This window comes from Caldimonas sp., from assembly GCF_046291045.1.
Taxonomy (GTDB): domain Bacteria; phylum Pseudomonadota; class Gammaproteobacteria; order Burkholderiales; family Burkholderiaceae_C; genus Caldimonas.
In genome coordinates this window covers 1-55,251 of the sequence record NZ_JBKBSL010000016.1, presented here as the reverse complement: position 1 = coordinate 55,251, position 55,251 = coordinate 1, and the positions used below count along the sequence as shown (strand labels likewise).

The following is a 55,251-nucleotide window of genomic DNA, read 5'->3' as shown; positions in this document are numbered from 1 at the left end:
GGGCCCGACAAGTGCCGCTATGTGGTGGATGAACTGGGCTTCGATGCCTGCATCGACTACCGTCAGCACCCCACGCTGGAGTCGCTGCATGCCGCCTTGCGCGAGGCCACACCGAACGGCATCGACGGGCACTTCGAGAACGTGGGCGGCATGGTGCTCGACGCTGTGCTGCTGCAAATGAACGCTTTCGGCCGCATCGCTGTGTGCGGCATGATCGCCGGCTACAACGGCGAACCCATCCCGCTGCGGCATCCGCAGATGATCCTCACCTCGCGCCTGCGCGTGGAAGGCTTCATCGTCAGCGAGCACATGGAGGTCTGGCCCGAGGCGCTCAAGGAGCTCGGAACGCTGGTGGCCACCGGCCGGCTGAAGTACCGCGAGAGCATCGCCCAGGGCCTGGAGAGCGCCCCCGAGGCCTTCATCGGCCTGCTCAAAGGGCGCAACTTCGGCAAGCAGTTGGTTCGGCTCATTTGAGGCCGGTCGGCTTCACCCACGAGGGGCACGCCATGGACGACATGACCGTCACCCATGAGGTCGTCAACCAGAGCGCCCCGCTGGTAGACGTCAACCTCTTCGAAGGCAACCGGCCGCTGCGTGAGGGCCTGGCCGTACATCTGCCGGCCGAGGCCCTGGCCGGTGCCGAAGACCGGCTCAGGGCACTGGGTGCCCTGGTCGGCTCGGCCGAGATGCAGTCGCATGCCCGCTGGGCCAATGTGCATGGGCCCGTCCTGCGCACGCACGACCGTCAGGGCCGTCGCATCGACGAGGTCGAGTTCCACCCCAGCTACCACACACTGATGGGCGCGGCCGTCGCGCATGGCCTGCACGCCAGGCCGTGGGCGCGGGGCCCCGGGGCCCATGTCGAGCGTGCCGCCGGCTTCATGCTCTTCACCGAGCTCGAGCCCTCGGTGCTGTGTCCGATCTCGATGACCTATGCCGCCACCCCCGCACTGCGGGGCAATCGGGCCGTGCTGGCCGACTGGTTTCCCCGTCTGACCAGCACCGAGTACGACCCGCGCCTGGTGGTCTTCCGGGACAAGGCCGGTGTGACCATGGGCATGGGCATGACCGAAAAGCAAGGCGGCTCGGACGTGCGGGCCAACACCACCCGCGCCAGCTTCGAGTCCGATACCCCCTGGGGACGCAGCTACCGTCTCGTGGGCCACAAGTGGTTCTTCTCGGCGCCCATGTGTGACGCCTTCCTCGTGCTGGCCCAGGCCGAGGCGGGCCTGAGCTGCTTCTTCCTGCCCCGCGTGCTGCCCGACGGCCGGCGCAACGCCCTGCGCATCCAGCGCTTGAAGGACAAGCTGGGCAACAAGGCCAACGCCAGCTCCGAAGTGGAGTTCACCGGGGCGCAGGCCTGGCTGGTGGGGGAAGAGGGTAGGGGCGTGCCGCAGATCCTCGAAATGGGCACGCTCACCCGGCTGGACTGCGCCCTGGGCACCACCGGCCTGATGCGACAGGCCCTCTCGCTGGCCCTGCACCATGCGCGCCAGCGCCAGGCTTTCGGCCGGCCGCTGGTGCAGCATGCCCTGATGCGCAATGTGCTGGCCGACCTGGCCCTCGAAAGCGAAGCCGCCACGGCGCTCAGCCTGCGTCTGGCCCGCGCCTTCGACCGCCAGGACGACCCCTTCGAGGCCCTGATGCGCCGTGTGCTCACACCCGTGGCCAAGTTCTGGATCTGCAAACGAGGCAGCGGCTTCGCGCAGGAAGCCATGGAGTGCCTGGGCGGCAACGGCTACGTGGAAGAGGGTGGCGAGGGCTTGATGGCGCGCATCTACCGCGAAATGCCGCTCAATTCCATCTGGGAAGGCGCGGGCAACATCATGGCGCTGGATCTGCTGCGCGTGTTGCAGCGCGCTGGCCCCGATGTGGCCGCTGCGGTCGCCGCCGAACTCGAGCCGCTGGCCGGCGTGGGCCCGGTCTGCGACGCGGCCCGCGCGCGCGTGCTCGATCGGCTGCAGGGCGCGGTGGATGAGCATGACGCCCGGCGGCTCGCTCAGGATCTGGCGCTGGCCGTGCAGGCCGCCTTGCTGCGCCGACACGCCCCCGACTTCGTCTTCGAGGCCTTCGTCGCGGCCCGGTTGGACGGTCCTCCCGGACTGACCTACGGCAGCGTGCCGGCCGCTGCCGATTTCGATCGCCTGCTGCAACGTGCAGCACCCCTGTGACCCATTCACCGACACCCCCAGGAGACAGCATGAAGGAACTCAAAGGCAAGACTGCGGTGCTCACCGGCGCGGCCTCCGGCTTCGGCCTCGAACTGGCCCGTCTGACGGCACGCGAGGGCATGAACGTTGTGATGGCCGATGTACAGCCCGACGCCCTGGAACTGGCCGCCGCCGAGGTACAGGCCTTGGGGGCCCAGGTGCTCGCCCACCGGGTGGATGTCTCCCGGGCCGATCAAGTCGAGGCCCTCGCGGCCGCCACCTTCGAGCGCTTCGGCACTCCGCATCTCGTGTTCAACAACGCGGGGGTGGGCGCCGGGGGCCTGATCTGGGAGCATTCCGTGCAGGACTGGGAATGGGTGCTCGGGGTGAACCTGATGGGTGTGGCCCACGGCGTGCGGGTGTTCACGCCGATGATGCTGGAGGCCGCCCGCACCGATGCCGCCTATGAGGGCCACATCGTCAACACCGCCTCGATGGCGGGCCTGCTCAACGCGCCCAACATGGGGGTGTACAACGTCAGCAAGCACGCGGTGGTCAGCCTGTCCGAAACGCTGTACCAGGATCTTCGCCTGGTCACCGATCAGGTCACGGCCTCGGTGCTGTGTCCGTACTTCGTGCCCACCGGCATCCACCAGTCGGACCGCAACCGGCCCCCACAGGCCCGCGCGACCCCTCCCACCCCCAGCCAGATGATCGCCCGCGCGATGAGCGAAAAGGCCGTCACCTCCGGCAAGGTCACCGCGGCCGAGGTGGCGGCCAAGGTCCTGGACGCCGTGCGCGCGCGGCAGTTCTACATCTACAGCCACCCACAAGCCTTGGGCATGGTGCAAAAGCGCCTGGAAGACATCGTCCTCGGGCGCAACCCCAGCGACCCCTTCGAGGGCCGACCGGACATCGGCGAGAAGCTGCGCAGCGCACTGCGAGCGGCGATGGCCTGAACGCCGGGGCGGCTCGTGCCCCCCCGGGGCAAGGAATGCCTGTGGCAAACTGCCGGGTTTCCCTTTTGCCAGCCTGTACCGACTTGGACAAAATCCTTCAACAGATTGCCACCGAGCTGAAGGTGCGGCCGTCCCAAGTGCGCGCGGCCGTCGAGCTGCTCGACGGGGGCGCCACCGTCCCCTTCATCGCCCGCTACCGCAAGGAGGCCACCGAAGGCCTCGACGATGCCCAGTTGCGCGAACTCGAGGTGCGACTGGCCTACTTGCGCGAGCTCGAGGAGCGTCGCGCCGCGGTGCTCAAAAGCATCGCCGAGCAAGGCAAGCTCACGCCGGAACTGCAGGCCGCCATCGAGACCGCCCCCACGAAGCAGGATCTCGAGGATCTGTACCTGCCTTACAAGCCCAAGCGGCGCACCAAGGGCATGATCGCCCGTGAGGCCGGCCTGGAGCCGCTGGCCGACCGGCTGTTCGCCGAGCCCACCCTCGATCCGCTGGCGCAGGCCACGGCCTTCATCAACGCCGATGCCGGCTTTGCCGACGCCCATGCAGTGCTCGACGGCGTTCGCGACCTGCTGTCCGAACGCTGGGCCGAGGACGCCACCTTGGTGGGCAAGCTGCGCGAATGGTTGTGGGAGGAGGGGCTCTTTCAGTCCCGCCTGATGGCCGGCAAGGACGAGAATCACCCGGACGTGGCGAAGTTCCGCGACTATTTCGACTACGAGGAACCGATCCGCACCGTGCCGTCGCACCGCGCGCTGGCCGTCTTCCGCGGGCGCACGCTGGAGATCCTCGATGCCAAGCTGGTCCTCGACGAGGAAGTCGTCCCCGGCCAACCCACCCTGGCCGAGGGCCGCATCGCGCGGCACCTGGGCTGGAGCCATGCCAAGCGGCCGAGCGACGACCTCATCCGCAGGACCGTCGCCTGGACCTGGAAGGTCAAACTCAGCCTCAGCCTGGAGCGCGACTTGTTCTCGCGCCTGCGCGAGGAAGCCGAGAAGGTGGCCATCAAGGTCTTTGCCGAGAACCTGCGTGACCTGCTGCTGGCCGCACCGGCCGGCAAGCGCGTGGTGATGGGGCTGGATCCGGGCATCCGCACCGGCGTGAAGGTGGCCGTGGTCAACGACACCGGCAAAGTGGTGGACACCGCCACCGTCTATCCGCACGAGCCACGCAACGACTGGGACGGCGCCATCCACACGCTGGGCCGACTGTGCGCCACCCACGGGGTGAACCTGATCGCCATCGGCAACGGCACGGCCAGCCGCGAGACCGACAAGCTCGCGGCGGACCTGATCAAGCGCATCCAGCAAATGGCCCCCGGCACCAAGATCGACAAGGTGGTGGTCAGCGAGGCAGGGGCCTCCGTCTATTCGGCCTCGGAATATGCCAGCAAGGAGCTGCCCGATTTGGACGTGAGCCTGCGCGGTGCGGTGTCCATCGCGCGCCGGGTGCAGGATCCGCTGGCCGAGTTGGTGAAGATCGAACCCAAGAGCATCGGCGTGGGCCAGTACCAGCACGATGTGAACCAAGCCGAACTGGCGCGCAGCCTGAACGCGGTGGTGGAGGACTGCGTGAACTCGGTGGGCGTGGACCTCAACACCGCCTCTGCGCCGCTGCTGTCGCGTGTGTCGGGCCTGAGCGCCAGTGTGGCGGCCAGCATCGTGCGCTGGCGTGATGCGCATGGTGCCTTTCGCAACCGCCAGCAACTGCTGGAAGTCGCCGGCCTGGGTGCCAAGACCTTCGAACAGGCGGCGGGTTTCCTGCGCATCCGTGACGGAGACAACCCGCTGGACATGTCCGGAGTGCACCCCGAAACCTACCCCGTCGTGGAGCGAATGCTTCAGCACATCGGCAAACCCATCACCGAGGTGATGGGCCGCGCCGACGTGATCCGCAGCCTCAAGCCCGAAGCCTTCGCCGACGAGAAGTTCGGGGCCATCACGGTCCGGGACATCCTGGCCGAACTGGAGAAGCCCGGCCGCGACCCGCGCCCCGACTTCAAGGTGGCTCGCTTCAACGAGGGCGTCGAAGACATCAAAGATCTGCAGCCCGGCATGGTGCTCGAAGGCACGGTCAGCAACGTCGCGCAGTTCGGCGCCTTCGTCGACCTGGGTGTGCACCAGGACGGCCTGGTGCATGTGAGCCAACTGTCCAGCAAGTTCGTCCACGACGCCCGCGAGGTGGTCAAGACGGGCGACATCGTCAAGGTCAAAGTGCTGGAGGTGGACCTCGCTCGCAAGCGCATTTCGCTGACGATGAAGCTCGATGCGCCTGCGGGCGGGCGCATCGAGCGCGCTAGCAACGACTACCGAGCCCCATCGCGCCAAGAGCGCCAGGGCGTCGGCCGCGGCGCACACCCGGCTGCGGCCGTGTCGGCCATGGCCGCCGCATTTGCGAAACTGCAGTCCAAGCGCTGATCTAGGCGGGCATTCCTGCCCCAGCAGCGCAGCAACGCCCATGGTCGAGCCCAGGTGCGCTTCCCGCAACGCGGCGTGATCGCCGCCCAGGCGCGATAATCTGCCGGCTGTCTCGCGCAGCCCCGCAAGGCGCGGTCTCCCGCGCCTTGTTTTTTGCATCCTCTGCTCTTGCCCATGAAGTCTTTGCGTCTGTACGCCGGACCGGCCGCGCGCCGCCACATCGAGCGCCACGGGCTGCCGCCGCAGGCCGTACGGGTCGTGGCCGGCGCCGCCGGTGGGCCCAAGGGCCTGATCCTGAACCACCTGGACCGCCACATCTTCGGCCGGTGGCTCGCCTCGTCGCGCCAGCCGGTGCATCTCGTGGGAGCCTCGATCGGCGCCTGGCGGATGGCCACCGGCATGCTCGACGAGGCCCCGGCCCGTTTCGCGACCCTGGCCCATGACTACATCCATCAGCGCTACGAACTGCCGCCCGGCAAGACTTATCCCTCCCCGGAGGAAGTCAGTCGGGTGTTCGCTCAGGAACTGCATGGATTCTTCGACGGCCAGATCGAGACCCTCGTCGCCCACCCCCGCTATCGGTTGCACATCGTGGTCTCGCGCGGCCGCCATGTGCTGAGGCGAGAAGGGCGGCTGCGCACGCCCATCGGCTACCTCGGCGCTGCGCTGAGCAACGCCGTGGCCCGCCCGGGCCTGGGGTTGTGGCTGGAACGGGTGCTGTTCTCCACTCCGGGCGAGCCGCTGCCGGTGGATCTGTCCGACCTGCGTCACCGCCGCGTCGTGCTCGACGCCACCAACTTCGAGGCCGCCTTGCTGGCCTCGTGCTCCATCCCCTTCGTGCTCAAGGCCGTGCACGACATCGCGGGCGCACCGCCGGGGGCCTATTGGGACGGCGGCATCACCGACTACCACCTGCACTGGAACTATCCGAGCATGGGCGAGGGGATCGTGCTCTATCCCCATTTCCAGCAGGCCATCGTCCCGGGCTGGCTGGACAAGCCGCTGCGCCACCGCCACCGAGCGACGGCGGCGCTCGACAACGTCCTGGTGCTCGCGCCCGACCCGTCCTGGGTGGCCACCTTGCCCGGCGGCAAACTGCCCGACCGCACCGACTTCAGGCGCTACGGCACCGACACCGAGGCCCGGGCCCGGGCTTGGCAGCGCTGTGTGGACGAGAGCGAGCGCCTGGCCGCGGAATGGGCACAATGGCTGGAGCACGGCGCCCCCGCCGATGCCCTGGATCCTTTGTGAAACCGCACTGCACGACTGAACCCAAGGAAAACCGATGGGCCTGACCGCCAGCCTGATCGTCATCGTCCTGCTGATCGGTGTCAGCGCATTCTTTTCCATGGCCGAGATCTCCTTGGCCGCCTCGCGCCGCCTGCGCCTGAGCCAGATGGCCGACGAAGGCAATCAACGTGCCGCCGAGGTGCTGGCCGTGCAGGACCAGCCCGGCAGCTACTTCACGGTGGTGCAGATCGGTCTGAACGCCGTGGCCATTCTGGGCGGCATCGTGGGGGAGGGGGCGTTGACGCCGTACATCGCCATGGCCCTGGCTTGGTTCCTCGATCCCGTCACCTCGGGACGGGTCGGCTTTGCCCTGTCCTTCTTGCTGGTGACGGGCCTGTTCGTGGTCTTCGCCGACCTGTTCCCCAAACGGGTGGGCATGATCGAGCCGGAGCGCATCGCCACACGGCTGATCGGGCCGATGCGTTGGTGCATGCGTTTGCTCAAACCGCTGGTATGGGTCTTCGACACCTTGGCCACCGCGCTGTTCCGACTGTTCGGGCTGCCGGTGTCGCGCGACGAGCGCATCACCCCTGATGACATCCTGGCCATGGCCGAGGCTGGCACGCAAGCCGGGCTGCTGGCCGAGCAAGAGCAGCAGGTAATCGAGAACGTCTTCGAGCTCGACACCCGCACAGTGGAAAGCGCAATGACCACCCGGGAGCGCATCGTCTACTTCCTGCTCGACGATGACGATGCCCTGATCCGCACCCGCGTGGTCGAGCAGCCGCATTCCACCTATCTCGTGTGCGACGGCCACATCGACAAGGTCGTGGGCTACGTCGATGCGACCGATCTCTTCCAGCGCGTGCTGCGCAACGAACCAATCTCGCTGCAGGGCGAAAGCGGCCAGTCGCTGATCAAGAAAGTCCTGGTCGTGCCCGATCGCCTCACGCTGTCGGAGATGCTCGGCCAGTTCCGCCAGGCCCATGAGGACTTTGCCGTGATCGTCAACGAATACAGCCTGGTCGTGGGTGTGATCACGCTCAACGACGTGATGAGCACGGTGATGGGCAGTCTCGTGGGCCACGACGACGAGGAACAGATCGTGCGGCGCGAGGACGGCTCCTGGCTGGCCGACGGGATGACGCCCATCCCCGACCTGCTGCGGGCCCTGGACCTCGACGAACTGCCCCACCAGGGACAGTACGACACCCTGGCCGGCTTCCTGATGGTGATGCTGCGCCGCATCCCCAGGCGCACGGATGCGCTCACCTGGGGCGGCTGGCGCTTCGAGGTGATGGACGTCGACAGCTACCGCATCGACCAGGTGATGATCACCCGCGTGGTCTGAAGCCCCGCCGGACAGGACTCACATCGACGCCTCGAGCATCGCGCGGTAGTCCTCGGCGCTGGCCTCGCGCGGATTGGTCTTGTGGCAGTGGTCGGCCAGGGCTCCCTGGATCACGCGGTCGAACAGGTCGGACGTGACACCCATCGCGGCCAGCCCCTTGGGCAGCCCCAGCCGCGCGTTCATGTCGCGGATGGCTTCGGGGATGTCTCCAGGCGAGCGCAGGCCCATCGCATGGGCCATGCGCTCCAGCCGGGCCTCGGTACGCACCGAGTCCGCGCCGGCATTGAAGCGCACCACCGCAGGCAGGAACATCGCGTTGAGCGTGCCGTGATGCAGGCGAGGGTCGACGCCGCCCAGGCTGTGGCTGAGCGAATGCACGCAACCCAGCCCCTTCTGGAAGGCCAGGGCGCCCTGCATCGAGGCGCTCATCATCTGCCGGCGGGCCTCGCGGTCGCGGCCGTCGCGCGTGGCGCGCTCGATGTGGGCCCAGCCGCGCGCCAGGCCGTCGAGCGCGATGCCGTCGGCCGGCGGGTTGAAGGCCGGTGCCATGAAGGTCTCAATGCAATGGGCGATCGCGTCCATGCCGGTGGCTGCCGTGAGCAGGGGCGGCAGGCCCAGCGTCAGCTCGGGGTCGCAGATCGCCACCCGGGGCACCAGGTGCCACGAATGGAAACCCAGCTTGCGGCCGTCGTCGACGATCACGATCGCGCCGCGGGCCACTTCGCTGCCGGTGCCGGCGGTGGTGGGCACCGCGATCACCGGGGCGGCCTGCGCGGAGATGCGCGGGCTGCCGCCCTCGATGGTGGCGTAGGCCTTCAACGGCCCGTCGTGCGTGGCCGCAATCGCCACGCCCTTGGCCAGGTCGATGCTGGAGCCGCCCCCCACGGCGATGAGCCCGTCGCAGCCCTGGGCCTGGTAGAGCGCCCGGGCCGAGCGCACGGCCGCCTCAGTGGGATTGGACGGAGTCTGGTCGAACACCGCCACCGGCAGGTCCTTCAAGGCGTCCAGCGCGCGTTGGAGCACCCCGGCCGCCTTCACGCCCACATCGGTGACCACCAGCGGCCGGCGCACGCCGATGCGCTCACATTCACCGGGCAGCAGGCGCACCGCGCCGAAATCAAACTGGATCTGGGTGATGTAGTGGATCAGGGCCATGGTTCGGGCGCCCCCCCGGGCGGCAGCGGACTGTGAAAAGAATCAGTATCCTTGCGGCATTGTCCCGGAACCATCCGGATGCACCATGACACCTGTGCGTCACCTGCCTCAGGGCCGCACGGCTCAGCCCGCTTCACTCCCGTCCGTGACCCCTCCCGCAGACGCACAGTTGCTGACCCCCCGCATGCGCGACGTGATCGACCGCATCCGCCGCGCCAACTTCACGCCGTTCCACCAGCTCGAGGTGTCTGCGGCCCGCCAGGCCTATCTGGCCGCCGCCGAGATCCTCGACCTGCCGCGTGCCTCCCTGGCGCGCGTGGAGGACCGCCGCCTTGCCGGCCATGGCGCAGCCGTGCTGCCCGCGCGGCTGTACGCCGCCTCGGACCACCGGCTGCCGGCCATGCTCTACCTGCACGGCGGCGGGTTCACCATCGGCGGCATCGAGACCCACGACAGCCTGTGCCGGCAGATCGCCCGGCTGAGCGGCGCGGCGGTGGTGTCGGTGGAGTATCGGCTCGCCCCGGAGCACCGCTTCCCGACGGCCGTGGACGATGCCTGGGCCGCCTTGCAGGACCTGCGACGGCAGGCAGCGGCCTGGGGTCTGGACGGCACGCGCCTGGCGGTGGGCGGCGACAGTGCCGGCGGCACCCTGGCGGCGGTATGCGCACTGCTGGCCCGCGACGCCGGCTTCGAGCTGGCCCTGCAGGTGCTCATCACGCCGGGCACCACGGCCCACCAGGACACCGAGTCGCACCGACGCTTCGCACAGGGCTACATCCTCGAGCGAGCGGCCATCGACTGGTTCTTCAACCACTACATCGAGCCCCACCAGCGCACCGACTGGCGCTTCGCCCCCCTGCTGGCCGACGACCTCGACGGCGTCGCCCCGGCCTGGGTCGGCTTGGCCGAGGCGGACCCGCTGGTGGACGAGGGCATCGCCTACGCCGACCGGCTGCGCATGGCCGGTGTGCCGGTGGACCTGGAGGTCTACCGGGGGGTGACCCACGACTTCATCAAGATGGGACGGGCCCTGCCGGAAGCCCTCCATGCCCATGCCGCCATCGCCGCGCGCTTGCGCGACACCTTCGGGACCTCCCCATGAAACGCAGTGACTTCCGCTTCCTCCATCGCCTGCGGGTACGCTGGGCCGAGGTCGATGCCCAGCACATCGTGTTCAACGGGCATTACCTCATGTATTTCGACACGGCCATGACCGACTACTGGCGGGCCCTGGCGCTGCCGTATCCGGACGCGCTGAAACCCTTTGGCGGCGACTTGTACGTGAAGAAAGCAAGCGTCGAGTACCACGCGTCAGCGCGTTATGACGACCTGATCGAGGTGGGCATCCGTTGCACGCGCATCGGCAACTCGTCGATGCAGTTCACGCTGGGCCTCTTCCGCCAGGACGAACATCTCATCAGCGGCGAGCTGATCTATGTGTTCGCCGACCCAGACAACCAGACGGCCAAGCCCGTGCCCCCGGCCCTGCGTGAGGTCCTGCAGGCCTTCGAGGCCGGGCAGTCCATGATCGAAGTCCGGCTGGGACGCTGGGCCGACCTGGGCGAGCACGCCCAGAGGATCCGCCGCGAGGTGTTCATCGAAGAGCAGCGCATCCCACCCGAGATGGAGTGGGACGAGGCCGACGCCACCAGCCTGCATGCGGTGGCCTACAACCGCTTCGGCATGCCGCTGGCCACCGGCCGCCTGCTCGAGCATGTGCCCGGTGTGGCCAAGATCGGCCGCATGGCGGCCTTGCGCACCATGCGCGGCGGCGGCGTCGGGCGCGCCGTGCTGGAGGCCTTGATGCAAGCGGCCCGCGAGCAGGGCTACCGCGAGGCCGTGCTGCACGCGCAGACCTCGGCCGCCTCCTTCTATGCCCGCTCGGGCTTCGTGCCGCGAGGTCCGCAGTTCGACGAGGTGGGCATTCCCCACGTGGAGATGGTCAAGGCGCTATAAAGGCGCGCGCGCCTCATGGCGCGGTGGACAAGCTTGACGCCTGCGGCCGGCCGGCGCGTCCCGAGACCTGCGTGGTCTCGACCGCCCCGCGGGCACGGGCCGACCGTGGAGGCCAGGCCTTGAGCAGCGAGCGGCGCAGCAGCGCCACCCCAGGGCCGCGGGCGCTGCTGAAGGTCCGCTCGATCACGTGGGTCACCAGCCTGCGACCCACCCGCTCGGTGATGATCACCGTCGAGGCACGGGTGCCGTAGCGCCCATCAGGGGTGCGGATGAAGGCCGGCGAGAGCCAGCGCTCCCAGTCCAGCGACACGCCGGTGCTGGGCAGGAACTCGTCGGCGATCACCGTGCGGTCCCCCAGCGCGGCAAACAGGGCATCGGCCAGGCCGTCGGCCGTGTCGGCCTCGCGCAAGGCGCCGCGCAGGCGCTGCTTGAGGCGCTCCACCTTCGGCCAGGGCGTGTCGAGAAGCGCGTTGGACAAGCCGTACACCCCCCGTTCCAGCCGCTGCGGAAAGCGCGCCCGATTCGAGCCCCAGAAGCAGTCGCCCTCGGAGAAATCGGCGGCGATGACGTTGAAGCCGTTATAGCCCGACAGCCCCACCTGCATCCAGAAGCGGTCCATCGAGAGATCGCCGCGCAGCCACAGCGGCACGATCTCCCCGCGAGACGGGGCCAGCGGGTCGATGTCCTTCGGGTTGCGCACATTGGTCACCAGCGCGAACCGTCCCGCCGCCGTCAGCCCCATCCAGGTGCCACCGGCCTTCAGGTCGCGTCCGGCAAGGATTTCCGGCGAGTCCGGCGCCGGCTGCCACCAACCCAGCCGGGCGGCCGGCCGGTCGAAATACTCGTCGCGGTTGGCCGCCACCACGAACGGAAAGCGGCGGCTCGCGTCGATGGCCAAGCCTACGAGGCACATGGCACAAAGACCTCCACATGCCGGGGGCCTCGACACCAGGGGGCCAGCGACCGAGCCTCATCCTCGATATGCGCCTGGACCTCGGCCGTGATGCCGCCGGGGCGGGCGTAGATCTCCATCCAGGTCTGCATGCCGTCCTTCTCTTCGGGGCGCCGGAACCACTGTGCCTGCAACCCGGGCCAGCGCTGGCGCAGGCGGGACTGCAGGTGCTGCACGGCCGGGCCGGCCGCCACTGCGTCCACCGAGGCCACCCGATAGTAGATGAAAAGCCAGCGGTCCACGGCCACGCCGCCGGCCGGCTCAGACGACCCCGACGTGGAAGAATTCACGGCTTGTCCGAGGGGCGCGTGCGCGGCGCGGCGCCCGCCCGGACACCGGGACTTCCTTGCCCCTGGATCCTGAACCGCCACACCCGGTCTTCAAACATCGGCCAGCAGGGGGTAGGGCACCGGCGCCAACGTCAGGACCGCAGCCTCCAAGCTGCCAGCGTGCAGTGAGCCCCCCTCGGTGGCCGACAGCTTCAGTTCGGCCAAGCCCGCCCAGCCCCCTCGCGGGTCGGGCGCAGCCAGCACGACCAGCCCGCTGGGCTGGGCCGGATCGCTGCTGTGGAAAATCTCCTGGCCGGGTGCCAACGCCGTGGGGCCATGCACCAGGAAGCCCCGTCGCTTGAGCGTGCCGCGGAACTGGCTGCGGGCCACCACCTCCTGGCCAGGGTAGCACCCCTTCTTGAAGTGGACGCCGCCCACACTTTCCAGGTTGACCATCTGCGGCACGAGCTGGTCGGCAGTGGCCGCCGTGATACGCGGGATGCCGCTTTGCACCTCCAGCCACAGCCAGCCGGCCTCGTTCAGCGTGCCCGGGCACTCCAGGACGGGCGGGGCGGCCTCGACGGGGCCGACCCACAGGGCACGCGCCTGGCCGGCCACGTCAGGCAGGCGGATCAGCCGCCCGCCCCAAGATTCGGCCATCGCCCAGGGCTGCAACGGCAGGCTCTGCCGTGCCGCGGCGCCGCAAAGCCCCACCACACGTCGCTGCGACGAGCCATCGCTGAGCCGCACTTTGGCACGCAGCACGAACATCGACAGCCGCTGGAGCACGGAGGGCAGAAGATCGGCGCTGCAGGCCAGCGCGACGCGATCGTCGGCGTCGCGCCAGACGATGAAGGTCGCCAGCAGCCGCCCCTTGGGCGAGCAATAACCGGCCAGGCGGGCTTCGCCCGGGGGCAGATGGGCGATGTCCTGGGTGAGCTGGGCATGCAGGAAGCTGGCGGCGTCTTCGCCGGTGGCAACGATCACGCCGAGGTGGGGCAGGGGGGTGGCGCCTTCCAGGCGCGCGGCGGCAAGGGCCAGGGTCTCGTCCGGGGCTGCAGTCATGCGTCTATTATGATCACGGCCCCGAGTCCCTGCCCGCCGCGGGGCGGGCCTGCCGGCCCTGGACCCCGATGAAACTGCTGCGACGCCTGCTGCTCCTGTGTGTGCTCGCCGCGCTGGCCCTGGCTGGTGCGGCAGCCTGGTGGCTGCATCGCCCGCTGACCCTGGCGACGCCCACCGTCGAGCTATCGGTGGAGCCGGGCATGAGCCCGCGCGCCATCGCCGAGGCCTGGGTGACCGCGGGCGTGCAGACCTCGCCGAGGCTGCTCTACGAATGGTTCCGCTGGTCGGGCCAGGCGCGCCGCATCCGCGCCGGCAGCTACGAAGTGGCCGCAGGCACCTCCCCCCGCGCGCTGCTGGAAAAGATGGTGCTGGGCGACGAGACGCTGGTCACCGTGCGTCTGATCGAGGGCTGGACCTTCCGTCAGTTCCGCGCCGAGCTGGCCCGCGCCGAAGGCCTGCGCGCGGACACGGCGGCCATGAGCGACGCCCAGGTGATGGAAGCCCTGGGACGCCCCGGTGTGCATCCCGAGGGCCGTTTCTTCCCGGACACTTACGCCTACAGCCGCGGCAGCAGCGATCTGGCCGTGCTGCGCCGGGCCCTACACGCGATGGAGCGCCGCCTGGCCGCCGCCTGGGAACAGCGCGCGAGCGACCTGCCGCTGCGCACGCCCGAGGAGGCCCTGATCCTGGCCTCCATCGTCGAGAAGGAAACCGGCCTGGAGGCCGATCGCGGCCTGGTGGCCGGGGTCTTCGTCAACCGCCTGCGCATCGGCATGCGGCTGCAGACCGACCCGACCGTCATCTACGGCCTGGGCGCGTCCTTCGACGGCAACCTGCGCCGGCGCGATCTGGAGACGGACACGCCCTACAACACCTACACCCGCAGCGGCCTGCCGCCCACGCCCATTGCGATGCCGGGCAAGCGGTCGCTGCTGGCGGCCGTGAACCCGCAGCCCACGCGGGCACTGTACTTCGTCGCACGCGGTGACGGCACCAGCGTGTTCAGCGAGACCCTGGCCGAGCACAACCGCGCCGTCAACCGCTACCAGCGTGGAGGCCCCTGATGCCAGCCGTGTCCCTGCCCGAGTGCCGCTTCATCACCGTCGAAGGCATCGACGGCGCCGGCAAGTCGACCCATGTGACGGCCATGGTCGAACGCCTGCGCGCCCAGGGCCGCGAGGTGGTGCACACACGCGAGCCGGGCGGCACCGCGCTGGCCGAGGCCCTGCGCGAGCTCCTCCTGCACCGGCCGATGGATGCACTGACCGAGGCCCTGCTGATCTTCGCCGCGCGGCGGGATCACCTGCGCCAGGTGATCGAGCCCGCCCTGGCCCGGGGTGCCACCGTGGTCTGCGACCGCTTCACCGATGCCACCTTTGCCTACCAGGGGGCCGGACGCGGCTTCGACACGACCGTGCTGGCCCAGCTCGAAGCCTGGGTGCAAGAGGGCCGGCAACCCGACCTCACCCTGTGGTTCGATGTGCCGCCGGCGGTGGCGGCGCAGCGCCTGGCACATGCCCGCGCGCCTGACCGCTTCGAGCAAGAGCCCCAGCGTTTCTTCGAGCGGGTGGCTGAAGGCTATCGCGAGCGCGCGCGGGCGTATCCACACCGTTTCGTCGTGATCCACTCCGACGCCCCGCTCGAAGTCGTTCGGGCTCAGGTGGAGGTCGCCCTGGCGGCCCGGGGGCTGTGACCGTGTCCCTGCTGCCCTGGTTGGAGCCGCTGCTTCCGGCCGTCCTGCGCGGCCTGCGCGGCCACGCCCTGATGCTGCACGGCCCGGCGGCGGCAGGCCAGCTCGAACTCGCGCTGGCGGTGGCCCAGGCCTGGCTGTGCGAGGCTCCGCAGGCTGACGCAACGGCCTGTGGCCAGTGTGCCGCCTGCGCCCTGGTGCGCTCGCGCACGCACCCAGACCTTCGAGTGCTCGTACCCGAGGCCCTGGCCGAGACCCTGGGCTGGGCGCTCCCGTCCGAGGGCGACACGGCCTCAAGCAAGGCCAAGCCGAGCAAGGACATCCGGGTCGAGGCGCTGCGCGCTGCGATCGAGTTTGCGCAGCAGACCTCCTCGCGGGGCCAGGCGCAGGTGGTGCTGATCCACCCGGCCGAGCGCATGAACGCCGTGTCGGCCAATACCCTGCTCAAGACCCTGGAAGAACCGCCCGGCCTGGCGCGCTTCATCCTGTGCACCGGGGCGCCTGACCGCCTGCTGCCCACGCTGCGCAGCCGCTGTCAGCTCGTGTCGCTGCCGGGCGCGCCGCGCGATCAGGCCCTGGCCTGGTTGGGCGCACAGGGTGTGGACGCGCCGGAAGTGCTGCTGGATGCGGCCGGGGGGCTGCCACTGGCCGCGCTCGAACTGCACCGCCTGGGCGTGCGCCCCGAGGCTTGGACGCGCCTGCCCCGCGCACTGGCGGCCGGGGAGGTCGGGGCCGTGGCGGGCTGGTCGGTGCCCATGCTGGTCGATGCCCTGAGCCGATGCTGCGAGGATGGGCTGCGGCTGGCGGTGGGCGGTACCCCTCGCTACTTCACCCCGGCGGCCTGGACCGGCCTGCAGCCCCGGCTGGCCCCGTTGCTGGCCTGGCACGCCGAGCTCAAACGTGTTGCACGTCACGACGAGCATCCCTGGAACGCCGGGCTCACCACCGAGTCCCTTGTGAGCGGCGCAAGCCGCGCCTTACACTGCGCCGGATGAGCGAACCGAACAGCCGCCCGCCCAACATCCTGACCCCGGCAGCCGTCGGAGGCTCGCCGGCACGCCCGAGCGTCATTCAACTGGTGTTCCGCGAAAAGGGCGCCCTGTACGCTGCCTACATTTCCGTGTTCGCCGACGGCGGGCTGTTCGTTCCCACCACACGCGAGTACCGGCTCGGCGAGGACATCTACCTGCTGCTGTCGCTGCCCGACGACCCCCAGCGTTACCCCGTGGCCGGCAAGGTGGCCTGGATCACCCCGGCCAACGCCTCGGGCGGTCGCACGCAGGGGGTGGGCGTGCGCTTCCCCAACGACGAGAAGTCGCGGCTGCTCAAGCTCAAGATCGAGGAGCTGCTGGGCACAGCGATCCAGTCAGCCAAGCCGACCCAAACCCTCTGACCTGCCGGCGGAGCGGCCCGCCGTGCCCCCGTAAAGCCTGTGGGCAGCTGTGCCTACGCGCACGGGCCGCAAGCGCCTGCGGCACACTGCGCTGTGCGCGGCCCCCCCGGCTGAAGCCCTTCAAGCCATGTTCGTCGATTCCCACTGCCATCTGAGCTTTCCTGAACTGCGTGAACACCTGCCGGCCATCCGTGCCGCCATGGCCGAAGCCCATGTGGACCGGGCCTTGTGCATCTGCACGACGCTGGAGGAGTTCGACGAGGTCCATGCGCTCGCGCGCGAGCACGACAATTTCTGGGCCACCGCAGGCGTGCACCCCGACAACGAAGGGGTGCGTGAACCCACCGTGGACGACCTGATCGCCCTGGCCCGCCAACCGAAGGTCGTCGCCCTGGGCGAGACGGGCCTCGACTACTACCGCCTGGGCACGCGCACGGTGGCCGACATGGCCTGGCAGCGCGAGCGTTTCCGCGTGCACATCCGCGCCGCGCGGGCCACCGGCAAGCCCCTGGTGATCCACACCCGGTCAGCGGCCGAGGACACGCTGCGCCTGATCGACGAGGAAGGGGCCGCCGAGGTTGGCGGGGTCTTCCACTGTTTCACCGAAACACGCGAAGTGGCGCGTGCCGCGCTCGAGCGGGGCTTCCACATCTCCTTCTCGGGCATCCTCACCTTCAAGAATGCCGCCGGGCTGCGCGAGGTCGCCGCCGAGGTGCCTCTGGATCGCTGCCTGATCGAGACGGACAGCCCTTACCTGGCCCCGGTGCCACACCGCGGCAAGCTGAACAATCCCTCGTACGTGCCCCACGTGGCCGCCGAACTGGCCCGGCTCAAGGGCCTGAGCATCGAGGCGGTGGCGCAGGCGACCACTCGCAACTTCGAGCGTCTGTTCGGCATCCCCGCGCCGGGTTGAGGCCATGCCGCCAGAGGACCATATGTTCATGCAACACTTGAGGAAAATATTATATCTCATTGTCATCATTTGTTTTTCCTCAGCAAGCGCCGGATCGTATGATGACTTCTTCCGCGCCATTCGTGCGGACGACCCTCGCACCCTGAGTGCCTTGTTCGCCCGTGGCTTCGACCCGAACACCGTCGATCCCGAGGGCCGCAGTCCGTTGAGTCTGGCCTTCCATTACGAAGCCTACGCTGCGGCACTGGCGCTGGTGCAGCATCCGGATTTCCACTTCGACCACCCCAACGCCGCTGGAGAAACACCGCTGATGCTGGCAGCGCTGCGCGGGCAACTGGAACTGAGCCGGGCTCTCCTGGTACGCGGTGCCCGGCTGGACCGGCCCGGCTGGACACCACTGCACTACGCGGCCGCCGGATCCCAGCCCCTCTTGGTCCAATGGCTCATTGGCCACGGCGCACCGCTGGATGCGCGTGCGCCCAATGGCAACACACCTTTGATGATGGCTGCGCGCTATGGCAGCGAGGCCGGTGCCCAGGCCTTGCTGCACGCCGGGGCCGACCCGAGGCTGCGCAACCACGACGGCCTGACGGCGGCCGATTTCGCCCGATCGGTCCACCGGGTGACCCTGGCACGCGACATCGAGCGCAGAGCGTCGGAACCGACTGCGACTGCCGACAGCGTGTCGGAAACACGCTGACAGACCTTTTGGCAAATCGTCCACTGCCGGGGAGGCCGCGGGCAGCCTACAGTGAGGCCATGGTCAACGCCCAAGGAGCGATCCATGCCTCGCTTGCACACCACCGCTGCCAATCCCTTTGCCCTGATGATGGACCCGCAGTCCGTGCTGGACGCAATGGAGCGCTCTGAGCGCCTCAAGCGCTTGCAAAGCCGCGTGTGCCGTCCGTTGGACAAGCCCTTGCTTGGTCCGGTGCAAGGCGACCTGATCCGTCACGACGCCGCGATCGACGCCGAGCCCTTCTCCGACGAGGACTGATCGGCCGTCGCGCCCCCCGTGGCCCGAGGCGCCACCGACCGTGCGGCCTGCAGGCCCTGGCGGAAATGTGCTTGGGTCAAGGCGCGGGCTGCCTCGGCATCGCGCTGGCGTAAGGCGGCCAGCATGTCCTGGTGCTCCTTCAGTGACTGGGTCAGGCGCCCCTCGCTGAGCAGCGAGTTGTGACGGTTGAGCTTCATCACCTTGCGCAGGTCGGTCACGATCTGCACCCGCCACCGGTTGTCTGCGATCTCCAGCAAGCGCATGTGGAAGGCCTCGTTCAGGGCAAAGAAGGCCTCCCGGTCGTGCACGGCCTCCTCCAGTTGGGCATGCAAGGCCTCCAGTTCGGCCAACTGTGCGGCCGACGCGCGCTGCGCCACCTCGGCGGCTGCGTCACTTTCCAGCAGCATCAGCAGGTGATAGACCTCTCGCGTGTCACGCTCGGACACCTCGGTCACATAGGCTCCGCGTCGCGGCCGTATCGTCACCAAGCCCTCTGAGGCCAGCACCTTCAGGGCCTCGCGCAGCGGCGTGCGGCTGATGCCGTAATCGCGCACCAGAGCCTGCTCGTCGATCCAACTGCCCGGCGGCAGGCTGTGCGCCAGGATGCGTTCGCGCAGCCGCTCGGCCACCTGCTCGTACAGGGGCCGGTCGCGCAGCGAAGGCGGCGGGGCAGGGCTGTTCATCCCGGTAGTGTCGCCGAAAGTACGGGTGGGTGTCTATAATTCAATTTTGAATTATGATGCCGCCATGCGCCTGGTGGTACGCGGCGGCCTGCTTGGACTGCACCGTCACCGGGCGTATGCTGCACCGTCCCGGCCGCCGGCCGGGGCCTCGACACGGAAGTCCACCATGGCCGATCCCAACCCCGCGCCCCTTGCCCCTGCCGATCTCGACGCCTGGAAGAAGGCCGCCGCCAAGGCTGCCCCCGGAGGACGGCTCGACGCCCTGAACTGGGTCACGCCCGAGGGCTTGGTGGTCAAGCCCCTCTACACGGCCGAAGACCTGCAAGGCCTGCCCTACACCAACACGTTGCCCGGTTTCCCCCCCTTCGTGCGTGGCCCCCAGGCCACGATGTATGCCTCCCGGCCCTGGACGATCCGCCAGTACGCAGGTTTCTCCACGGCCGAGGAATCGAATGCCTTTTATCGCAAGTCCTTGGCGGCTGGCGCCCAAGGCGTGTCGGTCGCCTTCGATCTGGCCACCCACCGCGGCTACGACAGCGACCATCCGCGTGTGACCGGCGACGTGGGCAAGGCGGGCGTGGCCATCGATTCGGTCGAGGACATGAAGATCCTGTTCGACGGCATCCCGCTCGACCGGGTCAGTGTCAGCATGACCATGAACGGCGCGGTGTTGCCGGTGCTGGCAGGGTACGTGATCGCGGCCGAAGAGCAAGGCGTCGCGCAGGACCAACTCAGCGGAACCATCCAGAACGACATCCTCAAGGAGTTCATGGTCCGCAACACCTACATCTACCCGCCCGAGCCGAGCATGCGGATCATCGGCGACATCATCGAGTACACGGCCAAGAAGATGCCGAAGTTCAACTCGATCAGCATCTCGGGCTACCACATGCAGGAGGCCGGCGCCAACCAGGCGCTGGAGCTGGCCTTCACGCTGGCCGACGGCAAGGAGTATGTGAAGACCGCGCTGGCCAAAGGCCTGGACGTGGACGAGTTCGCCGGACGGCTCAGCTTCTTCTGGGCCATCGGGATGAACTTCTATCTCGAGATCGCCAAGATGCGGGCCGCTCGCCTGCTGTGGCATCGCATCATGACCGGCTTCGGTGCCAAGAACCCCAAAAGCCTGATGCTGCGCACCCACTGCCAGACCTCGGGCTGGTCGCTCACCGAGCAAGACCCCTACAACAACATCGTGCGCACCACGATCGAAGCCCTGGCGGCGGTGTTCGGTGGCACGCAAAGCCTGCACACGAACAGCTTCGACGAGGCGATCGCACTGCCCACCGAGTTCTCGGCCCGCATCGCGCGCAACACCCAGCTCATCATCCAGGAAGAGACCCACATCTGCAACGTGATCGACCCCTGGGCAGGCTCCTACATGATGGAGCGGCTCACCCAAGAGATGGCCGACAAGGCCTGGTCCCTTATCGAGGAGGTCGAGGCGATGGGAGGGATGACCAAGGCAGTGGATTCCGGTTGGGCCAAGCTCAAGATCGAAGCCAGCGCGGCGGAGAAGCAGGCGCGCATCGACTCGGGCAAGGACGTGATCGTCGGCGTCAACAAGTACAGGCTGGACAAGGAAGATCCGATCGACATCCTCGAGGTGGACAACCTCAAGGTGCGCCAGCAGCAGATCGAGCGGCTGCAGCGCCTGCGTGCCACGCGCGACGCGAAAGCCGTGCAGTCTGCACTCGAGGCGTTGACGCGGTGCGCCCAGACAGGTCAGGGTAATCTGCTGGAACTGTCCATCCAGGCCATGCGCGTGCGGGCCACGGTGGGCGAGGTCAGCGATGCGCTGGAAAAGGTCTGGGGGCGCCACCGCGCCGACACACAGAAGGTGACCGGGGTGTATGCCGCTGCCTATGATTCGGCCGAAGGCTGGGAACAACTGAAGGCCGAGATCGCCGCCTTCGCCGAAGAGGCCGGCCGCCGTCCGCGCGTGATGATCGCCAAGCTGGGCCAGGACGGTCACGACCGCGGCGCCAAGGTGGTGGCCACGGCCTATGCCGACCTGGGTTTCGACGTGGACATCGGGCCGCTTTTCCAGACCCCCGAGGAATGCGCCCGCCAGGCCATCGAGAACGACGTGCATGCCGTGGGTATCTCCACGCTGGCGGCCGGCCACAAGACCCTGGTGCCGGCCATCATCGAGGCGCTGCGTGCGCAGGGCGCGGACGACATCATCGTTTTCGTCGGCGGCGTGGTGCCGCGCCAGGACTACGAGTTCCTCTACGAGGCAGGGGTCAAGGGCATCTATGGGCCCGGCACGCCCATCCCGGCATCGGCCAAGGACGTGCTCGAGCACATCCGCGCCCAACTCAAGCGGGCCTGAGCGCCGTGAACCCGCGCGGCCCGTCCGAACCGCTTGCGTCGGCCTTGCCGCCCGCGGATGCGACGCTGCTGTCGCAGGTGCTGGGCGAACCCGGTGCCGCGCAGCGCCGGGCGATGGCCAAGACGATCACGCTGCTCGAATCCACCCGTGACGATCACCGCGAGCGCGCCGATGCACTGCTCACGCGATTGCTGCCCCACAGTGGACGCAGCTTCCGGTTGGGCATCTCCGGCGTGCCCGGCGTGGGCAAGAGCACCTTCATCGAGGCCCTGGGCCTGTTCCTGATCGGGCAGGGACACCGCGTGGCGGTGCTGGCGATCGATCCCTCCTCCAGCGTGTCCGGTGGTTCCATCCTGGGCGACAAGACACGCATGGAGCGGCTGTCGATGCATTCGCAGGCCTACATCCGCCCCAGCCCGTCGGGTGGGACGTTGGGCGGTGTGGCCGAAAAGACGCGCGAAGCGATGCTGGTGTGCGAGGCTGCCGGCTACGACATCGTGATCGTCGAGACGGTGGGCGTGGGCCAGAGCGAAACCGCGGTGGCCGGGATGACCGACCTGTACGTGCTGCTGCAACTGCCCAATGCCGGCGACGACCTGCAGGCCATCAAGAAAGGCGTGATGGAGCTGGCCGACCTGGTGGTGATCAACAAGGCCGACCTCGACCCTGCCGCGGCCACACGGGCCCAGGCGCAGATCACCTCGTCGCTGCGGCTGCTGAGCCAGCACGGCCACCCGGACCACGCCCACCACGACGAGAAGGTCTGGCACCCCCAGGTGATGCAGTTGAGCGCGCTGAAAGCCGAAGGCCTGGACCGCTTCTGGCAGGCGGTGTCGCGCTACCGCGAACTGCAGACGGCCAACGGCCGACTCGAAGCGCGCCGCCGCCGCCAGGCCCTGGCCTGGATGTGGGACAGCGTGCATGCCGGGCTGCGCCACCGCTTCATCCACCACCCCGACGTAGCCGGCCAGCTCGGTGAGGTCACCCGCCAGGTGGAGGCGGGCACCTTGCCGGCCTCCACCGCGGCGCGCCGCTTGCTGGCCCTCTTTGCCCCCGAGCCTCCCTTGGCCCATTGACCCGACATCCCCGAAGACGGAGTCCCCATGCAACACATCCTCGAAGAACTGGAAAGAAAGCGCGCTGCGGCCCGCCTGGGCGGGGGCCAGAAGCGCATCGACGCCCAGCATGCCAAGGGCAAGTTGACGGCGCGCGAGCGCCTGGAGCTGCTGCTCGATGACGGCAGCTTCGAGGAATGGGACATGTTCGTGGAGCACCGCTGTGCCGACTTCGGCATGGCAGACACCAAGATCCCTGGCGACGGCGTGGTGACCGGCTACGGCACCATCAACGGCCGCCTGGTGTTCGTGTTCAGCCAAGACTTCACCGTCTTCGGCGGCGCGCTGTCCGAGGCCCATGCCGAGAAGATCTGCAAGGTGATGGACCAGGCGATGAAGGTGGGCGCACCAGTCATCGGCCTGAACGACTCGGGCGGTGCCCGCATCCAAGAAGGCGTGGCCTCGCTGGGCGGCTACGCCGAGGTGTTCCAGCGCAACGTGCTGGCCTCGGGCGTGATCCCGCAGATCAGCCTGATCATGGGGCCGTGCGCGGGGGGCGCGGTCTACAGCCCGGCCATGACCGACTTCATTTTCATGGTCAAGGATTCATCCTACATGTTCGTGACGGGCCCCGAGGTGGTGAAGACCGTCACGCACGAGGAAGTGACCGCCGAGCAGCTCGGCGGCGCCACCACCCACACCACCAAGAGCGGCGTGGCCGACCTGGCCTTCGAGAACGACGTCGAGGCGCTGCAGATGCTGCGGCGCTTCTTCAATTACCTGCCGCTGAACAACCGCGAAAAGGCCCCCGTACGCCCCAGCGGCGACCCGGCCCACCGGCTTGACTATTCCCTCGACACCCTGGTGCCCGAAAACCCCAACAAGCCCTATGACATCAAAGAAGCCATCCTGAAGGTTGTGGACGACGGCGATTTCTTCGAGCTGCAACCCGACTATGCGCAAAACATCGTGATCGGTTTCGGACGCATGGATGGGCAAAGCGTGGGCTTCGTGGCCAACCAGCCGCTGGTGCTGGCGGGCTGCCTGGACATCAAGAGCTCGATCAAGGCCGCGCGCTTCGTGCGCTTTTGCGATGCTTTCAACATCCCGGTGGTCACCTTCGTCGATGTGCCCGGCTTCATGCCCGGCACCAGCCAGGAGTATGGCGGCATCATCAAGCATGGCGCCAAGCTGCTCTATGCCTATGCCGAAGCCACGGTGCCCAAGATCACCATCATCACCCGCAAGGCCTATGGCGGCGCCTACGACGTGATGGCTTCCAAGCACCTGCGCGGCGACGTGAACCTCGCCTGGCCCAATGCCGAGATCGCGGTGATGGGTGCCAAAGGCGCGGTGGAGATCATCTTCCGCGAAGACAAGGCCGACCCGGCCAAGCTGGCCGCCCGCGAGGCCGAGTACAAGTCGCGCTTTGCCAACCCCTTCGTGGCCGGCGCGCGCGGCTTCATCGACGACGTGATCCAGCCCCACGAGACCCGCAAGCGCATCTGCCGCAGCCTGGCGATGCTCAAGGACAAAAAGCTCGACAACCCCTGGCGCAAGCACGGGAACATCCCCCTCTGACCGCTCGGGAGCCTCAACATGTTCAAGAAGATACTGATCGCGAATCGGGGCGAGATCGCCTGCCGCGTCATCAAGACCGCCCGGAAGCTGGGCATCCAGACGGTGGCGGTGTATTCCGAGGCCGACAAGGACGCCTTGCATGTCGAGCTGGCCGATGAGGCCGTGCTGCTGGGCCCGGCGCCCAGCCGCGAGTCCTACCTGGTGGCCGACAAGATCATTGCAGCGGCCAAGCGCACGGGGGCCCAGGCCATCCATCCGGGCTACGGCTTCTTGTCCGAGAACGAGGACTTCGCGCGGCGCGTGGAAGAGGAGGGGCTGGTCTTCATCGGTCCGAAGCATTACTCCATCGCGGCCATGGGCGACAAGATCGCCTCGAAGAAGCTGGCCAGGGAAGCCGGTGTCAACACCATCCCTGGCTGGAACGATGCGATCGAATCGCCCGAGCGGGCGGTGGAGATCGCACGCGAGATCGGCTACCCCGTGATGATCAAGGCCAGTGCAGGCGGCGGCGGCAAGGGCCTGCGCGTGGCCTATAACGACAAGGAAGCCCACGAGGGCTTCGCCTCGTGCCGGAATGAAGCGCGTAACAGCTTCGGCGACGACCGGGTCTTCATCGAGAAGTTCGTCGAGGAGCCACGCCACATCGAGATCCAGGTGCTGGGCGATAGCCATGGCAACGTCGTGTACCTGTGGGAGCGCGAGTGCTCCATCCAGCGCCGCCACCAGAAGGTGATCGAGGAAGCCCCCAGCCCCTTCATCAGCGAGGCCACCCGCAAGGCCATGGGCGAGCAGGCCGTGGCGCTGGCGAAGGCCGTGAAGTACCAGAGCGCGGGCACGGTGGAGTTCGTGGTCGGCAAAGACCAGAGCTTCTACTTCCTGGAGATGAACACCCGCCTGCAGGTGGAGCACCCGGTGACCGAATGCATCACCGGGCTCGACCTGGTGGAGCTGATGATCCGCGTGGCCGCGGGTGAGCAGCTGCCTTTTGGCCAGGGCGATATCCGTCGCCACGGCTGGGCGATGGAATGCCGCATCAACGCCGAGGATCCGTTCCGCAATTTTCTGCCCTCCACCGGGCGGCTGGTGCGCTACCTGCCGCCCACCACCACGATGGAGGCCGCACAGCCCGTGCCCGAGGCAGGCGGGGTGAGAGTGGATACCGGCGTCTATGAAGGCGGCGAGATCCCGATGTACTACGACTCGATGATCGCCAAGCTCATCGTGCACGGGCGCGATCGAGCCGAAGCCATCGCAAAGATGCGCGAGGCCCTCAACGGCTTCGTGATCCGCGGCGTCGCCAGCAACATTCCCTTCCAGGCTGCGCTGCTGGCACACCCCGATTTCCAGGCCGGGCGCTTCAACACCGGCTTCATTGCGCAGCACTATCCCCGGGGCTTCTCCACCCACAACGTGACGCACGAGGATCCCCTGTTCCCTGTGGCGCTGGCTGCCGCGGCCCATCGCAAGTACCGTGACAGGGCAATGGGCATCAGCGGTCAGATGCCGGGCCACGAGGCACGCATGGCGATCGACTACGTCGTGGTCGTGAAAGGCGAACAGGGGCAGCATGCCCACCATCCCGTGCGGGTGGCCGGCAACGGTGGCGGGGCGATCACGGTCAACATTGGCGACCGCTGCTACGAGATCGACAAAGACTGGCGCTTCGGCGGCGTGCGCGCCAGCGGCCGTTGCAATGGCCGGCCCTTCACGGCACAGATCGAACGCCACGGCGTGTGGCTGCAGGTGATGCACAACGGCGTGCGCATCGACGCCCAGGTGCTCTCGCCGCGCGGGGCGGAGCTGTTCAAGCTGATGCCCTACAAGGCGCCGCCGGATACGAGCAAGTTCCTGCTCTCACCGATGCCCGGCCTGCTCACACAGGTGCAGGTGCAGGTGGGGCAGGCCGTGCAGGCCGGCGAGCGCCTGGCGGTGATCGAGGCGATGAAGATGGAGAACATCCTCACCGCCGCGCGCGACGGCGTGGTGGCCGAGATCCTTGCGGCGCCCGGGGAGAGCCTGTCGGTTGACCAACCCATCCTGAGGTTCGAATGAGTGCAGCCCCTCACGACAGACCCTTCAAAGTGCTGGGCATCCAACAGATCGCCATCGGCGGGCCCGACAAGCAGCGCCTGCGTGCGCTGTGGGTGGACCTGCTGGGGCTCAACGTCAAGAGCCACTTCGTCTCGGAACGCGAGAATGTCGACGAAGACATCTGCGAGCTTGGTCACGGCCCCGCGGCGGTGGAGGTCGATCTCATGCAGCCGCTGGACCCCGAGAAAAAACCCGCAGTGCACACCACGCCGCTGAACCATGTGGGCCTGTGGGTGGACGACTTGCCCCAGGCGGTGGCGTGGCTCAGCGCCAAGGGGTTGCGCTTTGCGCCCGGCGGCATCCGCAAAGGCGCCGCCGGTCACGACATCTGTTTCATCCATCCCAAGGGCAACGAGGAGTTCCCGCTGAGCGGAGAGGGGGTGCTGATCGAGCTCGTGCAAGCCCCACCCGAGGTGATTGCCGCGCTGTCTTGAGGCGCAAGCCGGCGCTGGATGGGGCGCTCCGCGCCCCGGCCGCCATGATGCCGCTCGCCCACCCACGCAAGCCGCTTTATCCTTGCCACACGGGCCGGCCGCAGCGCGCCGACCGTTGTGCGAGGAGAGGCTCATGAGAGCGGCGTTTCGAGATCGGCACGAGGCAGGCAGGCAGCTGGCGGAGGCGCTCGCGGCCGACCCCAACCCGCAGCCCCTGGTGCTGGCCTTGCCGCGCGGAGGCGTGCTGGTGGCTGCGCCCATCGCTCGACGCCTCGGAGCGCCTCTGGACCTGCTGCTGGTGCGCAAAATCGGCGCCCCAGGCCAACCCGAGTTGGCGGTGGCCGCCGTGGTCGAGGGCCAGCCGCCCATCACGGTGGTCGACGAGATCGCCTGCCGAGACACCGGAGCCGACGGATCCTACCTCGCTTTGCAACAGGCTGAGGCCGTGCGCGAGATCGAACGCCGGCGTCGGCGGTACCGTGAGGGCCGGTTTCTGCCCGAACTGCAAGGGCGCACGGTGATCGTGGTGGACGACGGAGTGGCCACCGGCACCACAATGCGCGCGGCCCTGCGCGCCTTGTCACGGTCGGATCCTGCCTCGGTGGTGCTTGCCGTGCCGGTGGCCGCAGCAGACAGCCTGAGCCTGCTGGCCGGCGAGGCCGATCGGATCGTCTGCCTGCACCAGCCCACGGACTTCCGCAGCGTGGGGGGGCACTATGAAGACTTCCATCAGGTGGACGACGAGGAGGTGCTGAACGCGATGGCGACCCTGTCGTCGGACAGAACCCCGGGTCCACCGACATCCTAAACGCCGCAATACAACTCGTCCCAATGAGCCGCTTCATCGATGTCTGCAACGGAGATGCCGACGGACTGTGCGCCGTCGTGCAGTGGCGGCTGGCTCACCCGGCCCAAGCCGAACTGGTCACCGGGCTGAAACGCGACATCGAACTGCTCGATCGGGTGCAAGCCGGCCCGGGCGACGACATACTGGTGTGCGACCTGTCCATGCAACGCAATGGCCCGGCGCTTCGGCGGCTGCTGGCGCAAGGGGCACGAGTGCGGTATTTCGATCACCATCATCCTGGCGAGGTGCCGGTGCATCCGCAACTGCAGGCCCATCTCGACGGCGACCCGCGTCTGTGCACCAGCCTGTTGATGGATCGCTTCCTGCAAGGCCGCCACCGCGCCTGGGCGCTGGTGGGCGCCTACGGTGACAACCTGGGTGCCGAGGCCGACCGGCTGGCCGAGGCCGCAGGCTGGGATGCTGCCCAGCGGGCCGTGCTGCGTCGTCTGGGCGAGGCCATCAATTACAACGCCTACGGGGACACGCCCACCGATGTGCTGCTGGCGCCTGCAGAACTGTTCGAACACCTACGACGCCACCCCGACCCTTTGCAGGCTTGGGCAAGCGACCCGGTGTTTGCGCAACTCGACGAACGTCGCTGCGCGGATCTCGAACAAGGCCTGCGTGCCCCACTGCGGTGGGAAAGCGCGCGCACGGTGGTGCGGGAACTGCCCGATGCCCCCTGGAGTCGACGTGTCGTGGGAGTGCTGGCCAACGAGATGGTCCAGCGCGATCCGGCGCGAGCGCAGGTGGTGCTTCAGTCCAGGAACGGCGGCTACCTCGTCAGCCTTCGGGCGCCCCAAGACAGTGTGGTCCCCGCCGACGCCTTGTGCCGCCGTTTCGGCGGAGGAGGGCGAGCAGCGGCCGCGGGTATCGATCGCCTGCGGGACGACCAAGTGCCTGATTTCCTCGCGGCTCTGGACCAACTGGACTGGCTGCGGCCGGCTTGAGCGCCATCCTACAGGAGGCAGGAGGATCTCGCTCCGAGACCAAGAACGACGCCTGGGGCTTCCGCCGCCCGGTTACCGGTTGAAACCGTTGTGACCTCGAGAGCCGCCTCGGATCGAAATGGATGGGATAACCTCCCATTCATTGGGCAACGGATAGAGGAGTCGATCTGACTATGAAGCTCTCCTGGACACACTTCCGAACGGTTTGCACGGCATTGGCCGTATCCATCTTGGCCGCCGCATGCGGTGGAAGGGGGGGGGTCATCGGCTTCTGGCCAAGGCAATCTGCGTGTGGCGCTGACCGACGCGCCCGCCTGCGGGTATGACAAGGTGAACGTGACCGTGGTGCGGGTGGACGTGCACCGCAGCAGCGATGCCGACGACAACGACGGCGGCTGGCAGAGCCTGGTGCTCGACCCGCCTCGGCGGATCGATCTGCTTACGCTCACCAATGGCGTGCTGGAAGAGCTGGGCACGACGACCCTGCCTGCCGGCACCTACACCCAGTTGCGCCTGGTGCTGGCAGCCAACGGTGCCACCAACCCAGCGGCCAACTCGGTCGTCCTCACCGGCGCAGGCGAAGTGGCCCTCCAAACGCCCAGCGGGCAACAGACGGGCCTGAAGATCCCGGTGAACCTGACCGTGGCGGAAGGGGAAACGGCAGATGTGGTGCTGGACTTCGACGCCTGCAGGTCGGTGGTGCGGGCAGGGCAGTCCGGTCGCTATCTGCTCAAGCCGGTTCTGAGGGCCTTGCCCAGAATCGACAACGGCGGCCTGTCGGTGGAAGGTCATCTGGCGGGCCTGCCGTCCACCGGTGCGGCCGTCTCGCTGCAACAGCAAGGTGAGGTCGTGCGTGCCACCGTGACGGATGCCCAAGGCCGTTTCCTGCTGTCGCCTGTGCCGGCCGGCAGCTACGACCTGGTGGTCGCTGCCGACGGCCGGGTCACGCTGGTCATGACCGGCGTCCCGGTGTCGGACACCGGCCGCACGACGATCAACCCAGCAGCCGCGCCGATCCCCCTGACAGAAAGCGCCATGCGCAGGGTCTCGGGTACGGTCGGCCTCAGCGGCTCGTCCGAGGTGCCCGACGGCGCCCTCGTGCGCGCCCTGCAGACGGTCGGCGGCCGCACCATCGAGTGGACGGCCCGTCCGGCGGATGCGGACACCGGCATGTACGAGTTCAGCCTGCCGATCGCCGCACCGGCCCACGCGGGCTACAGCGCCTCGGCCACGAGCTACACCTTCATCACAGACACCGCTGCGGCCGCCCGGTACACCGTGCAGGTGCGTGCGCCCGGCAAGGTCGATCAGACGGTGCCGGTCGACCTGTCTGCTTCAGACCAGACTGTGAACTTCAGCTTCGCACCCTGAACCCAGACGTCAACATCCCGCCAGGGCCGCCACCCACAGAGGGTCGCGGCCCTTTTTCATCGACCTTTTTATGATCGATAATGTATATTATGTCAAATCGTATAAAGCCTGGAGTCACGAGCTGAAGATGACTCACCGAGTTGCGGCCCGTTGGATCTGCTCCACGGCTTTCAGGGTCGCAGCCACATGCCCTTCCGGGTTGGCCCCGTGGTGAACGTGGACGATCTTGCCGTCCTGACCGATCACGTAGGAGATTCGGTCGGCCATGTCCGGGCGGGATGCGATCTGGGCCTTGTAGGCTCGAATGATCCACGCGCCCTGGTCTGCGCCGACCGCGAACTTGTTGCGGCAGGCCTCCACGGAGAAGCGCTTGAGCGTCTCGATATCGTCGTTCGACACACCGATCACGGTCGCGCCCAAGGACTGGAAACGCTCACTGGCTTGGGCAAACAGGTTGGCTTCATAGGTGCAGCCCGAGGTGAAGGCCTTGGGATAGAAATACAGCACCACGGGGCCGCGTGCGAGTGCCCGAGACAACTGGAACTGGAAGCTCTTGCCTCCCAAGGCGGCCTCGGTGGTGAACAGCGGGGCTTTGTCTCCAAGGCGAAGCATGGCGTACGAGGCCGACATCGCCAAGGCCGAAGACAGCACCACGAGGACGGTGCGCGGGCGCCATCGCAGCATGTGGTTTTCTCCTGAGCGGCGGGTGCTTCAGTATGTCACCGCCGCCCCCCCGGCGTCACGCCCGCTCGCGAGGAGACCTCACCAAACGCATCAATCCTTCCTGAGCCACCGAGGCGACGAGACGTCCGTTTTGCGCATAGATCTGCCCCCGGCTGAAGCCGCGCGCCCCGCCGGCCCAGGGCGATTCGGTGGTGTAGAGCAGCCAGTCGTCCATGCGGAAGTCGCCGTGAAACCACATCGCGTGGTCGAGACTGACCACCTGGACATTGCCCTTGTAGAAGCTCAGGCCATGCGGCATCAGCGCCGGCCGCAGCAGGCCGAAGTCCGACGAGTAGGCGAGCATGGCCTGGTGCAGGACCGGATCGTCAGGCAGCCGGTCGGCCGCGCGCAACCAGGCATCGTTGCGCGGGGCCGCGGGCGGCGGATTGAAGGCGTCGAGCGGCTGTACCGGGCGGATCTCGATGGCCGTCTCGGCATGCAGCACACCGCGCAGGGTTTCCGGCACCTTGTGCAGCCAGGACTGGCGCAGCTCCCACTCGCTGGCCAGGCCTTGCGGGCCGGGCACCGCAGGCATGTCGCTGGCGTGGGACACGCCCTCCTCCTTCACATGGAAGGAGGCCGCGAAGTTGAAGATGGGCTGGCCGTGCTGGATGGCGACCACACGCCGTGTGGTGAAGCTGCCACCGTCGCGAATGCGGTCGACGTCGTAGACGATGCGGGCGTTTTTGTCGCCAGGGCGCAGGAAGTAGGCGTGCAGCGAATGCACTCGGCGCGAGGGATCCACAGTACGCGCGGCAGCCATCAGGGCCTGGCCGAGCACCTGGCCGCCAAAGACGCGCGGGCTGCCAATGTCGCCGCTCACGCCGCGAAAGAGGTTGTGCTCGAGCTGCTCCACCTGCAGCAGCTCGACGAGTTCCTGGACAACGGGTTTCATGCCGGGATGATGGCATGAGCGCGTCTAACGCGCTGTCCAGTTCGCGTCAGGTGCTGCGCAAGCCCAGCTTGGCGAAGAGACGCTGGTCGCGCTCCCAATCCGGGTTGCCGGTGGTCAGCAGCTTGTCACCGTAGAAGATGGAGTTGGCCCCGGCCAGAAAGCACAGCGCCTGCACGGCTTCGCTCATCTGCTGGCGCCCAGCTGATAGACGCACCCGGGCAGTGGGCATGGTGATACGCGCCACCGCGATCGTGCGCACGAACTCGAGCGGGTCGAGCGGGTCCAGGCCGTGCAGGGGTGTGCCCTCCACCTGCACCAGGTGGTTGATCGGCACCGATTCGGGGTAGGGGTCCATGTTGGCGAGCTGAGCGATCAGCCCGGCGCGCTCTTCGCGCGACTCGCCCATGCCCACGATGCCACCGCTGCACACGTGCATGCCGGCAGCGCGCACATGCTCCAGTGTGTCCAAGCGATCCTGGTAGTCGCGTGTGCTGATGATGCGACCGTAGGCCTCGGGGGCGGTGTCGAGGTTGTGGTTGTAGTAGTCCAGGCCCGCTGCCTTGAGCGTGCGCGCCTGGCTGTCGGTGAGCATGCCCAGCGTGCAGCAGGCCTCCAGGCCCAAGTCCTTCACTGTGCGCACCAGTTCGGCCACCTTCTCGATGTCACGGTCCTTTGGAGCACGCCACGCCGCCCCCATGCAGAAGCGGCTGGCCCCCTGCTCCTTCGCGGCCATTGCAGCACGGCGCACCTCCTCCACATCGAGCAGCTTGCCCGCCTGCACGCCCGTGTCGTAATGCACCGACTGGGGGCAGTAGCTGCAGTCCTCAGGGCAGCCACCGGTCTTGATGGACAGCAGCGTGGAGCGTTGTACCTCGTTGGCATCGAAGTGCTGGCGGTGCACCTGCTGGGCCCGGTACAGCAAATCGTTGAAGGGCAGATCGAACAAGGCCAGCACGGCCTGGCGGGGCCAGCGCGGCGCATCCGGCTCGGCCGGCTTGCCGGAACGGACCACATGGACGGGCTGGGGCGAGACGGTGGCTTCGGTCATCGTTGGAAGGGGTGTGGATCGGTATCAGCCTGCAGTGTATCGCCCAGGGGGGGCGGCACCGGGCCAGGCAGGCTGGGGCGGGCACGGGACGGCGCCGGGCGACGCGGGCCCCAGGCGCCCTCCATGATGGCGGCATGCAGGCGCTGCACGGCCGCCGGCAGGTCGGACGCCTGCCCGAGGCCGCGCAGCACCGCCACGCCGGCGGCGCCGCAACGCGCGGCCTCGCGAGCCCGGGCTTCGTCCATCCCGGCGATCGCCACGACCGGGCAGTCGAGCAGCTGGCACCAATAGGCCAGGTTGTCCTCGCCCTGCGGGATCCAAGGCATGTCCTTGGTCGTGGTGGGATGGATGGGCCCGCAGGCAATGTAGCTCGGCCGCAGCGCCAGGGCGCGGCAGACCTCCCAATGGCTGTGAGTGCTCAGGCCCAGGCGCACACCGGCACGGCGCAAACTGCTCCAGGCCTGCGCCCCCAGCGTCAGCAAATCCTCCTGTCCAAGATGCACGCCATAGGCGCCCTCCTCCAGCGCCAGGGCCCAATGGTCGTTGATGAAGAGTTGAGCGCCCACCGCCCGCGCCAAGCGTACGCTGCGCCGCACTGCGTCGCGCAGAACCGGGCCGCTTGCGGCCTTGATACGAAGTTGCACGGTGCGGACCCCTGCGGCCAACAGCCGTTCGACTCCCTCGGCGCTGTCCACGATGGCATACAAACCCAGGGCCGAACGCTCCAACGGCGCAAAGCCCTCCGTCTCGTCCACCGCCCAGTCGGCAAGGCGAAGCCGGGGGAGGTTCTCCAAACGGCGGGCGAAGCCCCAGCCCGGTCGCACCGGGCCGGCACCCTGCCCTGCAGGATGGCTGCGACGCAGGGCTTCGGCCGTAGCCATCTTGGCCAGCACCAGGGCATCGGCCTCGCAATGGCCCCAGGCCAGCGCGGCCGCGGCCGATGCCGCGAACACGCAACCGCTGCCATGGTGGTGCACGGTGGACAGGCGTGGTAGATCGAGCCAGCCCTCGGCCTGGGGTGTGGCGATCCAGTCGCGCGCCAGCGCGCCGCCCGCGTCGCCGCCAGTGATTGCCACGGCTCTTGCGCCCAGCGCACGCAGGGCTCGGGCGGCCGCCGCCAGCCGCGGCTCGTCGAGCCCCCCCTCGCCCAGCAGCCAAGCTGCTTCGCCGCGATGGGGGGTGACCAGGGTCGCACGCGGCATCAGTTCATCCAGGAAGGCCTGGCGCAGGGTCTCGTCCGCGAAGCGCGCCCCGGTGGTGGCCCCTTGCACCGGATCGAACACCAAGGCCACCGGGGCGTGCTCACGCAGGCGGTCCACCCAGCGAGCCACGCACCGCACGTTGTCGACGCTGCCCAACAGGCCGAGTTTGATCGCCTGGGGCGGGAGATCCTCCGCCAGCGCGGCGAGCTGGGCCTCGAGCACCTCGGCATCCAACACATCGATGCGGCGCACCGCCCGCGAGTGTTGTGCCGTGATGGCGGCCACGGCGGTACAGCCGTGCACATCGAAGGCTTCGAAGGCCTTCAGGTCGGCCTGCAAGCCCGCCCCACCACCGGAATCGGAGCCGGCGATGCTCCAGACGATGGGCGGCCTCACAAGTCGAAGGGCCGGCCGGCCACGGGGGTGGAGGCCACGGCCATGGCCTGGGGTTCGATCAGGCCGCAGCGGTGACCCAGGCGACCCGCTTCGATCGCGTGGCGGAAGGCCGCGGCCATGCCCACCGGGTCGTGGGCATGGGCCACCGCCGAGTTCAGCAGCACGGCATCGAAGCCCAGTTCCATCGCCTGCGCGGCATGTGAGGGGGCTCCGATGCCGGCGTCGACGATCAACGTGACATCCGGCAGCCGCGCCCGCAGCGTGCGCAGGGCCCAGGGGTTGAGCAGCCCCTGGCCCGAGCCGATGGGCGCTCCCCAGGGCATGAGGATGCGGCAACCCGCATCTAGCAGGCGCTGGCAGGTCACCAGATCGTCGGTGCAGTAGGGGAAGACCTCGAAACCGTCCTTCACGAGCTGGTGGGCAGCTTGCACCAGTTCGAAGGGATCGGGCTGCAGCGTGTGTTCGTCGCCCACCACCTCGAGTTTGATCCAGTGGGTCTGCAGCAGCTCGCGCGCCATCTGAGCCAGGGTGACGGCCTCGCGGGCGCTGCGGCAACCGGCGGTGTTGGGCAGCAGGCGTGCGCCGCTGTCGCGCACGATGTCGATGAAGCCGTTGTCGCCAGCGCCGGCGGCGAACTGGCGCTTCAGGCCCACGGTGACCACTTCGGCGCCCGAGGCAGCGATGGCCTCGCGCAGCACCTGGGGCGAGGGATAGCCGGCCGTGCCGAGCAGGAAACGGCTGCCCAGGCGCACGTCTGCCAGGAAGAAGTCGTCTGCAGGCATCTCTATCCTCCAACGATGGGTTGAAAACAGGTCACGTGATCACCGTCTCGCAGCACGCGGCCAGCCCGTTCGCCGCGCGGCACGAATTCGCCGTTGAGGGCGGTGGCCACGCTGTGAGGCGCCATGTCGAGCCGCGCTAGCAGTTGCGCCAACGTCGTGCCCGCCTCGACCCGGTGCGTTTGACCGTTGACTCGGACGCTGCAGCCCGAGGAAGCAGCATCGGCGAGGTTCATGCGAGATTCACCTCGGCATGCACCGGCTGCTCCATCTCCTTCAGAGCTTGCTCGACGAGCGCAGGCGCCAGCAGCCAGCCATGGCGGTACAGGCCGTTGATGCGCGTCAGCCCCGGCGCCACGTGCAGGTGCGGCAAGTTGTCGGGCAAAGCCGGACGCAGGTTGACTTCGCTGTGCACGACACGCGCCTCGGCCAGCTCGGGGACCACGCTATGGGCCGCCGACAGCAGGGCCAAAGTGCTACGCAGAGAAATCGGCGAGCGGTCCTCTGACTCGATCTCGCTGGCGCCCACGATAACCAGCTCCCCCGGGCGCGGCACGAGGTAAACCCGCCAGCGTGGATGCAGCAGCCGCAGGGGGCGATGCAGCACCACCCCGGGCGCGTGCAGCCAGAACACCTCGCCGCGCACGCCCCGCAGCGGCAATGAGGGCCGTGCGCCCAGGCCACGCACATCGAAGACCCAGTCGTAGCGCTGCCCGTCGATGCAGCCGGGCTCCACATTCCGGACTGCCCTGCCCCAATGCCACTGCACCCCCCGATCGCTGGCACCGGCCGCCAGCGCCTGCATGGCCTGTACCGTGTGGATCTGTCCCTCGTCGTGCAGCAGCCATGCATGGGCCGGCCCGTGCACGGCGGGCTCCAGTTCGCGCAGCAGCTCGGGTGTCAGCGGCTGAGGGTGCCGGCCCCCGGGTGCCTTGGTCGACAGCAAGCCCAGCAGCCGACGTGCGGCGCCCAGGTCCGGCCCGTGTGCGAGCAGCACGCTGCCCTGGTGGCGCAGGTCCACCGGCTGCGGTAGGCCCGCCACGATGTGCGGCCACAGTGCGAGCGAGCGCAGGCCCAAACGGGCCACGGCCTCGTTGCCGCACTCCAGTTCGGCCAGCGGGCTGAGCATGCCGGCAGCCGTCCAGCCCGCAGCGCCGCGCTCCAGCGGTCCGGTGGCGGGGTCAAAGACCGTCACCCGATGCCCGGCGCCGGCCAGTTGCCACGCCAGCAGGCGGCCCAGCAGGCCCGCACCGGCCACACCGATCGACAAGGCGGCCATCGCTCAGCTCCGGGGGGTCACAGGGATGTAGAGCTCGCCACCGCCCTGGCGGAACTCTTCGGACTTGGCCGCCAGCCCCCGTGCCAGGGCCTGGTCTTCACCCACGCCTTGCCGGGCGGCGAAGTCGCGCACCTCCTGGGTGATCCGCATCGAGCAGAACTTCGGCCCGCACATCGAGCAGAAATGCGCCACTTTGGCGCTGTCCTTGGGCAGGGTTTCATCGTGGAACTCGCGGGCAGTGTCTGGGTCGAGCCCCAGGTTGAACTGGTCGGTCCAGCGGAACTCGAAGCGTGCCTTCGACAGTGCATCGTCACGCGCCCTGGCCCCGGGGTGCCCCTTGGCGATGTCGGCGGCATGGGCCGCGATCTTGTAGGCGATCAGGCCCTGCTTCACGTCGTCACGGTCGGGCAGGCCCAGGTGCTCCTTGGGCGTGACGTAGCACAGCATGGCCGTGCCGAACCAACCGATCATCGCCGCGCCGATGGCGCTGGCAATGTGATCGTAGCCGGGTGCGACATCGATCGTCAGCGGCCCGAGCGTGTAGAACGGTGCCTCGTGGCACGCCTTGAGCTGCTCTTCCATATTGGCCCGGATCAAGTGCATGGGCACATGGCCGGGGCCTTCGATCATGGTCTGCACGTCGTGCTTCCAGGCGATCTGCGTGAGCTCGCCCAGCGTGCGCAGCTCGGCGAACTGGGCTTCGTCGTTGGCATCGGCCAGCGAGCCCGGGCGCAGGCCGTCGCCCAGCGAGAAGCTCACGTCATAGGCCTTCATGATCTCGCAGATCTCTTCGAAGTGCGTGTAGAGAAAGTTCTCGCGGTGATGGGCCATGCACCACTTGGCCAGGATGGAGCCTCCGCGCGAGACGATGCCAGTGCGGCGCTTGGCGGTCATCGGGATGAAGGACAACCGCACGCCAGCGTGGATGGTGAAGTAGTCCACCCCCTGCTCGGCTTGCTCGATGAGCGTGTCTCGGAAGATGGCCCAGGTGAGATCCTCGGCCACCCCCCCAACCTTCTCCAGAGCCTGATAGATGGGCACCGTCCCGATGGGCACGGGGCTGTTGCGCAAGATCCAGTCGCGCGTGGTGTGGATGTTGCGGCCAGTGGACAGGTCCATCACGGTGTCGGCCCCCCAGCGGATGGCCCACACCAGCTTTTCCACCTCTTCCTCGATGCCGGAGGTGACGGCCGAGTTGCCGATGTTCGCGTTGACCTTGACGAGGAAGTTGCGCCCGATGGCCATGGGCTCGAGCTCGGGGTGGTTGATGTTCGCCGGGATGATCGCGCGGCCGCGCGCCACCTCGTCGCGCACGAACTCGGGGGTGATCTCGTCGGGCAGGCTCGCCCCGAGCGGCTGGCCCCGCAGGCGGGCCTCGCGTTCGGCGTCGGCCAGGTGCTCGCGCATCCATTGGCGCCGGCCGTTCTCGCGGATCGCGACGAATTCCATTTCGGGCGTGACGATGCCCCGCCGCGCGTAGTGCATCTGCGTGACGTTGCCCCCCGCGCGAGCCCGGCGCGGCTGTCGCTGCAACCCGGTGGCCTGGGCGCGCAGCACCTGCAAGCGCTCGTGGGCTTCGTCGCGCAGGCCGTCATCCAAGGCTTGGGCGGTACGGCCCTCATAGACGTGCGTGTCGCCGCGTGCCTCGATCCAGGGCTGACGCAGGGCCGGCAGGCCGCGGCGCACGTCGATGGCGGCTTGCGGATCCGTGTAGGGCCCCGAGGTGTCGTAGAGCGTGACCGTCTCGCCATTGGTGAGCCGCACCTCCCGCATGGGCACACGCAGGCCGGGATGCAGCTCGCCGGGCACCCAGACCTTACGGGACGCGGGAAACGGCTCTCGGGCTTGGGCAAGCCACTGCGAAAACTTGTCGGGGGCGTTCATGAGGGGCTCCTTTCCGGTTCATGGGTGCTCCGGAAAGTGCCCCTTGGAGGAGGCCCGGGCCCGCCTGGGCCTGGACACGAGGGACAGATTCAGCTCTTCTTCCGCCGGTATTAACCGGATCAAGTTCATCGGGTTTGGCGTCACACGCCATCTCAGCACACGGTGCACCCCGGAGCCATTTCAGTGTAGGGTCGCTGGCCCCGGCACGTCAAGGTCGCATGCCACAGCAGTCCTCATGAGCGCCACCGCACGCGGCCCTGGCGCTCGAGCCACGCTGCAGTGCAACGAAAAGCTCAACGAACGGGCTCCAGTCTCAAGAGGCGGCCCTGCGCGTGCGACGGTGCCCACAGTGGAACATATTCCACCCGGACCCAGCGATCGAGAAGATCGTCATAGTGGGGCGACAGCACGATGCCGGACTGACCGCTGGAGTGCATCACGCGCGAACGCGAGGGGTCTTGCACGTCGTACAGGGCTCGCAGGCTCGGCCCATGCTCGTTCAGGTAGCGTTCGCCCGTGGTGGCATCGGCTTTCAGAGTCACTCGTGCGACGTTCACCGTGTAGGTGTCCCCACCCACAGGGGTGCGCAGCTCGAAAAGCGGTGCCAGGGCTTTGACACGACTGAATGGACGGTGCTCGGCGCGAGCCTGGTGGGCCAAGCCCCATTGCCAGCGCGCCGGGTCCGGGCCTTGCAGGGTTTCCAGCTCCTCCAGGGCCTTGTGGAAAGCCGCATCGACCTGGTCCTGGCAGCTTTCGGTCACCTGCGGCGTGCGCTTGTCGTCGCACCACCAAGCATCGTCACGCGCCAGGATGCCTTCCACCGCATCGCGGTAGTTGCGCGAGCCCACCATCGTGCGGCTCAGGAATTCGGGGCCCACCTCGTCGGCCAGCAGGCCTTCGGTCAGATGGCGGCTCCAGGCCCAGAACACCAAGGGTTCGGGACGCTGTGCAGTCATGGTGCCATCGAACTGCGCAAGGCGTTCCTGGACGGGCGCTGCCAGGCGATGCGATGACTTCGCGCGGCGCAGGAACGGCATGAGCTTCACGGTGGCCAGCGAAAGCTCGTCGCTCTGCATCTGCGCAAAGCTGTCCAGACTGTGCCGATCCCGGGCCTGCAGCAGCGCCTCGATGCGCTCCTGACGATAGGGCAGCGCCCATTCGCTGCCCAGGTAGTGCGGGTAGTCCGGCCCATGGATGCGCTGGTTGGCCGTGGCGATCCAGCCGCGTGCAGGATCCACCTCGCGCGGGGTCAGCGCCGGGTCGAGGTAGCCCACCCAGTCATAGCGGGCCTCCCACCCGGGCGCCGGCACTTGGCCTTTCAGGTCATGGTCGGGCGAGCGCAGCGGTACCCGGCCGGCCGCGACCCAGCCGATGCGGCCCTCACGGTCGGCCACCACCATGTTCTGCATCGGTGCGATGTTCAAGGCAGCGGCCTCGATGAACGCCTGCACGCTGGACGCCTGGTTCATCGCCAACGCCGCCTCCATCGAGGTGTTGGGCACATCCAGCGCCGTCCAGCGCATCGCCAGCGCATAGCGAGGGGCCTGACTGGGGCCTGTCAGGCCGTCCGTGCCGGCCGCGGGCGCGTCCGAGATCACCGGGCCGTGGCGCGTCGCGCGAGCGATGAACTTCACGTCCGGCTGGCCACGCACCCGGATGGTTTCCTCGAAGGTCTCGAACCGCGCCCAGCCCTCAGGGGTGCGGTACAGGGTCGGGTCGTCGGCATGAATCTCCTCAAGATACAGGTCTTGCACGTCCGGCCCGGTGTTCGTGAAGCCCCAAGCGAGGTGCTCGTTCTGCCCCAGCACCACGGCCGGCAGACCCGGCATCGTGGCCCCGGCCACCTTGAAACCCGGCGCCTCGAGCCGCGCGAAGTACCACAGGGCCGGTGCGCTGAGCTTCAGGTGCGGATCGTTGGCCAGCAGGGGGTGCCCCGTCTCCGAGCGCGCCCCCGACACCACCCAATTGTTGGAGCCCAGACCCTCGATGCCCGACGGCGGCGCCGAGCCCAGGGCATGCTGGCCCAGCCGAGCGTCCACCTTCAGCGCGCGGTAAAGCGCGGCATAGTCGGCCAGGGGCAACGGCGCTTCGCCCGGGTACGGTGGCATCAGTTCGTTGATGCGCTGCACCGGCAGGCTCAGCGCCAGACGCATGCGGATCAGCTCAGCATTCCAGTTGGCGCCCAGATCCCAAGCCATCATCGTCGCCCAGGCCAGGGTGTCGGCGGGCTCCCACCGTCCCGGCTGCAGCCCCAATACCAGGAACTCCGGCGGGCGGACCGCCATATGCTGCTCCACGAAGGCGTTGATGCCTGCCGTATAAGCTTCAACGATGCGGCGCGTCGGGCCCTGCACGGCCTCCCACTGCGCCTGCGCGGTTCGCCGCACCCCCAGGGCGCGCAAGAAGCGGTCGGTGTCCAGTGCCGACTCCCCAAAAGCTTCGGCCAACTGGCCGCTGCCGATGCGACGGTGGGTTTCCAGTTGCCACAAGCGATCCTGGGCATGCACGAACCCCAGCGCGAACATGAGGTCCTCCACACTCTGGGCGCGCAAGGTGGGGATGCCGTGGGCATCCCGGGTGATGCTCACGGGAGCAGCCAATCCGGCCACACGCAGTTCACCCTCGGTCTGGGGCAACACCAGCACCCGGTAAGTCCACACGGTCGCACTGAGCGCCACGACGAGCAACAGCAAGGCTGCCAGTATTCCTCTGACCCACTTCACGCGTCTTGTCTCCATGGATTGATGAACCTCGGCCCGGCATCAACGGGCCGCATTGCGCAGTGTGGCACAGCCGTGCAGACATCGATGCGCGTTGCGCCCTGTTGCGCCGCGGTGCGACGACACGCCGCGGATGGATGCAGAATCCGAAGGCATGAACATCATCATCCTGGACGACTATCAGGACGCCGTGCGCAAGCTGCGTTGCGCAGCCATGCTGGAGCCTTACCACGCCAAGGTCTTCACCAACACGGTCAAGGGCATCGGCCAGCTCTCGGTGCGGCTGCGTGATGCCGACGTGCTGGTCCTCATCCGGGAACGCACGCAATTCCCGCGGCAGTTGTTGGAGAAGCTACCCCGGCTCAAGCTGATCTCCCAGACGGGCCGGGTGGGCCCGCACATCGACGTCGAAGCCTGCACCCGGCTGGGCATCGCCGTGGCCGAGGGCGTGGGCTCGCCGGTGGCGCCGGCCGAGCTCACATGGGCGCTGATCATGGCCGCCATGCGCCGGCTGCCGCAGTACATCGGCAACCTCAAGCACGGGGCCTGGCAGCAGTCGGGCCTGAAGGCCGCCTCCATGCCCCCCAACTTCGGGCTGGGGATGGTGCTCAAGGGCAAGACGCTCGGCCTGTGGGGCTACGGCAAGATCGGTCAGCTCGTGGCCGGCTACGGCCGCGCCTTCGGGATGAAAGTGCTGGTGTGGGGCAGCGAGGCTTCACGCCAGCGAGCCCAGGCCGACGGCTTCGACGCAGCTTTCAGCCGCGAGGCCTTCTTCGAAGTCAGCGACGTCCTCTCGCTGCACTTGCGCTTGGTGCCCGAAACCCGGGGCATCGTCAAGCTCGACGATCTGCTGCGCATGAAGCCCACGGCGCTGTTCGTCAACACCTCGCGTGCCGAGCTCGTGGAGGACAACGCCCTGGTGAGCAGCCTGAACAAGGGCCGCCCGGGCATGGCCGCCGTGGACGTCTACGAAACCGAACCCCCTCTACCCGGGCATCCACTGCTGCGCCTGGAAAACGCGGTGTGCACCCCGCACATCGGCTACGTCGAGCAAGACAGCTATGAGCTCTACTTCAGCGCCGCCTTCCAAAATGTCATCAACTTCATCCAGGGCCATCCCACCCACCTGGTCAATCCCGATGCGCTGAAGGTCTTCCGCGGATGAGCCTGCTCCCTGCCCCGGGACCGCAGGCGCTGAGGGCAACCCGGCAGGTGCTGATGCTGGGTAACTTCGTCATCGGCTGTGGCGTGATGGTCGTGGGTGGCACGCTCAACGACTTGGCACGATCTCTGCAGGTCTCGGTGGCCGTGGCCGGCCAGCTCATCGCGATCGCCGCTGTCGTGATGGCCGTGGGGGCGCCGGCACTGGCCGTCTGGGTCTCGGGCTGGGACCGCCGCCGCCTGCTGGTGGGCGCCCTCGTCTGGTACGCCGTGGGCCACGGCTTGTGCGCGCTGATGCCCGATTACGGCGCCCTGTGGCCGGTGCGGGCCCTGACGATGCTGGCCGCCGCCGTCTTCACCCCCCAGGCGGCGGCTGCGATCGGCCACATGGCCCCGCCGCAGCAGCGCGGGCGCAGCATCACGACCGTGTTCCTGGGCTGGGCGCTCGCCTCGGTCCTGGGCATGCCCCTGAACGCCTGGATCGGCGAAACCTACGGCTGGCGTGCCGCGATGGCCGGCATTGCTGTCCTGTCGCTGGCGGTGGCCTTGCTCGTCTACCGCCGCATGCCGGCCGGCATCCAACCGCCGGGCCTGAGCCTGCGCGCCTGGCGGGGTGTGATCGCCAGCCCAGTGCTGATGGCCATGGTCGGCGTCACGGCCCTGGCCGGGGCCGGGCAGTTCACTGTCTTTTCCTATTTCGCCCCCTACTTCCGCGACGTGTTACAAGCCACGCCGGGCCAGCTCGCGCTCATCTTCGGGTGGTTCGGGCTATGGGGTCTGACCGGCAACTTGGTGCTGTCGCGCACGGTAGACCGCATCGGGCCACACCGGGCAGTGGCCTGGCTGGTCGGACTGATCGTGCTGAGCATGGCCTTGTGGCCGCTGGGCCGCAGCTTGAGCCTGACGCTGCTGGTGCTGATACCCTGGGGCCTGAGCTGCATGGCCTCGAACTCGGCCCAACAGGCCCGGCTCGGTCATGTCGCCCCGCTGCTCGCCCCGGCACTCATGGCATTGAACACCTCGGCGATCTATGTCGGGCAGGCGGTGGGGGCCGCTGCCGGCGGCTGGCTGGTCGCCCGCTCGGGTTACGGCGGGCTGAACTGGGTGGGCCTGGTCATGGTGGTCGCCGCCCTGGGCTTGAGCCTGTGGGCGCAGCGGGCCTGCGCACGCGCGGCGCCTCTGCCCAGCCCCCGCGAGTAGTAGCGGCGAGGCTCAACCCAGGGCCGACTGCAGCAGCGCCGGCAGCGGGCCGATGGCCTTCAGCGCATCGGGCGGCGCATCGGCCACCGCCTCGGACCAGGGCCAGGGATCATGGAACCGCACCTCGGTGCGTCCGTCGGGGCCGCGGACGACGTCGATCTGCAAAGGCAATTCGATCTCGCGGCTGCCGTCGTCCATCACCACGGGGGTGACGCCGCCAGACAGGCCCAGCACCAGTGTGGCCTCGGGCTGCTCTTCGGGGATTCGCTTGGCGAACACGACCAGGCCATGGGACGCCGCAGCCGCCTCGATCTTCGAGACCGTCTCCTTGACGTCGTAAGGGCTGACCAGTGCATGGCGGCCAGAGCGTTCGACGGCCTCTTCCGTCTTGCCGCGCGCCAGCGGCGAGCTCAGAGCGGCCATCACGACGGCCACACAACCAGTCATCCACAGACGCAGCGGCGCACTACGGTGCAGGGAACGTGGCATGGACTCCTCCTGACGACACGACACACGCTTCGGTGGAGCGACCCGCTGGCGCGGGCGCGCGCACACCCCTCGGGGGCATCCCTTGACCGCGGGCAGTCACAGACCCATGCAAGCCCACGGGCCCCGCCCAGGGCTCGGGCCACAAGGCCAGAGGGCGGCCTGCCCGGGGACGCCCTGAACAATGGGGCTGTTTTACAACGAATCAGTGGAGTCTGCGTGAATTTCTATTGACAGCTCGCAATTTTTACAATTAGCTGCGAGCCCGATCAATCGTGCTTGGTGCCGAAGATCTTGTCCCCGGCATCGCCCAGGCCGGGGATGATGTAGCCGTGCTCGTTGAGATGGCTGTCGATCGCGGCCGTCCAGCAACGCACGTCGGGATGAGCGGCATCCAGGGCCCGGACGCCTTCGGGGGCGGCCACCAGCACCAGGGCGCGGATGTCCTTGCAGCCTTTGCGCTTGAGCAGGTCGATCGTGGCGTTCATCGAGCCCGCCGTGGCCAGCATCGGGTCGATGATGAGGGCGGTACGTGCCTCCAGGTTGCCCACGAAATTCTCGAAGTAGTGCTCGGGTTGCAAGGTGTCGTGATTGCGCGAGAGCCCGACGACGCTGATCTTCGCGTTGGGGACCATGTCGAGCACGCCATCGAGCATGCCGATGCCCGCCCGCAGCACGGGCACGACCGTGACCTTCTTGCCCTTGATGCGATCCACCTCGGCGGGGCCGCTCCAGCACTGCAGCGTGACCTTCTCGAGCGGAAAATCCGCAGTGGCCTCATAGGCCAGCAGTCGGGCCACCTCAGAGGTCAGTTCTCGGAACTTCTTGGTGGAGATGTCGGCCTCGCGCAGGAGGCCGATCTTGTGTTTGACGAGGGGGTGCTGGACTTCGATGACAGGCATGGGACTCACCGGGATGGAGACTGCGGCGCGGCGGTGTCGCCGGGCCGACATGTCCACAGTGTAGCGAGCCCCAGCCCGTCGGCAGACCCGAGGCTCAGCGCCGTTGCCGCAACGCCTCGTACAGGCAGACGCCGCTGGCCACCGACACGTTCAGGCTCTCGACGGCGCCGCGCATCGGGATCGACACCAGTTCGTCGCAGGTCCTGCGGGTGAGTTGGCGCAGGCCCGGCCCCTCGGCCCCCAGCACCAGGGCCACCGGAACCTTCAGATCGACGTCATAGATGGTATGGGGCGCCTCCCCGGCCGCCCCGACCACCCAGATGTGGCGCTCCTTCAGCTCGACCAGCGTGCGCGCCAGGTTGGTGACCATGAAATAGGGCACCGTCTCGGCCGCGCCGCTAGCCACCTTGGCCACCGTGGCGTTCAGGCCCACGGCATGGTCCTTGGGGGCGATCACCGCATGGGCGCCGGCACCGTCGGCCACCCGCAGACAGGCCCCGAGGTTGTGTGGATCGGTCACGCCGTCGAGCACGAGCAGCAGGGGGGGGCCGTCCAGCCCGTCGAGCAGATCGTCCAGCGAACGCGCCATGGGCAGTGGCTGCACCCTGGCCACCACCCCCTGGTGACGGTGCGTGCCGCACAGCCGTTGCAGTCGATCGTCATCGCTCTCGATCAGCCGCACGCCGGCTTCCTGGACCCTGGCCAGGAACTGGCGCATGCGCTGGTCGCGCCGGCCGGCATCGGCATGGATCTCGACGATGGATTGCGGCGCGGTCTTCAAGCGCACCGTCACGGCATGGAAGCCGAACAGAATCTTTGCAGGGCTCAAGGTCGGGACTTTCGTGAACAGCGACTCCATGGTAGCCGCGCTGCGCGGCCGAACGCGCTCAGACAGCTTCGGCGGCCGGCATCAGGCGCCCAGCCTCGAGGCGGATCTGGCGATCGCAGCGAGCGGCGATGCCGCGGTCGTGCGTGACCAGCACCAGCGTGGTCCCGCGCTCGCGGTTGAGGGCGAACATCAGTTCCATCACCGTCTCGCCTGTGGCGAAATCGAGGCTGCCAGTGGGTTCGTCCGCCAACAGCAGCTCGGGTTCGACCACAAAGGCGCGGGCCAGAGCCACGCGCTGCTGCTCGCCCCCCGAGAGCACCCGCGGATAGTGGCGCAGCCGCTCGCCCAGCCCCACACGCTCGAGCATCGCGGTGGCGCGCTCGCGGGCATCGGACCGGCCCTGCAGCTCCAGCGGCAGCATCACGTTCTCCAGCGCCGTCAGATTGGTCATGAGCTGGAAGCTCTGAAAGACGAAGCCGACCTTGGCCGCGCGCACCGCAGCGCGCCGGTCCTCGTCCAGGGAGAAGAGATCCACCCCGTCCAGGCGGACCGTGCCCTCGCTGGGCGTGTCCAGGCCGGCGATGATAGACAGCAACGTTGACTTGCCTGAGCCAGAAGCTCCGACGATGGCCACCGATTCCCTCGGGGCCAGTGCGAAATCGATATCGTGGAGAATCGTCAGCGTGCCGGTGGAGTCCGTCACCCGCTTGGTCAGACGCTCCACGGCGATGATGGGTTCAGTCATGATCGTTCGCTTGCCAGGACGCCGCCACTTTATCGCGGCCGTGAGCTTCCTCGCCTTTGCCGGGTTATCGCTGCCTGCCACGGCGCGGGCCGATGCGCCCGCGCGCATTCTCGTGGTGGGCGACAGCCTGTCCGCGGAGTACGGCATCGCCCGCGGCAGCGGCTGGGTGGCGCTGCTCGAACAGCGCCTGCAGCGCGAGGGCATTGCCGCCACCGTCGTCAACGCCAGCATCAGCGGCGACACCTCTGCCGGAGGCCGCTCGCGCCTGCCCGCGCTGCTGCGCCAGCACCAGCCCACACACGTGGTCATCGAACTGGGCGGCAACGACGCCCTGCGCGGCCTGCCGCTGGAGTCGACCCAGCGCAACCTGGCGGAGATGACCCGTTTGTCGCGTCAGGCCGGTGCCCGGGTGCTGCTGGTGGGCATCCAGGTGCCGCCCAACTACGGCCGCTCCTATACGGAACGCTTCGCCGCGATCTACGAGCAGGTGGCCGCCGACGAGAAGGTGCCCCTGGTGCCCTTCCTGCTACGCGGGGTGGCCGATGTCCCCGAGGCCTCCAGGTTCTTCCAGCCCGATCGCATCCATCCGAACGAAGCGGCCCAGCCCCTGCTGCTGGACAACGTGTGGCCCGCCCTGCGCCGGCTGCTGAAGCCCTGAAGGCGCCCAGGATGCCCGTCGTTCCCGTCTCTGCGGCCGACGCGATCGCGCGCCTGGACCATTTCGATGCCATCGTCGATGCCCGCTCGCCGGCCGAGCACGCCCTGGACCACCTGCCCGGGGCGCTGAACTGGCCCTCGCTGGACGATGAGCAACGGCGCATCGTGGGCACCTGCTACAAGCAGGTCTCGGCCTTCGAGGCCCGCAAGCTCGGTGCGGCCATGGTTGCTCGCAACATCGCCGCGCACGTGGAGCGCGAAGTGATGGACAAACCCAAAGACTGGGAGCCGCTGCTCTACTGCTGGCGCGGTGGCCAGCGCTCCGGGGCGCTGGCCCTGGTGCTGGGGCAGATCGGCTTTCGCGTGCATCTGCTGGAAGGCGGCTACAAGGCCTGGCGCCGGCAGGTCGTGCAGGATCTCGAGACCCTGCCGGCCCGCCATGCCTGGCGGGTGCTGTGCGGGCGCACCGGCTCAGGCAAGAGCCGCCTGCTCCAAGCCCTGAAGGCCCAGGGGGCCCAGGTGCTGGATCTGGAGGCCCTTGCCGAGCATCGGGGGTCGGTGCTCGGGCTCCTACCGGGGCGCCCCCAACCCTCTCAGAAGCAGTTCGAGACCCGCATCTGGCAAACCCTGCGGGGATTCGACCCGGCCCGGGTGGTCTATGTGGAAAGCGAAAGCCGCAAGATCGGGCAGCTGCAGGTGCCGCCCGCGCTGATCGAGTGCATCCGCGCTGCCCACTGCCTGCAGGTCGATCTGCCCCTGCCTGAGCGCATTGCGTTGCTGATGGAGGACTACGACTTCTTCGTCCGCGACGTGGACGCCCTGTGCCGGCAACTCGACCATCTCGCCGCCCTGCGAGGGCGCTCAACCGTGGACGGCTGGAAGCAGGCTGCGCGGGAAGGCCGCATGGCCGAGATGGTGGAGGCCCTGCTCGTGCAGCACTACGACCCGAACTACGAGGCCTCCACGCAGCGCAATTTCGTGCGCTATGCGCAGGGCCGCCGGCTCGCGCCCGCATCGTCCTCGCGCGAGGCCTTCATGGCCCTGGCCCGCGAGCTGATCGGTGGCGGCGACCCGCCCTGAAAACCGTCCCACGGCCGGGCTTTGCATGCCCGGCCGGTTCGCCAGGCACCGGGCCGTCCGCAGGGACGGCCCAACCAGCCACCCCACGGCCGGGCTTTGCATGCCCGGCCGGTTCGCCAGGCACCGGGCCGTCCGCAGGGACGGCCCGGTGTCCTGGCTCACCCCATGTGCAAGCCGCCGTTGATGGAGAAGTCGGCGCCGGTGGCAAAGCCCGAATCTTCGGACGCGATCCAGCCGACGATGGAGGCAATCTCCTCGGGGGTGCCCAGACGCTTGACCGGAATGGTGGCAATGATCTTTTCGAGCACCTCGGGCTTGATGGCACGCACCATGTCGGTGCCGATGTAGCCTGGGCTCACGGTGTTGACTGTGACCCCCTTGGACGCCAGCTCCTGAGCCAGGGCCATCGTGAAGCCATGCATGCCGGCCTTGGCCGCCGAATAGTTGGTCTGGCCGGCCTGACCCTTCTCGCCATTGACCGATGAGATCTGAATGATCCGACCCCAGCCACGCTCGACCATGTCGGGCACCACCTGCTTGGTGACGTTGAACATGCTATTGAGGTTGGTGTCGATCACTGCGTGCCAGTCCTCCGGTGTCATCTTGAGGAACATGCGGTCGCGGGTGATGCCGGCATTGTTGACGAGCACGTCGATCGGGCCGTGCTCGGCCTTGGCCTTGGAGAACGCCTGCACGGTCGAGTCCCAGTCGGCCACGTTGCCAACCGAGGCGTAGAAGGTGTAGCCCAGTTCCTTCTGCTGGTCGAGCCATTTCTGGTAGTCGCGGCTGGGCCCGCAGCCGGCGATGACCTTGAACCCGCTTTTGGCCAGGCGCTGGCAGATCGCGGTACCGATGCCACCCATGCCGCCGGTGACGTATGCGACTTTCTGAGTCATGTGATGCTCCTGATGAAGTTCATGCGGCCCGGATCCAGGGTCGACCGAAAGGCCTTGGCGGTCAACCCCGGACTCTCCCTGTGCACCCGGGCCTGGACGTAGGGATACCTCAGCGTTCGACGGTCAGTGCAACTCCCATGCCACCGCCGATGCACAGCGAAGCCAGCCCCTTGCGGGCATTGCGCCGCTGCATCTCGTGCAGCAGCGTGACCAGGATGCGGCAGCCCGATGCGCCGATCGGGTGCCCGATGGCAATGGCTCCGCCGTTGACGTTGACCTTGCTCGTGTCCCAGCCCATCTCCTTGTGCACCGCACAGGCCTGCGCCGCGAAGGCTTCGTTGATCTCGAGCAGGTCCAGATCAGCCGGCTTCCATCCGGCGCGCTCCAAGGCCTTGCGGGCCGCCGGCACCGGCCCCATGCCCATGTAGGCCGGATCCAGGCCGGCGCTGGCATAGGATGCGATGCGCGCCAGCGGCTTCAAGCCGAGCTGGTCGGCCTTCTTGGCGCTCATCACGACCACGGCAGCCGCACCGTCGTTCAATCCCGAGGCATTGCCGGCGGTCACGCTGCCAGACTTGTCGAAAGCCGGGCGCAGGCCGGCCAGGGCTTCGGCGTTGGTCTTGCGGTTGATGAATTCGTCGGTGTCGAAGACGATGGGCTCGCCCTTCTTCTGAGGAATGTTCACCGCGACGATCTCGTCACGGAACCGGCCGGCATCCTGCGCTGCGGCGGCCTTCTGCTGGGACGCCAGGGCCAACGCGTCCTGCTCCTCACGGCTGATGCCGTACTTCTTCGCCACGTTCTCGGCGGTGATGCCCATGTGGTACTGGTTGTAGACGTCCCACAGCCCATCAGTGATCATCGAGTCGATCATCTTCCAGTCGCCCATGCGCTGACCTTCGCGCGAACCCAGCAGCACGTGCGGGGCCAGGCTCATGTTCTCTTGGCCCCCAGCCACGACGATCTCTGCATCGCCGTCGCGGATGGCCTGCGCAGCCAGCATCACCGCCTTGAGGCCCGATCCACATACCTTGTTGATCGTCATGGCCGGTACCGCCTGGGGGAGCCCCGCCTTGATGACGGCCTGGCGCGCTGGGTTCTGCCCGCAGCCAGCCTGCAGCACCTGGCCCATGATGACCTCGCTGACCTGCTCGCCCGAGACGCCAGCTCGGCGCAGGGCCTCGGCGATCACGACGGCCCCGAGTTCGGCCGCCGGCGTGCGGGCCAGGGTGCCGCCGAACTTGCCCACCGCGGTGCGGGCAGCGGAAACGATGACGATGTCGCTCATGATGTTCTCCTGCAGTGAAACAATGTCAGGCTTTGGCCTTCACATAGCGGCCGGGGGCCGGTTCGATGGGGCGATGACGGCGATTGCCAGGGGTGCGGGGGGCGGCGACCTGTCGGCCTGCGTGGTCTGCGAGCCAGCTCGCCCAGCCGGTCCACCAGCTCCCGGGATGTTCGGTGGCACCGGCCAGCCAGACCTGCGGATCGGCAGGCAGCCTAGCGTTGGTCCAGTGACTGCGCTTGTTTTTGGCGGGCGGGTTGATGACGCCAGCGATGTGCCCGGAGGCCCCCAGGACGAACCGCTTCTTGCCTTTGAGCAAGCGGGTCGAAGCGTACGCGCCCTGCCACGGCACGATATGGTCTTCGCGTGACGCATAGATGAAGGCAGGAGCCTGGATGCGACCGAAATCCACGGGCTCGCCGCACACCGTGACCTTGCCCGGCACCGCCAGGTTGTTCTCCAGGTAGGTGTTGCGCAGGTACCAGCAGTACATCGGGCCGGGCAGGTTGGTGCTGTCGGAGTTCCAGTAGAGCAAATCGAAGGGCGGCGGCGTCTCCCCCTTGAGGTAGTTGCCCACCACGTAGTTCCACACCAGGTCGTTGGGACGCAGGAATGAGAAGGTGGCTGCCAGCTCTTGCCCCTTGAGCAATCCCGGCCCTGTGGGGCTACGCTCCCCGATGGTCATCTCGCGCAACTGCACCGAGGCTTCGTCGACGAAGATGTCAAGCACGCCGGTGTCGCTGAAATCCAGAAAGGAAGTCAGCAGCGTCAGGCTGTGGGCGGCCTGTTCGCCGCGGGCGGCCAGCACCGCCAGCGCCGTGGCGAGGATGGTGCCACCGATGCAAAAACCCAGGGTGTTGATCTGATCGCGCCCGCTCACCTCCTGCACCACGCGCATCGCGCAGATTGCGCCGTCGTCGATGTAGTCGTCCCACGTAAGGTGCACCATGCTCTCATCGGCATTGCGCCAGCTCATCACAAAGACTCGGTGCCCCTGCTCCACCGCGTAGCGGATGAGCGAGTTGTCAGGCTGAAGGTCGAGGATGTAGTACTTGTTGATGCAAGGCGGCACGATCAGCAGCGGGCGCTCGTACACCTTGGCCGTCAGCGGTTTGTACTCGAGGAGCTGGAAGATCTCGTTTTCGAAGATCACCGAACCCTCGGTGGTGGCCACGTTGCGCCCCACCTCGAAGACGTTCTCGTCGGTTTGGGACAGGTGGCCCTGGCGGATGTCGGCCAGCAACTGGCGCAGGCCCTGGGCAATGCTCTGCCCGCCGGTCTCGAGGGCACGCCGCTGGGCCTCGGGATTGAAGGCTAAAAAGTTGCTCGGGGCGGTCGCGTCGATCCACTGCTGAACGGCAAAGCGCAGACGCGAGCGGGTCTTCTCGTCGGTGTCCACGCTCTCGGCCAGATTGAGCAGGGTGCGAGCATTGAGCAGATACACCGAGGCCAGGTAGGCCGCCATAGGGTTGTCGGACCATTCCTTGGCGGCAAAACGCCGGTCTGCGGGCTTGAGCGCGCCGTCACCGCCGGCGGCGATGAAGCCGTTCCACAGGGCCGTGGCTTCCTTCAGGTACTCCGTCTGCAGGGCGGACAGCCGCTCGGCCGGAACGTTGAGCCGGGCCAGGGCCGCCATGGCATCGCCCACGTTCTCTCCGAAGGCCTGGGCGGGGTCGTGTGCGGTGGAGGCGGGTCGCTTCATCTGCTCCTCGAGGGGTCGTCGTCTGCGGGGCCGTCGATACCGGGGCATCGTCGAGAGTTGCCAATGCCGCCTTTGTACACCGACCGCATCGCGAAACCGAACATACCGGACCGCGCATAATTGATGTTTATCGTTTTGCTTGACGAATGCCAAGGGGCTGCGCCCGAGGCCGCGTCCGGATCTGCCCCATGTACCTCGTGGCGATTGCCTGGCTGTATGTCGCGCTGATGATGGCAGTGGCTGAAGCCACCAGCACCCAAGGCTCGTTGCTGGGCGCGGTGGTGACCTTCCTGTTCTACGGACTGGGTCCTGTCTCGCTGGTGATGTACCTGCTGGGCACGCCAGCCCGTCGCCGGGCGCAGCGGGCCGCGCTGGCCCGGCGGACGATACCTTCTGCGGCCGAGTCTTCCATGGCCGGCAGCGACCACGTGGCCCCCGCAGACAAACCCTTGCACTCTGACCGAACCGACGCCTGACGACCCAGCGCGGCCAGACTCAGGCGATCCAGACGAGGGCCGCCATGCGGCCGGTTCGGCCATCACGCCGGAACGAGAAATAGTGCGAACTGTCCTCGACAGTGCAAGCGCCCAGGGTGCCGATGCGCGTCACCCCGCAGGCGGCCAGGCGGTCGCAGGCCAGACCCGCCAAGTCGGCCAGCCACTTGCCGGCCTGCGCGCCAGGACGAAAATGGGCGGCCGCGCCGGTCTGCACACGGCAGAAGGCTTGGCGCACCTCCTCCCCCACCTCGAACCGCCGCGGCCCAATGCAAGGCCCCAGCCAGGCCACGAGATCCCCACCGGTGCATTCGACGGCCCGGCAAAGGGCCGCGACCGTGTTCTCGAGCACACCGCCCGCCAGCCCGCGCCAGCCGGCATGGGCCGCCCCGACGCCGCGGCCGCCTTCGTGGGCCAGGAGCACCGGCAGGCAATCGGCCACCAAGATGGCGCAGGCCAGGCCAGGGGTGGTGCTCACCGCGGCGTCGGCCACGACGGGGGGGGGATCCTTCCAGCCGTCATTCAGATGCACCACGTCGCTGCCATGCACTTGCTGCAAGTAGACAGGGGTGACGCCCAGGGCCTGAGCCAGCCGCTCCCGGTGGAGCCGGACCGTCGCGGGGTCGTCGCCCACATGGTCGCCCAGGTTGAAGCTGTCATAAGGGGGACGGCCTTGCCCTCCCCGGCGCGTGGTCATCACAGCCCCAACACCAGGCGGGGCCGGCCAATCGGGTGTGAACCAGCTTTCCGTGCTCACGCCTGGGCGTCCGGGCAATGCGATGGCTGGGCGGCCACGAATGCCGGGAGCTGCATGCAGTGCTCGAAGATCCGCATCACGGTGGGCACGTGGTCGAGCCGGCAGTCGAAGCGCTGGGCATTGAAGATTTGCGGCACCAACACGCAGTCGGCCAGTGTCGGCTGGTCGCCATGGCAGCAGCGCCCCGTGGCCGGTGAGCCGATCAACGAGCGTTCCACGGCCTCCAAGCCGGTCTCGACCCAGTGACGGTACCAGGCGTTCTTGGCCTCTTCTGAGACGCCGAGTTCGCGCACCAGGTAGCGCAGCACGCGCAGGTTGTTCAGCGGATGGATCTCGCAGGCAATCGACTGGGCCAAGGCCCGGACGCGGGCCCGGCCTGCCGGGTCAGCGGGCAACAGCGGCGGCTCGGGGTGGGTTTCGTCCAGGTACTCGATGATGGCCATCGACTGGGAAAGGGTTAGCGAACCCTCCTGCAGCACGGGCACCAGCCGCTCGGCCGACACCTCGGCAAACGGGGGCGAGAGCTGCTCGTTCTTGACAAGGTGCACGCTCACGTAGTCATAGCGCAGACCTTTGAGTTCCAGTGCAATGCGCACGCGAAACGAGGCCGAGGAACGGAAATAGTTGTACAGCTTCATGACGGGCTCGTTGCCGGGAATTCACTCGACGATGCGCACCTGCAGCTCGGGCAGACCCTCGATGCGGCCCACCAGCAGATCGCCGGGGACGACCGCCCCGACGCCTTCGGGCGTGCCGGTGAAGATCAGATCGCCTGGGGCCAGGGTCCAGGCGGAGGAGAGGTGCTCGATGACTTCGGCCACGCTCCAGATGAGCTTGCCCGTGCGGCTGGACTGGCGCACCTGGCCGTTGACACTCAGCTCGATGGCGGCGTCCAGCACCCCAGGCACCTGAGCGGCTGGCACGATGGGCCCAATGGGGGCGGACTCCTCGAAGCCCTTGCCGATGCACCACGGCCGCCCCTGCTTCTTCATCTCGTTTTGCAGGTCGCGCCGCGTCATGTCCAGGCCTGCGGCATATCCCCAGACGTGCGACAGGGCCTGTGCCGCGGGAATGTGGCGACCGCCCTTGCCGATGGCCACGACCAGTTCCATCTCATGGTGCAAGTTGCGCGTCAGGTCGGGATAGTGCATCTGGCCGACCTCACCGGCGCGCACCGGCAGCACGGCGTCGGCAGGCTTGAGGAAGAAGAACGGGGCCTCTCGGCCGGTGTGTCCCATCTCGATGGCATGCTCGACGTAGTTACGGCCCACGCAGTAGATGCGGTGCACGGGAAAGGTGTCGGCCGAGCCGGCCACGGGGACACGTGCGATGGCAGGGGTGGCAATGACGTCGCTCAAGGGAAACTCCGCAGGACAAGGTGCGGGGATGCTACACCGGCGCGGGCCGTCGCGGGCGAAGGGTCACGCTACACTGCCGGCCATGCTCCATGCCCGCCACATCAAGCACTGCAGAGCCTGCGGCACCGCGGTCGAGTACCTCGTCCCCGCCGACGACAACCGCGAGCGCGCAGTGTGCCCAGCTTGCGGGACGGTGCACTACGTCAATCCGTTGAACGTGGTGGGCACGATCCCGGTCTGGGGCGACCAGGTGCTGCTGTGCCGCCGCAACATCGAACCCCGCTACGGTCTGTGGACCTTGCCCGCCGGCTTCATGGAACTGGGCGAGACCACCGAGCAGGGCGCCTTGCGCGAGACCGACGAAGAGGCCGGCGCCCGCGTGGAGCTGGAGGGCCTTTTCTCGGTGCTCAACGTCGTTCGGGTCGGGCAGGTCCATCTGTACTACCGCGCCCGACTGCTCGACACCGATTTCCACCCCGGGCCCGAGACGATCGAGGCGCGCCTGTTCAAAGAGCGCGAGATCCCGTGGGACGCACTGGCTTTCCGCACCGTGCGCGAGACCCTGTTGCGGTATTTCGAGGACCGCCGCCACGGTCAGTTTCGCGTCCACACGGCCGATATCACCTGAAGTCCACCGCAACACATCACCCGCGCATGACTGTCACGCCCGCTTCCACCGCAGCCCAGGCCTCGCCGGCCTCTGCCGGACTGGCCGCCGAACGGGCGGCCCGTCTGCGCGAGGATCTGGTCCATGCCGACCCGTTGCTGGACTGCCTGATCGAGGTGTGTCGCCTGCACGGTCAGTCCGCCACGCGGGCCAGCCTGTCGGCCGGCCTGCCCCTGGTCGCAGGCCGGCTGACGCTGGCCCTGGCTGAACGCGCCGCCGCCCGTGCCGGCATGGCCTGCAAGCTGCAGCGCCGCGCGCTGGAGGA

General features: G+C 68.0%; 53 protein-coding genes, 1 pseudogene and 1 riboswitch (1 of these 55 only partly in view). Of the genes and pseudogenes, 30 read left to right on the top strand and 24 right to left on the bottom strand.

The annotated features are described in order from the left end of the window. The 6 genes from ACK4ZD_RS07835 to ACK4ZD_RS07810 form a co-directional block, all read left to right on the top strand. A protein-coding gene (locus ACK4ZD_RS07835) for an NADP-dependent oxidoreductase (RefSeq protein ID WP_409660263.1) crosses the window boundary here: on the top strand, positions 1 to 474 show its 3' portion. It extends 552 nt beyond the left edge of the window; only the last 474 of its 1,026 coding nucleotides appear in the window; its start codon lies off the left edge, out of view; its stop codon occupies positions 472 to 474. 41 nt (positions 475 to 515) lie between these two features. After that, positions 516 to 2,171, top strand: a complete 1,656-nt coding sequence (locus ACK4ZD_RS07830; protein ID WP_409660297.1) for an isovaleryl-CoA dehydrogenase — start codon at positions 516 to 518, stop codon at positions 2,169 to 2,171. A gap of 29 nt (positions 2,172 to 2,200) precedes the next feature. Further along, positions 2,201 to 3,109, top strand: a complete 909-nt coding sequence (locus ACK4ZD_RS07825; RefSeq protein WP_409660262.1) for an SDR family oxidoreductase — start codon at positions 2,201 to 2,203, stop codon at positions 3,107 to 3,109. 35 nt (positions 3,110 to 3,144) lie between these two features. Further along, positions 3,145 to 5,526 (top strand): Tex family protein, encoded by a 2,382-nt coding sequence (locus tag ACK4ZD_RS07820; RefSeq protein WP_409660260.1) that lies wholly within the window; start codon positions 3,145 to 3,147, stop codon positions 5,524 to 5,526. Positions 5,527 to 5,700: 174 nt separating this feature from the next. Further along, the gene (locus ACK4ZD_RS07815; protein ID WP_409660258.1) at positions 5,701 to 6,777 is read left to right on the top strand and encodes a phospholipase; all 1,077 of its coding nucleotides are present in this window, start codon (positions 5,701 to 5,703) and stop codon (positions 6,775 to 6,777) included. 34 nt (positions 6,778 to 6,811) lie between these two features. After that, a complete protein-coding gene (locus ACK4ZD_RS07810) occupies positions 6,812 to 8,107 on the top strand; it encodes a hemolysin family protein (protein ID WP_409660256.1) in 1,296 nt (431 codons plus the stop codon). Between the two features lie 18 nt (positions 8,108 to 8,125). On the opposite strand, the gene ACK4ZD_RS07805 is transcribed toward ACK4ZD_RS07810, so the two are convergent. Next, a complete protein-coding gene (locus ACK4ZD_RS07805) occupies positions 8,126 to 9,262 on the bottom strand; it encodes an iron-containing alcohol dehydrogenase (RefSeq protein WP_409660254.1) in 1,137 nt (378 codons plus the stop codon). A gap of 184 nt (positions 9,263 to 9,446) precedes the next feature. On the opposite strand from ACK4ZD_RS07805, the gene ACK4ZD_RS07800 reads away from it, so the two are divergent. Then, entirely contained in the window at positions 9,447 to 10,364 is a 918-nt protein-coding gene (locus ACK4ZD_RS07800; protein ID WP_409660295.1) for an alpha/beta hydrolase, read from the top strand. Next, positions 10,361 to 11,218 carry a YbgC/FadM family acyl-CoA thioesterase gene (locus ACK4ZD_RS07795; protein ID WP_409660253.1) on the top strand — a complete coding sequence of 286 codons (858 nt, stop codon included), beginning with the start codon at positions 10,361 to 10,363 and terminating at the stop codon, positions 11,216 to 11,218. The genes ACK4ZD_RS07800 and ACK4ZD_RS07795 overlap by 4 nt, the downstream gene beginning before the upstream one ends. A gap of 13 nt (positions 11,219 to 11,231) precedes the next feature. Here the strand turns inward: ACK4ZD_RS07795 and ACK4ZD_RS07790 are convergent, their stop codons facing one another. From ACK4ZD_RS07790 to ACK4ZD_RS07780, 3 genes are all read right to left on the bottom strand, one after another. Beyond that, positions 11,232 to 12,131: an NRDE family protein gene (locus ACK4ZD_RS07790; RefSeq protein ID WP_409660251.1), complete on the bottom strand. Its 900-nt coding sequence runs from the start codon at positions 12,129 to 12,131 to the stop codon at positions 11,232 to 11,234. Continuing rightward, positions 12,119 to 12,460 carry a DUF4936 family protein gene (locus ACK4ZD_RS07785; protein ID WP_409660249.1) on the bottom strand — a complete coding sequence of 114 codons (342 nt, stop codon included), beginning with the start codon at positions 12,458 to 12,460 and terminating at the stop codon, positions 12,119 to 12,121. The genes ACK4ZD_RS07790 and ACK4ZD_RS07785 overlap by 13 nt, the downstream gene beginning before the upstream one ends. A gap of 90 nt (positions 12,461 to 12,550) precedes the next feature. Next, entirely contained in the window at positions 12,551 to 13,504 is a 954-nt protein-coding gene (locus ACK4ZD_RS07780) for a YgfZ/GcvT domain-containing protein (RefSeq protein ID WP_409660247.1), read from the bottom strand. A gap of 68 nt (positions 13,505 to 13,572) precedes the next feature. On the opposite strand from ACK4ZD_RS07780, the gene mltG reads away from it, so the two are divergent. The 7 genes from mltG to ACK4ZD_RS07745 all read left to right on the top strand — a co-directional run bounded on the left by mltG (position 13,573) and on the right by ACK4ZD_RS07745 (position 18,497). Further along, on the top strand, positions 13,573 to 14,568 hold the full coding sequence (gene mltG / locus ACK4ZD_RS07775; protein ID WP_409660245.1) for an endolytic transglycosylase MltG: 996 nt from the start codon (positions 13,573 to 13,575) through the stop codon (positions 14,566 to 14,568). Continuing rightward, complete coding sequence (gene tmk / locus ACK4ZD_RS07770) at positions 14,568 to 15,197, top strand: dTMP kinase (protein WP_409660243.1); 630 nt, start codon at positions 14,568 to 14,570, stop codon at positions 15,195 to 15,197. The genes mltG and tmk overlap by 1 nt, the downstream gene beginning before the upstream one ends. A 2-nt stretch (positions 15,198 to 15,199) precedes the next feature. Next, on the top strand, positions 15,200 to 16,189 hold the full coding sequence (locus ACK4ZD_RS07765) for a DNA polymerase III subunit delta' (protein WP_409660241.1): 990 nt from the start codon (positions 15,200 to 15,202) through the stop codon (positions 16,187 to 16,189). Further along, positions 16,186 to 16,587 carry a PilZ domain-containing protein gene (locus ACK4ZD_RS07760; RefSeq protein WP_409660239.1) on the top strand — a complete coding sequence of 134 codons (402 nt, stop codon included), beginning with the start codon at positions 16,186 to 16,188 and terminating at the stop codon, positions 16,585 to 16,587. Before ACK4ZD_RS07765 ends, ACK4ZD_RS07760 begins: the two co-directional genes overlap by 4 nt. Positions 16,588 to 16,714: 127 nt before the next feature. Next, on the top strand, positions 16,715 to 17,500 hold the full coding sequence (locus ACK4ZD_RS07755; RefSeq protein ID WP_409660237.1) for a TatD family hydrolase: 786 nt from the start codon (positions 16,715 to 16,717) through the stop codon (positions 17,498 to 17,500). Positions 17,501 to 17,504: 4 nt separating this feature from the next. Then, entirely contained in the window at positions 17,505 to 18,200 is a 696-nt protein-coding gene (locus tag ACK4ZD_RS07750; RefSeq protein ID WP_409660235.1) for an ankyrin repeat domain-containing protein, read from the top strand. Between the two features lie 84 nt (positions 18,201 to 18,284). Further along, positions 18,285 to 18,497: a hypothetical protein gene (locus ACK4ZD_RS07745; protein WP_409660234.1), complete on the top strand. Its 213-nt coding sequence runs from the start codon at positions 18,285 to 18,287 to the stop codon at positions 18,495 to 18,497. Here the strand turns inward: ACK4ZD_RS07745 and ACK4ZD_RS07740 are convergent. Then, entirely contained in the window at positions 18,452 to 19,180 is a 729-nt protein-coding gene (locus tag ACK4ZD_RS07740; protein WP_409660232.1) for a GntR family transcriptional regulator, read from the bottom strand. The two genes, ACK4ZD_RS07745 and ACK4ZD_RS07740, sit on opposite strands and share 46 nt — an antisense overlap. Before the next feature lie 166 nt (positions 19,181 to 19,346). Between ACK4ZD_RS07740 and scpA the strand changes: the two genes are divergently transcribed. The 8 genes from scpA (at position 19,347) to ACK4ZD_RS07700 (ending at position 29,841) form a co-directional block, all read left to right on the top strand. Next, positions 19,347 to 21,512, top strand: a complete 2,166-nt coding sequence (gene scpA / locus ACK4ZD_RS07735; RefSeq protein WP_409660230.1) for a methylmalonyl-CoA mutase — start codon at positions 19,347 to 19,349, stop codon at positions 21,510 to 21,512. Positions 21,513 to 21,517: 5 nt separating this feature from the next. Then, positions 21,518 to 22,588: a methylmalonyl Co-A mutase-associated GTPase MeaB gene (gene meaB / locus ACK4ZD_RS07730; protein WP_409660228.1), complete on the top strand. Its 1,071-nt coding sequence runs from the start codon at positions 21,518 to 21,520 to the stop codon at positions 22,586 to 22,588. 27 nt (positions 22,589 to 22,615) lie between these two features. Next, on the top strand, positions 22,616 to 24,148 hold the full coding sequence (locus tag ACK4ZD_RS07725) for an acyl-CoA carboxylase subunit beta (protein ID WP_409660227.1): 1,533 nt from the start codon (positions 22,616 to 22,618) through the stop codon (positions 24,146 to 24,148). A gap of 18 nt (positions 24,149 to 24,166) precedes the next feature. Further along, positions 24,167 to 26,200, top strand: a complete 2,034-nt coding sequence (gene accC, locus ACK4ZD_RS07720) for an acetyl-CoA carboxylase biotin carboxylase subunit (protein ID WP_409660225.1) — start codon at positions 24,167 to 24,169, stop codon at positions 26,198 to 26,200. Then, positions 26,197 to 26,673 carry a VOC family protein gene (locus ACK4ZD_RS07715; protein WP_409660223.1) on the top strand — a complete coding sequence of 159 codons (477 nt, stop codon included), beginning with the start codon at positions 26,197 to 26,199 and terminating at the stop codon, positions 26,671 to 26,673. Before accC ends, ACK4ZD_RS07715 begins: the two co-directional genes overlap by 4 nt. A 133-nt stretch (positions 26,674 to 26,806) precedes the next feature. Further along, on the top strand, positions 26,807 to 27,481 hold the full coding sequence (locus ACK4ZD_RS07710) for a phosphoribosyltransferase (RefSeq protein ID WP_409660222.1): 675 nt from the start codon (positions 26,807 to 26,809) through the stop codon (positions 27,479 to 27,481). Positions 27,482 to 27,504: 23 nt separating this feature from the next. Then, positions 27,505 to 28,470, top strand: coding sequence for a DHHA1 domain-containing protein (locus tag ACK4ZD_RS07705; protein WP_409660220.1), 966 nt, complete (start codon positions 27,505 to 27,507; stop codon positions 28,468 to 28,470). A gap of 291 nt (positions 28,471 to 28,761) precedes the next feature. Then, positions 28,762 to 29,841: a DUF4382 domain-containing protein gene (locus ACK4ZD_RS07700; protein WP_409660218.1), complete on the top strand. Its 1,080-nt coding sequence runs from the start codon at positions 28,762 to 28,764 to the stop codon at positions 29,839 to 29,841. Positions 29,842 to 29,973: 132 nt separating this feature from the next. On the opposite strand, the gene ACK4ZD_RS07695 is transcribed toward ACK4ZD_RS07700, so the two are convergent. From ACK4ZD_RS07695 to ACK4ZD_RS07655, 9 genes are all read right to left on the bottom strand, one after another. Further along, positions 29,974 to 30,525, bottom strand: coding sequence for a peroxiredoxin (locus ACK4ZD_RS07695; protein WP_409660216.1), 552 nt, complete (start codon positions 30,523 to 30,525; stop codon positions 29,974 to 29,976). 55 nt (positions 30,526 to 30,580) lie between these two features. Then, complete coding sequence (tesB, locus tag ACK4ZD_RS07690; protein ID WP_409660215.1) at positions 30,581 to 31,459, bottom strand: acyl-CoA thioesterase II; 879 nt, start codon at positions 31,457 to 31,459, stop codon at positions 30,581 to 30,583. A gap of 46 nt (positions 31,460 to 31,505) precedes the next feature. Beyond that, positions 31,506 to 32,507, bottom strand: coding sequence for a biotin synthase BioB (gene bioB, locus ACK4ZD_RS07685; RefSeq protein ID WP_409660213.1), 1,002 nt, complete (start codon positions 32,505 to 32,507; stop codon positions 31,506 to 31,508). Next, positions 32,504 to 34,105 carry a bifunctional hydroxymethylpyrimidine kinase/phosphomethylpyrimidine kinase gene (gene thiD, locus ACK4ZD_RS07680; RefSeq protein ID WP_409660211.1) on the bottom strand — a complete coding sequence of 534 codons (1,602 nt, stop codon included), beginning with the start codon at positions 34,103 to 34,105 and terminating at the stop codon, positions 32,504 to 32,506. The genes bioB and thiD overlap by 4 nt, the downstream gene beginning before the upstream one ends. Next, entirely contained in the window at positions 34,102 to 34,887 is a 786-nt protein-coding gene (locus tag ACK4ZD_RS07675; RefSeq protein WP_409660210.1) for a thiazole synthase, read from the bottom strand. Before ACK4ZD_RS07675 ends, thiD begins: the two co-directional genes overlap by 4 nt. Positions 34,888 to 34,889: 2 nt before the next feature. Beyond that, positions 34,890 to 35,120, bottom strand: a complete 231-nt coding sequence (gene thiS, locus ACK4ZD_RS07670) for a sulfur carrier protein ThiS (RefSeq protein ID WP_409660208.1) — start codon at positions 35,118 to 35,120, stop codon at positions 34,890 to 34,892. Beyond that, entirely contained in the window at positions 35,117 to 36,163 is a 1,047-nt protein-coding gene (locus tag ACK4ZD_RS07665) for an FAD-dependent oxidoreductase (protein WP_409660206.1), read from the bottom strand. Before ACK4ZD_RS07665 ends, thiS begins: the two co-directional genes overlap by 4 nt. A 3-nt stretch (positions 36,164 to 36,166) precedes the next feature. Then, positions 36,167 to 38,047 carry a phosphomethylpyrimidine synthase ThiC gene (gene thiC / locus ACK4ZD_RS07660; protein WP_409660204.1) on the bottom strand — a complete coding sequence of 627 codons (1,881 nt, stop codon included), beginning with the start codon at positions 38,045 to 38,047 and terminating at the stop codon, positions 36,167 to 36,169. A 79-nt stretch (positions 38,048 to 38,126) separates the two neighbouring features. Further along, a riboswitch (TPP riboswitch) is annotated at positions 38,127 to 38,229 on the bottom strand. A 111-nt stretch (positions 38,230 to 38,340) separates the two neighbouring features. Beyond that, entirely contained in the window at positions 38,341 to 40,740 is a 2,400-nt protein-coding gene (locus ACK4ZD_RS07655; protein ID WP_409660203.1) for a penicillin acylase family protein, read from the bottom strand. A 181-nt stretch (positions 40,741 to 40,921) separates the two neighbouring features. Between ACK4ZD_RS07655 and ACK4ZD_RS07650 the strand changes: the two genes are divergently transcribed. Further along, a complete protein-coding gene (locus tag ACK4ZD_RS07650; protein ID WP_409660201.1) occupies positions 40,922 to 41,932 on the top strand; it encodes a D-2-hydroxyacid dehydrogenase family protein in 1,011 nt (336 codons plus the stop codon). Further along, entirely contained in the window at positions 41,929 to 43,128 is a 1,200-nt protein-coding gene (locus ACK4ZD_RS07645; protein WP_409660199.1) for an MFS transporter, read from the top strand. Before ACK4ZD_RS07650 ends, ACK4ZD_RS07645 begins: the two co-directional genes overlap by 4 nt. Before the next feature lie 12 nt (positions 43,129 to 43,140). On the opposite strand, the gene ACK4ZD_RS07640 is transcribed toward ACK4ZD_RS07645, so the two are convergent. The 4 genes from ACK4ZD_RS07640 to ACK4ZD_RS07625 all read right to left on the bottom strand — a co-directional run bounded on the left by ACK4ZD_RS07640 (position 43,141) and on the right by ACK4ZD_RS07625 (position 46,090). Then, positions 43,141 to 43,617 (bottom strand): hypothetical protein, encoded by a 477-nt coding sequence (locus tag ACK4ZD_RS07640; protein WP_409660197.1) that lies wholly within the window; start codon positions 43,615 to 43,617, stop codon positions 43,141 to 43,143. A 266-nt stretch (positions 43,618 to 43,883) separates the two neighbouring features. Next, positions 43,884 to 44,516: a uracil phosphoribosyltransferase gene (upp, locus tag ACK4ZD_RS07635; RefSeq protein WP_409660196.1), complete on the bottom strand. Its 633-nt coding sequence runs from the start codon at positions 44,514 to 44,516 to the stop codon at positions 43,884 to 43,886. A gap of 94 nt (positions 44,517 to 44,610) precedes the next feature. Continuing rightward, the gene (gene rlmB / locus ACK4ZD_RS07630) at positions 44,611 to 45,345 is read right to left on the bottom strand and encodes a 23S rRNA (guanosine(2251)-2'-O)-methyltransferase RlmB (RefSeq protein ID WP_409660194.1); all 735 of its coding nucleotides are present in this window, start codon (positions 45,343 to 45,345) and stop codon (positions 44,611 to 44,613) included. 58 nt (positions 45,346 to 45,403) lie between these two features. Then, the gene (locus tag ACK4ZD_RS07625; RefSeq protein ID WP_409660192.1) at positions 45,404 to 46,090 is read right to left on the bottom strand and encodes an ABC transporter ATP-binding protein; all 687 of its coding nucleotides are present in this window, start codon (positions 46,088 to 46,090) and stop codon (positions 45,404 to 45,406) included. Between ACK4ZD_RS07625 and ACK4ZD_RS07620 the strand changes: the two genes are divergently transcribed. Further along, positions 46,089 to 46,748, top strand: a complete 660-nt coding sequence (locus ACK4ZD_RS07620) for an arylesterase (protein ID WP_409660191.1) — start codon at positions 46,089 to 46,091, stop codon at positions 46,746 to 46,748. The genes ACK4ZD_RS07625 and ACK4ZD_RS07620 overlap by 2 nt on opposite strands. Before the next feature lie 11 nt (positions 46,749 to 46,759). Beyond that, positions 46,760 to 47,827 (top strand): tRNA 2-selenouridine(34) synthase MnmH, encoded by a 1,068-nt coding sequence (mnmH, locus tag ACK4ZD_RS07615; RefSeq protein ID WP_409660189.1) that lies wholly within the window; start codon positions 46,760 to 46,762, stop codon positions 47,825 to 47,827. A gap of 158 nt (positions 47,828 to 47,985) precedes the next feature. On the opposite strand, the gene phbB is transcribed toward mnmH, so the two are convergent. The 3 genes from phbB to phaC form a co-directional block, all read right to left on the bottom strand. After that, complete coding sequence (gene phbB / locus ACK4ZD_RS07610; RefSeq protein ID WP_409660188.1) at positions 47,986 to 48,723, bottom strand: acetoacetyl-CoA reductase; 738 nt, start codon at positions 48,721 to 48,723, stop codon at positions 47,986 to 47,988. 109 nt (positions 48,724 to 48,832) lie between these two features. Continuing rightward, positions 48,833 to 50,011, bottom strand: coding sequence for an acetyl-CoA C-acetyltransferase (locus ACK4ZD_RS07605; protein ID WP_409660186.1), 1,179 nt, complete (start codon positions 50,009 to 50,011; stop codon positions 48,833 to 48,835). Positions 50,012 to 50,036: 25 nt separating this feature from the next. Beyond that, the gene (gene phaC / locus ACK4ZD_RS07600; RefSeq protein WP_409660294.1) at positions 50,037 to 51,644 is read right to left on the bottom strand and encodes a class I poly(R)-hydroxyalkanoic acid synthase; all 1,608 of its coding nucleotides are present in this window, start codon (positions 51,642 to 51,644) and stop codon (positions 50,037 to 50,039) included. A gap of 254 nt (positions 51,645 to 51,898) precedes the next feature. Here phaC and ACK4ZD_RS07595 point away from each other — a divergent pair, with 254 nt between their 5' ends. After that, entirely contained in the window at positions 51,899 to 52,186 is a 288-nt protein-coding gene (locus ACK4ZD_RS07595) for a hypothetical protein (protein WP_409660184.1), read from the top strand. 19 nt (positions 52,187 to 52,205) lie between these two features. Here ACK4ZD_RS07595 and pgeF read toward each other — a convergent pair whose 3' ends face one another. Genes pgeF through ACK4ZD_RS07580 form a run of 3 tightly spaced genes read right to left on the bottom strand, consistent with a single transcriptional unit; the run spans position 52,206 to position 54,319 of the window. Next, positions 52,206 to 52,901 (bottom strand): peptidoglycan editing factor PgeF, encoded by a 696-nt coding sequence (gene pgeF / locus ACK4ZD_RS07590; protein WP_409660182.1) that lies wholly within the window; start codon positions 52,899 to 52,901, stop codon positions 52,206 to 52,208. Between the two features lie 56 nt (positions 52,902 to 52,957). After that, complete coding sequence (gene maiA / locus ACK4ZD_RS07585; RefSeq protein ID WP_409660181.1) at positions 52,958 to 53,599, bottom strand: maleylacetoacetate isomerase; 642 nt, start codon at positions 53,597 to 53,599, stop codon at positions 52,958 to 52,960. A gap of 21 nt (positions 53,600 to 53,620) precedes the next feature. Beyond that, positions 53,621 to 54,319 (bottom strand): fumarylacetoacetate hydrolase family protein, encoded by a 699-nt coding sequence (locus ACK4ZD_RS07580; RefSeq protein ID WP_409660179.1) that lies wholly within the window; start codon positions 54,317 to 54,319, stop codon positions 53,621 to 53,623. A gap of 82 nt (positions 54,320 to 54,401) precedes the next feature. Here ACK4ZD_RS07580 and ACK4ZD_RS07575 point away from each other — a divergent pair, with 82 nt between their 5' ends. Continuing rightward, positions 54,402 to 54,947 (top strand): NUDIX hydrolase, encoded by a 546-nt coding sequence (locus tag ACK4ZD_RS07575; RefSeq protein ID WP_409660177.1) that lies wholly within the window; start codon positions 54,402 to 54,404, stop codon positions 54,945 to 54,947. A gap of 26 nt (positions 54,948 to 54,973) precedes the next feature. Further along, positions 54,974 to 55,251: pseudogene (locus ACK4ZD_RS07570) on the top strand (type I secretion system permease/ATPase); the annotation flags it as partial.

What these genes read in the sequence shown, in the direction of transcription:
- ACK4ZD_RS07830 (WP_409660297.1), top strand. Translation starts at nt 516, where the DNA reads ATGACCGTCACCCATGAGGTCGTCAACCAGAGCGCCCCGCTGGTAGAC.
- ACK4ZD_RS07825 (WP_409660262.1), top strand. Translation starts at nt 2,201, where the DNA reads ATGAAGGAACTCAAAGGCAAGACTGCGGTGCTCACCGGCGCGGCCTCC.
- ACK4ZD_RS07820 (WP_409660260.1), top strand. Translation starts at nt 3,145, where the DNA reads ATGCCTGTGGCAAACTGCCGGGTTTCCCTTTTGCCAGCCTGTACCGAC.
- ACK4ZD_RS07815 (WP_409660258.1), top strand. Translation starts at nt 5,701, where the DNA reads ATGAAGTCTTTGCGTCTGTACGCCGGACCGGCCGCGCGCCGCCACATC.
- ACK4ZD_RS07810 (WP_409660256.1), top strand. Translation starts at nt 6,812, where the DNA reads ATGGGCCTGACCGCCAGCCTGATCGTCATCGTCCTGCTGATCGGTGTC.
- ACK4ZD_RS07805 (WP_409660254.1), bottom strand. Translation starts at nt 9,262, where the DNA reads ATGGCCCTGATCCACTACATCACCCAGATCCAGTTTGATTTCGGCGCG.
- ACK4ZD_RS07800 (WP_409660295.1), top strand. Translation starts at nt 9,447, where the DNA reads ATGCGCGACGTGATCGACCGCATCCGCCGCGCCAACTTCACGCCGTTC.
- ACK4ZD_RS07795 (WP_409660253.1), top strand. Translation starts at nt 10,361, where the DNA reads ATGAAACGCAGTGACTTCCGCTTCCTCCATCGCCTGCGGGTACGCTGG.
- ACK4ZD_RS07790 (WP_409660251.1), bottom strand. Translation starts at nt 12,131, where the DNA reads ATGTGCCTCGTAGGCTTGGCCATCGACGCGAGCCGCCGCTTTCCGTTC.
- ACK4ZD_RS07780 (WP_409660247.1), bottom strand. Translation starts at nt 13,504, where the DNA reads ATGACTGCAGCCCCGGACGAGACCCTGGCCCTTGCCGCCGCGCGCCTG.
- mltG (WP_409660245.1), top strand. Translation starts at nt 13,573, where the DNA reads ATGAAACTGCTGCGACGCCTGCTGCTCCTGTGTGTGCTCGCCGCGCTG.
- tmk (WP_409660243.1), top strand. Translation starts at nt 14,568, where the DNA reads ATGCCAGCCGTGTCCCTGCCCGAGTGCCGCTTCATCACCGTCGAAGGC.
- ACK4ZD_RS07760 (WP_409660239.1), top strand. Translation starts at nt 16,186, where the DNA reads ATGAGCGAACCGAACAGCCGCCCGCCCAACATCCTGACCCCGGCAGCC.
- ACK4ZD_RS07755 (WP_409660237.1), top strand. Translation starts at nt 16,715, where the DNA reads ATGTTCGTCGATTCCCACTGCCATCTGAGCTTTCCTGAACTGCGTGAA.
- ACK4ZD_RS07750 (WP_409660235.1), top strand. Translation starts at nt 17,505, where the DNA reads ATGCCGCCAGAGGACCATATGTTCATGCAACACTTGAGGAAAATATTA.
- ACK4ZD_RS07745 (WP_409660234.1), top strand. Translation starts at nt 18,285, where the DNA reads ATGCCTCGCTTGCACACCACCGCTGCCAATCCCTTTGCCCTGATGATG.
- ACK4ZD_RS07740 (WP_409660232.1), bottom strand. Translation starts at nt 19,180, where the DNA reads ATGAACAGCCCTGCCCCGCCGCCTTCGCTGCGCGACCGGCCCCTGTAC.
- scpA (WP_409660230.1), top strand. Translation starts at nt 19,347, where the DNA reads ATGGCCGATCCCAACCCCGCGCCCCTTGCCCCTGCCGATCTCGACGCC.
- ACK4ZD_RS07725 (WP_409660227.1), top strand. Translation starts at nt 22,616, where the DNA reads ATGCAACACATCCTCGAAGAACTGGAAAGAAAGCGCGCTGCGGCCCGC.
- accC (WP_409660225.1), top strand. Translation starts at nt 24,167, where the DNA reads ATGTTCAAGAAGATACTGATCGCGAATCGGGGCGAGATCGCCTGCCGC.
- ACK4ZD_RS07715 (WP_409660223.1), top strand. Translation starts at nt 26,197, where the DNA reads ATGAGTGCAGCCCCTCACGACAGACCCTTCAAAGTGCTGGGCATCCAA.
- ACK4ZD_RS07710 (WP_409660222.1), top strand. Translation starts at nt 26,807, where the DNA reads ATGAGAGCGGCGTTTCGAGATCGGCACGAGGCAGGCAGGCAGCTGGCG.
- ACK4ZD_RS07705 (WP_409660220.1), top strand. Translation starts at nt 27,505, where the DNA reads ATGAGCCGCTTCATCGATGTCTGCAACGGAGATGCCGACGGACTGTGC.
- ACK4ZD_RS07695 (WP_409660216.1), bottom strand. Translation starts at nt 30,525, where the DNA reads ATGCTGCGATGGCGCCCGCGCACCGTCCTCGTGGTGCTGTCTTCGGCC.
- tesB (WP_409660215.1), bottom strand. Translation starts at nt 31,459, where the DNA reads ATGAAACCCGTTGTCCAGGAACTCGTCGAGCTGCTGCAGGTGGAGCAG.
- bioB (WP_409660213.1), bottom strand. Translation starts at nt 32,507, where the DNA reads ATGACCGAAGCCACCGTCTCGCCCCAGCCCGTCCATGTGGTCCGTTCC.
- ACK4ZD_RS07675 (WP_409660210.1), bottom strand. Translation starts at nt 34,887, where the DNA reads ATGCCTGCAGACGACTTCTTCCTGGCAGACGTGCGCCTGGGCAGCCGT.
- thiS (WP_409660208.1), bottom strand. Translation starts at nt 35,120, where the DNA reads ATGAACCTCGCCGATGCTGCTTCCTCGGGCTGCAGCGTCCGAGTCAAC.
- ACK4ZD_RS07665 (WP_409660206.1), bottom strand. Translation starts at nt 36,163, where the DNA reads ATGGCCGCCTTGTCGATCGGTGTGGCCGGTGCGGGCCTGCTGGGCCGC.
- thiC (WP_409660204.1), bottom strand. Translation starts at nt 38,047, where the DNA reads ATGAACGCCCCCGACAAGTTTTCGCAGTGGCTTGCCCAAGCCCGAGAG.
- ACK4ZD_RS07650 (WP_409660201.1), top strand. Translation starts at nt 40,922, where the DNA reads ATGAACATCATCATCCTGGACGACTATCAGGACGCCGTGCGCAAGCTG.
- ACK4ZD_RS07645 (WP_409660199.1), top strand. Translation starts at nt 41,929, where the DNA reads ATGAGCCTGCTCCCTGCCCCGGGACCGCAGGCGCTGAGGGCAACCCGG.
- ACK4ZD_RS07640 (WP_409660197.1), bottom strand. Translation starts at nt 43,617, where the DNA reads ATGCCACGTTCCCTGCACCGTAGTGCGCCGCTGCGTCTGTGGATGACT.
- upp (WP_409660196.1), bottom strand. Translation starts at nt 44,516, where the DNA reads ATGCCTGTCATCGAAGTCCAGCACCCCCTCGTCAAACACAAGATCGGC.
- ACK4ZD_RS07620 (WP_409660191.1), top strand. Translation starts at nt 46,089, where the DNA reads ATGATCGTTCGCTTGCCAGGACGCCGCCACTTTATCGCGGCCGTGAGC.
- ACK4ZD_RS07625 (WP_409660192.1), bottom strand. Translation starts at nt 46,090, where the DNA reads ATGACTGAACCCATCATCGCCGTGGAGCGTCTGACCAAGCGGGTGACG.
- mnmH (WP_409660189.1), top strand. Translation starts at nt 46,760, where the DNA reads ATGCCCGTCGTTCCCGTCTCTGCGGCCGACGCGATCGCGCGCCTGGAC.
- phbB (WP_409660188.1), bottom strand. Translation starts at nt 48,723, where the DNA reads ATGACTCAGAAAGTCGCATACGTCACCGGCGGCATGGGTGGCATCGGT.
- ACK4ZD_RS07605 (WP_409660186.1), bottom strand. Translation starts at nt 50,011, where the DNA reads ATGAGCGACATCGTCATCGTTTCCGCTGCCCGCACCGCGGTGGGCAAG.
- phaC (WP_409660294.1), bottom strand. Translation starts at nt 51,644, where the DNA reads ATGGCGGCCCTGGCCCGGCTCAACGTTCCGGCCGAGCGGCTGTCCGCC.
- ACK4ZD_RS07595 (WP_409660184.1), top strand. Translation starts at nt 51,899, where the DNA reads ATGTACCTCGTGGCGATTGCCTGGCTGTATGTCGCGCTGATGATGGCA.
- pgeF (WP_409660182.1), bottom strand. Translation starts at nt 52,901, where the DNA reads ATGACCACGCGCCGGGGAGGGCAAGGCCGTCCCCCTTATGACAGCTTC.
- maiA (WP_409660181.1), bottom strand. Translation starts at nt 53,599, where the DNA reads ATGAAGCTGTACAACTATTTCCGTTCCTCGGCCTCGTTTCGCGTGCGC.
- ACK4ZD_RS07575 (WP_409660177.1), top strand. Translation starts at nt 54,402, where the DNA reads ATGCTCCATGCCCGCCACATCAAGCACTGCAGAGCCTGCGGCACCGCG.